Source organism: Corynebacterium meitnerae (assembly GCF_027570075.1).
In the GTDB taxonomy this organism is placed as follows: Bacteria; Actinomycetota; Actinomycetes; order Mycobacteriales; family Mycobacteriaceae; genus Corynebacterium; species Corynebacterium meitnerae.
In genome coordinates, this window is the sequence record NZ_JAKMUS010000019.1 from 1 (window position 1) to 41,085 (window position 41,085).

Genomic DNA, 41,085 nt, shown 5'->3' on the forward strand with positions numbered 1-41,085 from the left:
TTGCTCCAAAGGGGTGGACTGTATTCGGGACGAGGTATCCGTTCGGTGATCTCCACATTGGTGTGCCTCTGATGTTTTCCACCCGCCCGTGGTGGGGTTTGGATGGGTCATCGTCATTGGTGCGGTTGTGATACCGGCACAGCATCGCCAGGTTATCCATATTGGTCAGCCCGCCCCTCGACCAGGCTTTGATGTGGTGGACCTCGCAGTTATCCGCTGCGTGCCTGCAATCCGGCACCGGACACGTCGGCATTGTTGCCCGGGCCAAGTCACGCTGCTTCTGATTCGCGAAGCGTTGCGTGTCATACAGATTGACGGGCCCTTCTTGTGGGTGGAACATCGCCACTTCGAGGACGTCCCCAAAGTTCTGGGCCAAATACTCCGCACCGGTCATGGTGGTGCCATCGGTGAGCCCCAGGATGACATCATTGCCGTGACCTTTCATGATGTTGATGTGTTCCTCCAGTGGGATGAGGATCAAGGGGCGGGGTACTGCAGGGGCAATACCTGAAGGTTGATCGTCTTCGTCGGGGCGTAGGCCGATCCTTTTCATCACGTTTTCGTACATCTGCGGTCCGGCAGGACCATCCCCCAGGTTTTGACGGGCTGCGAACTCAATAGCTGCCGCGTCTTTTTCTAGGGCCATGATGGTCACAGGACGCCTCTCATCCTGGGAGCGACCAAAACGCATTGTGGGTTCCGGGACAGGCTTGTCCACCTCAGGCACGATGTCCTTCGACCGGCGCTTGAGCGTGTCGTAATTGCCCGGAACAGACAGCAGGGCAAGGCGCAGGCGCCACTTCTCGGCGGGGTCCTCAATGGAGGAGATCCGGCCCTCGATGTAGACGAGTTGATCCAACGCCTTCTTCGTCGACTTCGCCACCTTGATCGCGTTGGCTTGCTTACGGGTGAATTGCGTTTTCCCGTAGTACGCCGTGTGGACTTTTACTAACTCGCGAACACGGGCAGGGCTGCAACCAGCATCGAGGAGTACCTGGGCATCAAAGTCTGCCAGGGCCTCGATCGGGTTGGTCAAACCCGCCACCAGTGATCCGAATACGTTCATGCCATGCACGCTAAACCGAAACGCAAAAACGCGCGAGAAGGGCCCCGAAAACCTGTGGATAACCCAAAAAACTATCCACAGGCGGCGCGGGCTAGAGCGCGCGCAGGAAGCGGAGGACCAGCGAGAACAGCCCGGTTCCACAAGAATCCAAAAAAGTTTTGGACGGTTACCGCGGAATCAAACCGGCCACGCCTTTGGGGCGTAATGAGGAAGCCTGGTGGGGGACCACCAGGCGTCGATAGGCAGAGAGGGACTACACCACCGCGTAGACCGCCCAGGTGAGCAGGAAGCCGATGACACCGAAGATGGTGGAGGTGGTTGTCCAGTAACGGAGGCCCTGCTTGACGTTGAGGCCGAGGTACTTGGTCACGATCCAGAAGCCGGAGTCGTTGATGTGGCTCAGCCCCAGGCCACCGAAGCCAATGGCAACCATGACGAGGGCAGCTTGGACGCTGCTCAGGCCAGCATCCGCGATGGGCTGAGCGACGAGACCAGCGGTGGTGAGAAGCGCCACCGTTGCGGAGCCCTGCGCGGCACGGAGTGCAGCGGTGAGCAGGAACGCGGTGAGGATGAGTGGCAGGCCGGTGCCGGCGAGGAGGTCAGAGAGGACCTTGCCAATGCCGGATTCGACGAGCACGTTGGCGAATGCACCGCCGGCGCCGGTGACGAAGATGATCACGGCAACGGCAGGCAGCGCGGAGTCGAGGACATCCGAAGACTCCTGGCGCTTCCAACCACGTTGGCTACCCAGAACGAACCAGGCGACGAGCACCGCCACGAGAAGGGCCACCGGGGACGCACCAATGAAGGAGGCGACATCGCGGGCGAAGGAGCCTTCTTCCAGGACCATGGCGCTGGTGGTGCCCACCATGATCAGGGCGATTGGTAGGAGAATCAGGCCGATGATGGTCCACGGTGACGGCGGGTTGTCCACTTCATTCACACCGGCGTCCTCCACCGGGGACTTAGCACGCTCAATGGCGCTGACGTCGATACGGCGAACGATCAGGTAGCCCAGTGCCACGGTCACGGCGGCGATGGGAAGGCCGAGGGTGAGGAGGAGGCCGGCGTCGCCGTCGAGAAGCTCAGCGACTGCAACCGGACCCGGGTGCGGCGGCAGCACAACGTGGACGGTGAGCAGCGCGGCGGCAACGGGCAGACCAATCTTGATCGGGTTGATGTTGGCCACGGCGGCGAAGCCGAAGATGATCGGCGCAAGAATGATAAAGCCGACGTCGAAGAAGACCGGGATACCCAGGATGAACGCGGCGATGACCACGGCGGCGACGATGCGCTTGCGGCCGAGTTTGCCGGTGAAGTACTGGGCAAGCGCGGTGGCGCCGCCGGATTCTTCAATGATCTTGCCCAGCATGGCGCCGAGGCCAACGACCACGGCGACGGAGCCAAGCGTCTTGCCCACACCACCGGTGACTACGCCGACAGATTCAGCCAGCGGGATGCCGGAGAGCACTGCCGTGGCCAGGGAGACCAGGAGCAGGGCCACGAAGGCAGGCATGCGCACCCAAATCACCAGGGCGAGCAGGACAGCAACGGCCGCGAGGCCGAGCCAAATCAAACCAGTACCGGTAATCATGCGTTATCACCCTTCGGGCCGTCCGGGGAGGAGATCGTGATGATGGAGGAATCGTCCTTCGCAGCCATGCCGCGGGCGAAGGCCTGCAGGTACTGCTGCTCAGCAGCAGCGGCAACAGGCACAGCAATGCCAGCGGACTTCGCGGCAGTGGTGACGATGCCCATGTCCTTGACAAAGATGTCGATGCGGCTCTTCACCTCCGCGCCTTCCTCGGTGTAGGCATCGAGCATGCGCTCGCCGCGGTCGCCCAGCATGAAGGATGCGGCGGCACCGCTCATGAGGGCATCCAGCGTGGCCTTCTGGTCCAGGCCAAGCTCGCCAGCCAGGGCGAGGGCCTCACCAGCAGCGGCAATGTGCACGCCGCAGAGCAGCTGATTCACGGTCTTCAGTGCCTGGCCCTTGCCCGGCTTGTCGCCGACGATCACCAGGTTGCCGGCCATGGCCTCAAGCACATCGCGGTAGCGATCAACCACCGCAGGCTCAGCACCGACGGTGACCAAGAGGTCGCCTTCGCCGGCGCGGACGGGTCCGCCGGAGACGGGGGCGTCGATAAGCGAAATGCCCTTTTCAGCGAGCAGAGCTGCAGTTTCTTCAACAGCGGCGACGCCGACGGTGGAGATGAGCAGGATCGCGGCGCCGTCCTTCATGCGGTCGGCGATGCCGGCTTCCCCGAAGAGAACCTCGGTGAGCTGCGCGTGGTTGCGCACGGCGAGCAACACAACGTCGGCGCCTTCAGCGGCGTCGAGCGCGGTGTCAAAGACCTCCAGGCCAGCCTCGCGGCCAAGCGCCAGGCGCGCCTCCGCGATGTCTACGCCACGGACGGTGAAATCGTGGTTACGCAGGTTCGTGGCAATCGGCAGGCCCATGGCTCCGAGGCCAACGACGGTGATGGTGTGTGACATGGTGTGCTCCTTTAATTCAGGGGATGAGTGGAAAGCGCGGCGACGACCTCGGCGAGCGAGTCATCGGTGCCCACGTTTCCGGCGAAGACGATGTAGGGGACGCCAGCGGCAGGGCCGTCGAGCAACTGCCACATGGAGATGATTCCGGGCTGCATGGGGCCGATAACCATCGCGCGGGTCATCTCTAGGCCCTTCGACGCAACATCGGAGGACGTGATGCCGCCCTTGGCAATCACGAAAGCGGGCGTGACGCGGTTGACCACACGGTTGACCACCGTGACCAGGGAGTTGGAGACCTTGCGGGCAATCGCGAGGGACTCATCCGGGGTCGCGCCGCGCACGAGTTCACGGGAGGTGTGGAAGATGACGTTGCCGCGGATGAGCAGATGCTCGATCTCGCTCGCGAGCTCCGCGATGTAGTCCTCGCGGCCCTCCCCGATCACGCGCGCGACATCCATCTCCACGACGGGTGCCTCATTGGTTTCCTTCAGCCGCGCGAGCTGTCGCGTGGTGGTGGGCACGTGCGAGCCGATCACGATCAAGCCGCCGGCCACGTTGTCCGTGTTCTGGCGCAGCTCCGCCACGCGCTCCGGGCGCACCGGCTCGGGTACATCCTGTCCAATCCGCGCGCGCACAAACGGCGGCCCAACGCGGTAGATGAAGTTCTTACCAGCACGTTCAGCCGCAATCAGGCCGAGCGAGAGCAGACGGAGATCCTCTTCCGTGACAATGTCCACGGCGATCGGGGTGCGGTCGCGCGCTTCAAGCAGAAGCTTTTCGACGCCGCCCCGCTCCCCCCTCACCACATCCAGCGGGATCTCAATCACGTCGGCGGCCTTCACTGCGCCAACCGTCTTCTCTTCGACCCAGTCGGCAATGCGGGAGTGCTTGTAACCGAAGGTGGCGTCCTGGGCGAATTCGGTGTCTTCCACCTTCTGGTAGCCATCGGTGTCATTGCCGGCGTAGTGCACGCCGCCGACGGTGATACGGCCGGCGTCACCGAAGGCGGGGACGATGACGTAGCCGTCGATAGTCTGGCCATTCGCCTCGGCGACCTCCGCGAGCGTGTCCGGCTCCAGCGGATAATGGCCTCGCAGGGTGGAATCGGAGCGGGAAACGAAGGCGACCTTCTTGTCCAGCTTCTTCGCTGCGGCGATCGCGGCATGCGCGACATCAAGGTTGATCGCGCGCGCATCGGCTGGGTCCAGCGAACGGGAGTTGGTCATGACATAGATCGCCGGGACGTCCTGCTGGAGCGCCCAGGCCATGTCATCTTCTTCCCAGCGGGTCAGCACCGGGAGGTCGGCGACGGATTGGGTGCCCGTCGGGTCATCGTCCAGCACCACCAGTGTGGTGTCGGTGGCCGGAATGTCAGATGCGGGGATGCGGACTGGGTCGGGGTAGCCCTCAAGCAGAGTGTGTAGGGAAACCATCGGGGACTCGCTTTCTTCTCACCAGATCCTCAGACCTCTGAGGAGTTACTTAAAAGGTTAGTGCCTACTACGCAATTAGCCTTGTATTGTGAGCTGAGTCACGGGGAAACTACCCCCGATTGTCTCCCCGATCGGACGTTCTCAAGTCCGCCCATGTCTGATCCATGTGGGCGCGCATGGCATTCTTTGCCCCCTCCGCGTCCCCCGCTTTGATGGCTTCCAGGATCTTCTTGTGGTGTTTGTCCGCACGGGCACGCACCTCCGGATGAGCGGTGGTTCCCCGGCGCGATTCCGCCAGCGCACCCTCCAGCGGGCGCATGACCGCCATGAGGAATGGGTTGCCCGTGGAGCGCAGGATCTGGTTATGAAAGTCCACGTCTGCCCTGTTCACGCCCTCAAGGTCGCCGACTTCAGCGGCTGCGGCAAAGCGCTCAAGGCAGGCTTCAAGTTCTGCAATATCCTCCGCAGTCCGGTTGTTCGCGGCATGACCGCAGGAGCCAACCTCAATCATCCGGCGCACTTCGGTCAGGCGCTCATTAACCTCGGACTGCGGCAAGACCTTTCGCCACACTTCAACCAGGGTTTCCATGTCGCGCCACTGGCTGCGCGGCAGCACAAAGGTGCCTCGGCCGTGGACAACTTCAAGTACCCCCCGATCAGCCAGCGCGCGGACAATCTCACGCATGGTCGGGCGTGAGACCTCAAGATATTCCGCGAGCGCCTGCTCACCGGGCAGGGCTTCACCTTCGGGGAAGTGGCCACTTGCAATGGAGTTGACCATCTTTTCAATCCCCGCGGTGACCAAGTCCCTCCGCACGGTCAACTCCTAGTGCCCGCGCGGCTGGTCGATCGCCTTGCCGTCCTCAAAGTAGGTGCGCACGTGGTTATCAAAGACGGACAGCGCTGCGCCGATAGCCATGTGCATATCCAGGTACTGGTAGGTGCCCAGGCGGCCACCGAAGAGGACCTTGTTCTCGCGGGACTCAGCAGCAGCGAGTTCGCGGTAGCGCTTGAGCATCTCGCGGTCTTCGGGGGTGTTGATCGGGTAGTACACCTCATCATCATCCTCCGCGAAGCGGGAGTACTCCTTCACAATGACGGTCTTATCGTCGGGGTACTCGGCGCGCTCCGGGTGGAAGTGGCGGAACTCGTGGATGCGGGTGTAGGGCACATCCGCGTCGTTGTAGTTCATCACCGGGGTGCCCTGGAAGTCGCCAGTACCCAGGACTTCCTGCTCGAAGTCGAGGGTGCGCCAACCCAGACGGCCTTCGGCGTAGTCAAAGTAGCGGTCCAGCGGGCCGGTGTACACCACCGGGGCATCCGGGGACTCACCGCGGATGCGATCGCGGACGTCGAACCAGTCGGTGTCCAGGCGGACGTCGATAAGCTCATGCGATGCCATCTTCTCCAACCAGGCGGCGTAACCGTCGACGGGGAGACCTTCGTACTTGTCGTTGAAGTAACGGTTGTTGAAGGTGTAGCGCACTGGCAAACGCGAGATGATCTCCGGCGGCAGGTCCGTCGGGTCGGTCTGCCACTGCTTGGCGGTGTAGTGTTTGACGAAGGCGTCGTAAAGCGGCTTGCCGATGAGCGCAATGCCACGCTCCTCCAGGTTCGTCGCGGCCGCCGGGTCAAGTCCCTCGCGCTGCTCCTCAATGAGCGCCTTCGCCTCGTCTGGGCTGTAGTACTTGCCGAAGAACTGGTTGATCAGGCCCAGGCCCATCGGGAACTGGTACGCCGTGCCGTCGTGCATGGCGAACACGCGGTGCTGGTAGTCGGTGAATTCAGCGAAGCGGTTGACGTACTCCCACACGCGATCATTGGAGGTGTGGAACAGGTGCGCACCGTATTTGTGCACCTCAATGCCCGTTTCAGGCTCCTTTTCGGAGTACGCGTTGCCGCCGATGTGCTCTCGCTTTTCCACGACGAGGACTCGCTTACCCAGCTCCGATGCTGCCTGCTCCGCAATGGTGAGCCCGAAGAAGCCAGAGCCGACAACGATGAGGTCATACGTATTGGTGTCACCTGAAGTCATGGGCCTAAGGCTACTGGGAAATACAGCAAAACAGATGGATTGGCGCGACACTCCCGCAAATCACAATGTTCACAAAAATCACACAAGTGCCCTATAGTCTCCAATGATCTAGATTAGTCACAGCTGTAACTATTAACTCAGGAGCGATCACCGTGAAACAACGACGCCACCTCAACCCTTCCTCCCGGAAGAAGACCCCGGTCATCGCTGTGGCCGGAACCCTCGCGCTCATCGCGGCGGGCACCTTCGGCGGCAACGAGATCCTCAAGACCCAGGAGATTGGCTCCGCCAACGTCCAGGTGTCTACCTCCACCGCTTCCCTGGCTGACGCCACCTCCGTCATCGTCGATGACCCGGCCGTGGCCACCCAGGGTGAGGGCGATGAGGCCCGCACTGTGAAAGAGTTCGTCCGCGACGAGGAATTCTCCGTTTTCGGCCTGACCTGGGAAGGCGACCGTGACATCGCTGCCTTCGTCCGCGCCGAGCGCCCAGACGGCACCTGGTCCGAGTGGTACGAGATGGACGCTGAAGTCGGCCCAGACGGCGTTGCCAACGGCACCGAGCCGATCTACGTGGAGAAGACCAAGAGGGTTCAGGTCTCCACAGCAAACGTTGACCTCGTCGCACACGATGCTCCGGCAGAGGATGCACCGGCTGATATGCCTGCTGAGTCGCCTGTCGACGCAGCTACAAAAGAGGCCATCGACACTGCGGACAGCGCCCTGCCTGACTCCTCCCCAGTTGACCTGTCCGGATTCCCCTCCGGCACAGGTCCGTCCGTGCTGGGAGACCGCGCGCTGCCAACCAACTACGGCGAAATCGCCCCAGTTGCAGACGTCGAAGAGCTGGCAGATGAACCAGCCGAAGGCAACGCCGAAAGCGCCCCGGTGACCACCGCTGCAGACTTGGACGCTGTGTTTATTGAAGGTGGCGAGGGCACCCTTGACGGGGAGATCGCTCCGGCACAGTACAACACCAACGGCATGCCACGCGTAGTGTCCCGCTCCTCCTGGGGCGCAGGCAAGAGCCGTACCCCGTACTACTCGGAGCCGACCAAGGCGATCACTATTCACCACACCGCTGGTTCGAATAACTACACCGCTGCGCAGGCACCGGGCATCGTCCGCGGAATTTGGGCCTACCACGCCAACAACCTGGGGTGGGGCGATATTGGGTACAACGCCCTCGTGGATAAGTACGGCAACATCTACGAAGGCCGCGCTGGCGGGCTGGACCGCAACCCGCAGGGCGCTCACGTGGGCAGCTTCAACGCGCACACCTGGGGCATTTCGATGATGGGTGACTACCAGCAGGCCCAGCCCACCAAGGCCGCCCTGAACGCAATGGGTGAAATGATCGGCTGGAAGGCCGGCACCACCGGCATTGACCCGACGGGCAAGGTCTGGCTGACCTCCGACGCCAACTTCCGTGGTTCCAAGTACTCCCGCGGCCAGGGCGCGAACTTCAACGTTATTAACGCGCACCGTGACTTCCACTTCAGCACCTGCCCGGGCGATAACTTGTACGCCCAGATGGGGTACATCCGTAACGTGGCCAAGAACAAGGCCAACGCGGTGCGCTCCAACCAGGCTTACACCCCGCCGACATCGAACCCACAGCAAAATGTCCCAACTCCGTCGCAGCAGACACCACCAAAAACCGGCACGGTGACGAATGATGATGGCACCACCACGACCATCAACAACCTGGCCAACACGTCCAGCAAGGTGTCCTTCGAGGGCATCATGAACGGCGACCCGGCTGCCATCGCTGCTGCCGTGGGCACCGTCGGTGGCGCGGTTCTGCTCTTCGCAGCAGGCAACGGCATGCTGCCAAAGCAGGTGACCAACGTGGCTAACACGGAGATTCTGCCTGGTCTGACGCTGACTGCCCTGCGCCCCTACGTGGGCAAGGTGATCAACACCGTGGGCAGCCCGGAGACGAAGCAGACGTGGAGCCAGCTCGAGCCGGTGCTCGGCCAGCTCGCTGGTGTGCTCCAGGGCGTGGGTGGCGATGAGTACGGCATCTTCGAAAAGGGCATCGCCCTGCTCAGCGCCGACGGCAACCAGGTGATCATGCCGGAGAAGATTGCTAACGCATGGCTCCAGCAGGGCATGGATCTTGGCCCGCTGGGCAAGCCGGTCAAGTCCGAGGGCGCTGCCTCCAATGGCGATGTCCGCGTTGACTTCGCCCGCGGTTCCATCACCTACCACGCGGCAACGGGCAACCTGGATGTCAGCGTGAACTAAGCAAGATCAAGGGAGCGAGCCACAGCTTCCTCCCACCGCGCAATGAGCCGGTCCCGGTCGGGGCCGGCCATTGTGTTTTCCCAGGTCTTTTCATCGCCAAGGCTCATCGGCTCATCCAGCAGCCCGGCGCCGATGCCGGCAGCGCTCGCCGCGCCCATCACGGTGGTTTCCATGTTGTCGGGCCGCACCACGGTGGATTCCAGCACGTCGGCCTGCATTTGCATGAGAAGGTCGTTGCCGGTCATGCCGCCGTCCACGCGCAAAGCATCAATGCTTATCGACGCATCCGCTTCCATCGCCCGCACCACCTCCAACGTTTGCAGGCAGGTGGCGTCCAAGGCCGCGCGCGCGATGTGGCGGCGGTCGGTGTATCGGGTGATTCCCGTGATCACCCCGCGGGCATCCGGACGCCAACGCGGGGCGAAGAGCCCGGAGAACGCTGGCACGATGACCACGCCCGCGGCGTCCTCCACCTGGCTGGCGAGCTTCTCCGATTCGGCAGCACTACTGATGATGCCCAGCTGGTCCCGCAGCCACTGGATGAGCGAGCCACCCACCGCGACAGAACCCTCCAGCGCGTACACCGGCGGCTTCCCCGCCTTCTGGTAAGCCACGGTGGTGAGCAAACCGTGATCGGAGAACTGCGGCTTCTCACCGGTGTTGAGCAGCATGAACAGGCCGGTGCCGTAGGTCATTTTGGCGGAGCCTTCCTCCAAGCAGCCCTGCCCAAACAGTGCCGCCTGCTGGTCGCCGAGCACACCCGTGATGGGCACCTCACGCGAAGACTTCTGCCGGCGGATGGACCCAAAGTTGCCGAAGCTCGGCTTGATCTCCGGCAGGATCTGCCGCGGCACGCCGATCTCCGCGCAGAGTTCCTCATCCCAATCCAGCGTTTCCAGATCCATGAGCAGCGTACGCGACGCATTGGTCACATCGGTGACGTGCTGCGCGCGGTCCCGGGCAAACCCGAACATCTCCGCGAACATGGACCTGCGTGGTTCCCGCGCCCCGCCCGTAAGGTTCCAGATCAGCCACGTATCAATCGTGCCGGCGAGCAGCTCGCCCTTCTCCGCACGCTCGCGGGCACCCTTCACGTTGTCCAGGATCCACGCCCACTTCGGGCCGGCCGGATACGAGTTGGCCAGAAGCCCCGTCTTCTTCAGATACCGCGTCTTATCCCCATCCGGCGCGACTTCTTCTGTGCGGGTGTCCTGCCACACGATGGCGTTATAAATCGGTTTGCCGGTCGCCTTATCCCAGATCACCGCGGTTTCACGCTGGTTGGTCAGGCCAACGGCATCGAGGTCTTCCACGTCCAGATCCGCATCCACCAACGCCTCCGACAACGCGCGGCGGGTGTTGCGCCAGATCTCACGCGGGTTATGTTCCACCCAGCCTTCACGCGGCATGATCTGCTCATGCTCGAATTGGGCGGTGCCCACCACCTCGCCGTCGGGGGTGGTGATGTAGCACCGGGTGGACGTTGTTCCCTGGTCAATCGCGGCGATGTACGGCATGGAGGTTATTAAACCCTAGAACCACTGCTCAAGGACACGCGCTACACCGAAATCATCATTCGTCGTGGTCACAACATCAGCGGCGTCCTGCACGAGTGGCTCCGCATTGCCCATCGCCACACCGAGCCCAGCCCACGCCAGCATCTCCACATCATTCGGCATATCACCAAAAGCAAGGACGCGTTCCCGCTCAATGCCATGACGCGTAGCGACGATGGACACCCCCGCCGCCTTATTCACCCCCGGGGCACTGAATTCCAACAGACCCTCGTTCATGGAGTAGGTCACGTGGGCTTCTTCGGGGTCGATGAGGGGCGCCACCACGTCGAAAAGCTCCTGCGAACTCATCTCCGGATGCCGCACGAGAATCTTCGCCGCCGGCACTGACGTCAACTCCGCAACGTCCACCTGGCCGTAGCCAATATCCCACAAATCTGGGCTGTAACCAGGGGTGATAAGGAAGCACTCTTCCTCCGGATCAAACGCCGAACTGCCCACGCGCTCCACGCCGAAACCGTAGGTCCCATATCCCGCGAGGGCATCTTGGGCGATCTCCGCGATCCGCCACAACGTCTCCGGCTCCAGCTCGTGGCGCACCACCACTTCATCCCGCGATGGGTCATACACCACCGCGCCATTGGCGCAGATGCAGTCCGGGATGAAGGGCAGCTGATCCAGCACCGGTGCCAACCAGCGGTGCGGGCGCCCCGTAGCCAGGGCGATCTTCGTGCCCATGCGCGCCGCCCGCGAAATCGTGTCACGCAACCGCGGGCTCACCCGCCCATTGCTGTCCAACAACGTGCCATCAATATCGCTCACAATCAGCTTCGGTGGCTTCGGGCTTGATACTGGTGACGCCGGTGACACAGTGAATCGACCTACCTTTTCTTCCGCTCCGCTTTCCTCGCAGCACGCTCGGCCTTTTCTTGCTGGTCAAGAGCTTTCGCTTCTTCCACCGTGGGTGCCGAGCCACCCATCGATGCTGGCATCCAGTCTAGGCCGTCCGGGAAGGGACCGAAGCGGTTGTTGTATTCTTCCCTCGCTTCGTCGAGAAGCACCTGCATCGCCGCTTTGAGCCGCGCCGTCACTTCTTCGGGCGTGCCTTCCGTGGACACCGCCGGCCCAATATTCGTGATGATTGGGTAGCCCGTGCGGCCCATCTCTTTCTTCTCACGCTTCGCCCAAATGCGCTGCGTACCCCACGTTGCGCACGGAATGAGCATGGCGCCGGAGCCCTGCGCGATGCGCGCCGCACCCGTCTTGAACTCCTCCAGCTCCATCGACCGCGCCAGAGTGCCTTCCGGGAAAATCCCCACGACCTCATCACTGCCTGTCAGCCGCGCGATCGCCTCATCGACGCTGCCGGACCCCTTCGAGCGATCCACCTCAATGTGCCGCACACCGCGGGACACCGGGCCGACCAACGGGTGCTCGAACAGCTCCTTCTTAGCCATATACCGCGTTGGGCGGCGCCCCCGCAGCAGGCCCGGCAGCGCACCGGACACAAAGTCGTAGTACCCAATGTGGTTGCCTGCCACCAGCACCGGACCATCCGTGGGCATGTTCTCCAGCCCGTTGACATAGAACTTCAGGCCCTGGAGGCGCAGGAGCGGCACCACCGCACTCAATACCGCGCGGTACCAGCGTTCCTTCTTCCAACCCGGCTGAACGGGTACCGGGGGAACATCGTCAGGGATGAAGAAGACGCCTTTATCAACGCGATACTTCGTCATGCCTAGCCCTGCTTCTTCGCCTGCTTCTTGGCCAGCTTGGCTGCGCGTTCCTTCTCCTGCATCGCCGTGGCTTCCTCCAGAGTCGGAGCTCCACCGCCAAGAGATGCCGGCATCCACTTCAGCCCCGGTTCAAACGGACCGAAGCGGCGTTCATACTCCTCGCGGTTGAATTCCAGCAGCTCCTGCATCGCCGCCTTCACCCGGCGCGTGTCCTCCTCCGGGTCACCCGTGGTGATCACGGGCTCGCCATAGCTGAGCACCACCGGGGTGTTGGAACGGCCAAGGTTCTTGTCCATCCCCTTCGTCCAGATCCGCTGCGAACCCCAGATCACGGTGGGGATCATGGGCACGCCAGCCTCATGAGCGATGCGGGCCGCACCGGTTTTGAATTCCGCCAGTTCGAAGGAGCGGGAGATCGTGGACTCCGGGAAGATACCCACCAGGCCACCGCTGCTCAGCCACTTCGTGGCCTCCTTAATGGAGGCCGCACCAGCCGCGCGGTCCACCGGCACGTGCTTCATGCCGCGCATGAGCGAGCCCACAACCTTGGTGTCAAAGACCTCTTTCTTCGCCATAAACCGCACCAGGCGCTTACCGCGCAGGTGGGCACCAATACCGGCAATGATGAAGTCGTAGTAGCCGGTGTGATTGATCACGAAGAGGGCGCCATCCCGCTCCGGGATGTTCTCCGCCCCATGAACGTAGAAACGCAGCCCCTGCGCGCGCATGATGCGCTTGAACCCGCCAATGATGGATTGGTAGAAGCGTTCCTTCGACTCCACCGGATGCGGCGCCGGCTCCACAAAATCCGCCGGCACCTCGAACAATGGCCCAATCCAGCGCTTCGGCTCGTTGCCACTCGCCATGGTGGGGACCCCTTTCACAAAACGTTAGCTCTTGGAAAGGATATCTTTCCCAACCCACGGGCGCAGCGCTTCCGGCACAACAACTGAACCGTCCGCTTGCTGGTTGTTCTCCAGGATGGCCACGAGCCAACGCGTGGTAGCAAGGGTGCCGTTGAGGGTGGCAGCGATCTGCGTCTTGCCGTCCTCATCGCGGTAGCGGGTGGCCAGGCGGCGGCCCTGGAAGGTCGTGCAGTTCGACGTCGACGTCAGCTCACGGTACGTCCCCTGCGACGGCACCCATGCCTCCGTATCAAACTTGCGGGCAGCCGAGGAGCCAAGGTCGCCCGCGGCGACGTCGATAATGCGATACGGCACTTCCACCGCGGCGAGCATCTCACGCTCAAGGCCCAGCAGCTTCTGGTGCATTTCCTCTGCATCTTCCGGCTTGCAGTAAACAAACATCTCGAGTTTGTCGAACTGGTGGACGCGCAAAATCCCCTTCGTGTCCTTGCCGTAGGAGCCTGCTTCTCTGCGGAAGCAGCTCGACCATCCCGCATACAACAACGGCCCATCGGAGAGATCAATGATCTCATCCTTGTGGTAGCCGGCCAGAGCCACCTCAGACGTACCCACCAGGTACATCTCATCGCGCTCGAGGTAGTAAATCTCCTCATCATGCGCGTCCAAAAAGCCCGTGCCCTGCATGATCTCCGGGCGGACAAGCACCGGCGGGACCATGACCTTGAACCCAGCCTCACGCGCCTTCTGCGCCGCCAACATCAACATGCCCAGCTGCAGCCACGCGCCGTCACCCACCAGGTAGTAGAAGCGGGCGCCGCCGACTTTGGTGCCCCTCTTGACGTCGATAAGCCCCAGCTCCTCGCCGAGATCCAAGTGATCCTTGACCTCGAAATCGAACTCCGGGACCTCCCCCACGTGCTCCAGCACGATGAAATCTTCCTCGCCGCCCGCGGGCGCACCCGCGATGACATTAGAGATCGAGTACTGCAGCTGCGTCACGCGCTCCTCAGCCTCAGACTGCGCGGCCTCCGCCTCCTTCACCTTTGCCTTCAGCTCATTCGAACCCTCCAGCAAAGCCGGGCGGTCCTCCGGGGCAGCCTGGCCAATCTTCTTGCCAAAAGCCTTCTGCTCCCCTCGCAACTCATCGGCCTTAGCAATCGCCGCGCGCCGCTCCTCATCAGCCGTGAGCAGCGCATCTACTAACGACGGATCCTCACCCCGCGCCTCCTGCGAGGCACGAACAACATCCGGATTTTCACGCAGAAACTTCAGATCAATCACAAGCCCCAACCCTACCCGTTGGACTGACCCCGCGAGCTGCAGGCATGATGGTGAACATGAACAACGGCACAACGGCATCCCGCACACCCCTGCGCACCCTGCTCATCGCTGGGCTCGCCGGAGCAGTGGGGATGGGCACCTACGCCGGAACAACCGGGCTCAGTCTGGCATCCCAGCCGGGTGGCACCGAGTCTGAGGCCTCTGTGGAGGCCGACGCCAACGGTGTCGTGCCGTTCACCGCCGCTGACAAAGGCACCTGCCTCACCTGGAACATGGACGACAACGGGGTGATCAGCGACTTCCAGGAGACCGACTGCAACAACGAACACCGCTTCGAAGTCTCCTCCCGCGAAGACCTGAACACCTACCCCACCTCCGAATTCGGCCCCGACGCCCCACCACCAAACCAGACCCGCCAGGCCCAACTGCGCGAAGAGCTCTGCCAAACTGCCTCCATCCGCTACCTCGGCGGACGCTACGACCCCTCCGGCCGCTACTCCATCGCGCCCATCTTGCCGCCTACCGACGCCTGGGAGAACGGCGACCGCACCATGCTCTGCGGCCTGCAGGAAACCAACGCCGAAGGCGTACCCATCCTCACCACCGGCAAGGCCGCCGAACGCGACCAAGCCCGCATCTACGAAACCGGCTCCTGCCAGATCACGGACCAGGCCAACAACCTGACCACCGTTGACTGCACCGAGCCCCACCACATCGAGGTCACCGGCAAGGTCGACCTCGCCCCCGTCTTCGCCGACCACACCCCGTCTGTTGACGAACAGAACAAGTACCTCGGCGACGTCTGCGCCAAGGCCGCCGAAGACTACGTGGGCAGCGAAGAAAACCTGTACCAAACCACCCTGCAGATCTACTGGGGCACCTCCCCCACCCGCGCCTGGGATGGCGGCAGCCGCACCGTCAACTGCGGTCTGATGTTTGCCAAGGACAACCGCTTTGCCACCCTGACCGGCTCCGCCAAGAACGGCCGCGAAGCCCTCACCGTCGACGGCGCCGTGCCGGAAGCTCCGCCGGAGCGCCGCCCGCTGCGCTCTGAGCAGGGCGGGGCTGATGATGCCGGAGCTGCTGGTGCTGAGGGCCCCGTCCCCGTTGCTCCGCAGCCCTACAACGAGCCCTAACCATGGACCCCATCAGCGACGAAGAGTTCGAGTCCCTCATCAACGACGCCCTCGACCTCATCCCCGAACCCTTCGCCCAGGCCATGACCAACATGGTCATCCTCGCCCGCCCATACAACGAGGAGGACCCCACCATGCTCGGCCTCTTCGAGGGAGTCCCCCTCACCGAGCAGCAAGCCAACCACGCCGGCTACCTGCCCGACGCGGTGTTCATTTACAAAGACGCGCTCGAGGCCATCTGCTCAGACATCGAGGAACTCCGCCACGAGGTCAAAGTCACCGTCTTCCACGAGGTAGGGCACTACTTCGGACTGGAAGAGGAGGAGTTGCATGAGTTGGGGTGGGGGTAGTCCAGGCGAGTGGGGCGCTGTGTAAAAAATTACATGCCCCTCGCACGGCGTTTTTAAACCCGCAGGTCAGGGATTTCTGCCAGCCGATAGTTACCGGTGCAATGTAAAATTTTACACAGAATCCGCGCTCAGAGGGAACCAAACCCCATCCCGCGGCAGTCTAAAACTATGTGAACACTTCACCTTTCAATCCGCCGCAACCGCCACGCAACGGGATGAGTGTGGACGGGAAAATGCCCGGCGGCCTGCACACAAACGGCCTGGGACTGCCCGTGAACGGCACATTCACCATGCCCAGCGGCTTCGCGCGCCCACCAGAACTTGCCCACCAACATTCCTTCGACCACCCGCGCCGCATCACCTATCGCGCGCCGGCGACCACCCGTGCCGTCGCGATGTGGCTCGAGCACCCACACCTAACCATCTGCGGCCTCAGCGCGCTCGCACTCTTTGGCCTGCCATTTTTCGCCGACAGCAACGACACCACCCTGCGCGGCATGACGCGTCGAAAGCAGCTGGCCACCCAATTCACCCCGCTCATCCTGCGCCGTCCCGCCGACACCACCTGGACTGTCCGCGCCTGCGGGTACGTCATCCCGATCTCCCCGCCCGAACTCGCCGTCGCCGAAACCCTCCAGCTCATCCGCCACGGCACCTACTCATGGCAGGTCTATCCCGTCGATGGGTACGATCCCACGGACATCAGGGCCATTCAGCTTATCGACGCCTCCCTCCGCCACCTCTCCCTCCCCCTCACCCCCATCCTCACCGCCGGCCGGGGAATGGTGAACCAGCGGTGGCTAAAGAAGGTGAGCGGCCTCTCTTCCGCGCTTGCTGACTCCCCCAAAGAAACCGAAATGCGCCTCCTCATCCTGGCCCTGTGCCGCGAGCTTGGCCTGGAGCTGGGTGTGGATCTGGTTGAACAACATGCCCTGATGGGTGGCGACAAGATCATCACCGTGTTTGACCTGGCCATTCCCGGCCTACGCATCGGCATCATGTACGACGGTGAACACCACCTCACCCGCCAACAACGCGACCGGGATAGCCGCATCAACATCGAGTGCGCCAAGCAGGACTGGGCCGTCATCCGCGTCACCGCCGGCACCCTCCACTCCCTGCCGGACACGCTCCGGCAATTGGTCTTGGCCCGGCGCGGCTTCCTCCAGGGGTAGGTCTGAATGGGATCGAGCCGCCAGTTTTAGGCCCTCCCCCGGCGCTTTATGTCGGGGCGCTGTGTAAAAAATTACATGCCCCTCGCGCGGCGTTTTTAAACCGCAGGTCACAGATTTCTGCCCGGCGATAGTTACCGGGGCAATGTAAAATTTTACACAGCGACCCGCAGGGAAGGACCCGGGAGAGGACCCAAGCGAGGGCCGGTGGAGGGCCCCGGAGGTCAGCCGCGCAAACCCGCCAAGTCGTAGGCACCCCACCGCACGACCTCCCAGTCACCGAAGGTGGCGGCGGGGTCGTCACCAGGGTTGAGCACGACGTATTCGCAGTTGGGGAGGTAGGACTGCTCGGCAAACACGGGGTCGACCTGGCAGGCATTGGCGGTAAAAGCCCTGATGGCGCCGCCGTGGGAAACCACGACGGTGGAACCGGTGGAACCGTTGGAGCCGGCAGAGCCGACAGGGCCGAGGGCAGGGTCAAGCGCTGATAGAACCCCGGCGCGGTAGCGGGTGAGGAAGGTCTCTAGGGAGTCGCCGTCCTCAACGGTGGCGGCGGGGTCACGGCGGTAAAAGCCACGGAAGGCGTTGAGGTAGGCCTCGTGGGCTGCCCAGGAGTTGTGCATCTCCCACCGGCCGGCGTGAATTTCTTGGAGGCCGGGGAGGGCGGGGATGTCGCTGACCAGGGAAGAAAAAGCGATGGCGGCGGTCTGCCGGGCACGGAGAGCCTCAGAAGAGAAGACGCGTTCCACCTGGTAGGAGGCAGAAATGGCTTGGCCGGCGGCGACAGCTTGTTCCTCGCCAAGCTGGGTCAGCGGCGCACCGGGCACGAGGGTGTCCAGCTTGCGGTCGACGTTGGAGGTGGTTTGGCCGTGTCGTAAAAGAATCAGCATAACTAGTCTCCTAACTCTCCTGTCCTAGCAGCCCGCACCCAATCTTCAGCCTGGGCGAGGCGGGCGGGATCCATCATGGCAGACGGCACAACACCAGTGTCCTCTGAACGGTAGCGGGGCCAGGACCCCAGGAAGGTGACCCGGCTGGCGCGGAGCCAGAGGGAGCGAAGGGCCTCGGCAAGCGGGATGTCGTCGATGTGTCCCACCAGGTCAACGTAGAAGTTGTAGGTGTTGGCTTCCTCCCGGGTGGGGCGGGATTCAATGCGGGTGAGGTCCACGCCACGGTAGGCGAATTCGTGCAGGGCGCCAACCAAGGTGCCGGCCTCGTTGGGGAGCTGGAAGACGACGGAAGTGCGGTCATCCCCCGTCCGTGGGGTGGGCACTCCGGTGGGCCCTGCCAGCACAAAGCGGGTGCGGGCGGTAGCCAGGTCGGCGATACCGGAGGCGTGCACCTCCAGGCCGAACAGGTCCGCGGCGCGCAGCGGCGCAGCAGCGACATCGGCCTTCCCCTCGGCCACAGCCTGGGCGGCAGCGGCGTTGGAGGTCGCGGCAAGATATTCCACCGACGGCAGGTTCTGGTTAAGCCAGCGGCGGACTTGGCGGTGGGCGACGGGGTGGGTGGAGAACCGGGTGGCGTCGATAAGCGAAAAGCCTGGCCTTGTCATGATGGCGAAGCTGATGGGCAGCTCCACCTCCCCGAAAATCTGCACGCCGGGCGCTTCGAGGAATGCATCGGATGTGCTGGTCACAGCGCCGTCGACGGAGTTCTCAATCGCGACGACGGCCCACTGCGCGCGGCCTTCGCGCACAGCGTTGAGGGCCTCGGAGGGTGAGTCGACGGGCAGCGGCGTGACCTCGCCGAGCCCCTCCACGAGCCGCCACAGCGCCTCCTCAGTAAACGTCCCCGCAGGACCCAGATACGCGACGGTTGCACTCATAAGTACCCAGCCTACAGTTGCACCCATGAAGCGACTTGTTGCCGAGGTGGCCATTGTTCTGTGCGTCACGTTCGGCATGGCGGGGGTCAAGGCTCTTTTAAGGCTTATCGACGCCGCCCAGTCCCCCCTCAACCAACACCAGGTCGTGCTCAACGACGCGGCCTCCGCCCTCCCCTGGATCGACATCGCCCTCCAGGTAGCCTCCGCGCTGACCCTGCTCGCGTGGGGCGCGCTGGCGCTCTACCTGCTGGAACGCCGTTTGGAGCGGCCGGCGTGGCGGGACCTGGCCTGGGGTGTGGGGCTCGCGGCGCTGATCGGTCTGCCCGGCTTGGCCCTCTATGTGGGGGCGTACCACCTTGGGTTCTCCGCGGAGGTGGTGCCGGCAACGGATGCCTCCCGCGTGCCGCTGCTCCTTTTGTGGTCGGCGGCGAATGCGTTCAGCGAAGAGATTGTGGTGGTGCTGTGGCTGGTCACCCGACTGCGGCAGCTGAAGGTGCCTGTGTGGGGTGCCGTGGCCGGATCGGCGGTGCTGCGTGGCTCTTATCACCTCTACCAGGGATTTTCGGCTGGTCTGGGCAACCTGGTGATGGGCGTTGTTTTTGCCTGTTTCTTCGCGCGAACCGGGAAGGTGTGGCCACTGATCCTGGCGCACTTCCTCATCGATGTGGTGGCCTACGTGGGGTATCTCATGCTCGACCTCTCATGGCTTGGCCTGTAGCGCACCAGGGTTTTGCCGGGTCGACCGTTTAGAATGTCCCCCATGTCCAACCCGCATTCCAACGATCCCCGGGACAACCCGGGGGAATTTCTACTGGATAAGGATGGCGCACCGCTCCTGGATAGGTACGGCCGTCCCATCCGCCGCCGCTCCGCCCAGCGGCCGGCGCAACCCCAGCGGGTAGAACGGGTAGAACGAGTGGAGCGGGTGCAGCGCCCGGAAAGGCCCCGCCAGCACATGCCTGGTGAAGGCGGCTACCAGCCCCGGCGCACACCGCTGCCGCCGCGGCAAGCAGCGCAGCGACCTGTACAGCGACCAGTACAGCGACCAGCGCAAAGGCCGACGGGCAGACCCGCCCCGAGGCCTGTGCCGCGTCCGGCACCGCAACCGGTACAGAAGACCCGGCGCCGCCGGAACCCCATGAACCTCCTGGGGTGGATCCTCTCGATCGTGCTGGTGGGCGCGGTGGCCATCACCTTGGTGGCGGACGCGCGGCTGGCGCGAGTGGATGCGCTGCCGGATAACCGGATTGGTAATACGGCGGGGACGAACTGGCTGATCGTGGGGTCGGATTCCCGGCAGGGACTGTCGGAGGAAGACGTGCAGCGCCTGGGCACGGGTGGCGATATCGGCTCGGGCCGCACGGACGCCATCATGCTGCTGCACATCCCGGCGACGGGGCAGGCAACGTTGCTATCCATTCCGCGTGATTCCTACGTGAACATCCCGGGGTACGGCAGCGACAAGATCAACGCGGCGTTTGCCTTCGGCGGGCCGAAACTGCTCAGTGAGACGGTAGAAAACGCCACCGGTTTGCGGGTGGACCGCTATGCCGAAGTGGGTATGGGCGGTCTGGCCGGCCTGACGGATGTGGTCGGCGGCGTTGAGGTGTGCCCGCCCGAGCCGATCCAGGATCCGCTGGCCAACCTGGATATTCAGGCGGGCTGCCAGGTGGTGGATGGGCCGACAGCGCTGGGGTATGTGCGTACGCGTGCAACGGCGATGGGTGACCTGGATCGCGTCATGCGTCAGCGGGAATTCCTCAGTGCGCTGATGCACACGGTTGTGTCACCGAAGGTGCTGCTCAACCCGTTCCGAATCGTGCCGTTGGCGTTGAAGGGTAGTGGGCTGTTTATCGTCGGCAAGCGTGATCACGTGTGGAACCTCGCGCGACTGGCATTGGCCATGCGCGGCGGGATCAATACGGAGACGGTGCCGATCTCCCACTTCGCTGACACTGAGGTGGGCAACGTCGCCGTGTGGGACGACGCCGCCGCAGCTCAGTTGTTTGGGGGAATGCGGTAGTTAACCGCGATCGTCGAGAGGCGTTGCTCCCGGCACGTGATCATTCACACCGGGGAGCTTGTGGCGGCCGGTGATGTAGAACATCGCGACGGTGATAACGCTGAACGCGACACCGACGAAGAACGCGCCACGGAAGGCCGGCAGCCACAGCATGATGCCGAAAGTGAACAGGATGAACACCACGGCGAAGTACTGGCCGTACGGGAAGAACGGGGTCTTGTACGGCAGGGCTGCTTCTTCCTCCGGGGTCATGTGACGGCGCGAGGCCAGGTGTGCCAGGAGGATCATCAGCCACACGAAGATGGTGGCGAAGGTGGCCAGGGACGCCACGATCTCAAAGATGCGCTCCGGCATGAGCGTGTTGGCTACAACACCGATGACCATGACGGCGATGAGGATCACCGTGGTCATCACTGGAACATCGCGCACCGTCTTTGCCATGATCTTCGGGGCAAAGTGCTGCTTGGCCAGGCCGGTGAGCACGCGACCGGCGCCGAAGAGGTCCGCGTTGATGGCAGACAGAGCAGCGGTGATGACCACGAAGTTGAGCAGGCCAGCAGCCCAGTTCACGCCCAGGGCAGAGAAGATCTGCACGAACGGGGACTGGTCACCGGTGATGGAGCGCCACGGGTTGATCATCAGGATGATCAGGATGGACAGCACGTAGAAGAGCAGGATGCGCACCGGCACCGTGTTAATGGACTGCGGGATCGCCTTCTTCGGGTCCTTGGCCTCCGTACCGGCCACACCGATGATCTCGGTGCCACCGAAGGCGAAGAGCACGAGGATGAAGGACGCGATCATGCCCTCAATGCCGTTGGGGAAGAACCCGCCGTCATTGACCAGGTTGGCCGGACCGGTGGTCTCTGCGCCCGACAGACCGAAGGCCAGCACGGCAGCACCAGCAACGATCATGGCCACAACAGCCCCGACCTTGATCACCGTGAACCAGAACTCCAGTTCACCGAAGGCCTTTGCGCTGGCCAGGTTGGCGGCGCCCACAATGAGCAGTGCGGCCACGATCCACACCCAGCGGGACACATCTGGGAACCAGAAGCCCATGTAGATGCCGATGGCGGTGAGGTCCGCCAGGGCCACGATGACCATCTCAAAGGCGAACATCCAACCGGTGAGGTAGCCGGCCGCACCACCCATGTGGGCGCGGGTGTACTCCGCAAACGAGCCGGTGACAGGATGGCGCACGGCCATCTCACCCAAGGCACGCAGCATGAAGTACACCACCGCGCCGCCCAGCAGGTACACCAGCAGGACAGACGGACCGGCAGCCTGGATGGCGCCGGCGGAACCGTAGAACAAGCCGGTACCAATGGCGGAGCCCAAGGCAATGAAGTTGAGGTGGCGCGTGTTCAGCCCTTTCGGGCGGTGCTTCAGCGCAAGCGCTGAAGCAGCAGAACCAGCGGAAGAAGCAGAAGAATCGGGGGAAAATGCAGTGGACATGATCAGTTTCTAGATGGTGACCTGGCGGGATTTGATGTTTTCCAGCTGCTTGCGTTCATCCGCATTCAGCTGTTCATCGTTGCCGTATTCCTTCTCAATGGCGGCATTCAGCGTGGTCAGCGCGTCAGCGTAGGACGCCGGTTCCACAGCCGGGTCCAAGTCGAAGACCGGGACGACGAGGCCATGGGTACGGAAGGTGCCGGCGAGCTTGGAGCCCTCACCGAGGTTGAGCTCACCGCGGGCAGCGATGCGGGCAAGGGCGTTGAGGAGCAGACGCTCATCATCTTCCTGGCGGACCCAACGGATGTGGGCCTTGCCGCCGCCCGGGTTCACCCACCAGATCGCGCCCGGCAGCTCCGGGGCCACCTGCACGGACGGGATGATCGCGTCGTTGGCGCGAGCCAGTGCCTGCTGGATCTGCGGGTTCACCGCAGCAGCATCGCTGAACCACCAGTTGAAGTCGTTGTGGGTGGTGATGTCGAGGGTCTGGTTAGCGTCGATAAGCGTTGAAAGCTCCGGCTGCGAACCATCCGCAGCGGTGGAGCCAAGCGTTTCACCTGGCTGCGCATTCACAACCCAGTTGAGGGCGTACGCGAGGTCACGGCCCGGGTTGATGGAGTGGGACTGAACCTGGAGCGCCACCATGCGCTCCCCGCCCTCCTCCGCCGGGCGGACAAGCGCCGCACCAGCGCCGGGCAGCACCGTTGCTACCGTGACCGGGGTGCCGTTGACCTCGATCTTTGCCGTGGCGGACGGCACAAACTCCTGCAATGCAACAAGGTCCGCCTCAGCGGCGAACCCCTTGTATGGGCGCGGGTCCTTCTGCAGCGCCTCACGCTCAGCGGCACGCGCCGCCAACTTCGCCTGACGGCGGCTCATGCCCTCGGGCAGATCTTCCTTCTTACGGTTCTTTTTGGCCATGCCCATTAGTTTAATGGGCTGGTTCGATGAGCTGGGACTACCCCACAGACACTGGCGTGACGGGGTGGTCGCGGAAAAGATCCACCGCCATGTGTGGCAGGTCCGTCGCAATGATGTCCACGCCCTTCTCACGGCACCACAACATGTCCTTGGGCAGGTTGACGGTCCACGTATACGTCTTCAACCCGCGGAACCCCAACAGTTCCTGCTTGGACCGAAGATGTGCCAGAGCCGGGCCGACACCATACGGGCGAGAGAACATCGTGTTGTTCTTGTTCCACTTCATTTCACGCAGGCGGAACAGGTAAAACGTTTCCAGATCAGGCACAGTCTGCTTGAAATAGCGCATGGCCGAATGGGAGAAGGAAATGAGATGAATGCGCGGATCTTCCTTCATTCCGCGGTACCAGAGGGTGCGCACGGTCTGCTCATCTACTTCCGGCCCGTAGCGGGTGGGGTGCTTGGTTTCAATGTAGATGTGCTTGTCGGGGTAGTCCTCGAGGAGGTCCAACAATTCGTCAAGAAGCAGAATCTGCTGCGGGTCTTCCTTGGTGCCAAAGTTGAACTTGCGGATGTCCTCGAAGTCCATCTTGGCAATGCGCCCCATGCCATCCGACGTCCTGTTGATGAATGCGTCATGGTGCACGACAAGGCGGCCATCGCGCGTGAGCCTCACGTCACACTCAATGCCATGAACCCCGTCGAGCTTCAATGCTTCCTCAAACGCACGCAAGGTCGATTCCGGGTACAACCCGGACATTCCACGGTGGGCGACGATGTGCGGATCCGACTTCAGCGTCATGCCTGCCAGAGTAGGCCGGGTGGGTACAAACGTCGAGTGCACGGTGGGAAAACACCGAGTTATCACGCATTGATCACGTGCTGTTCACCTTTTGTTGACCGCGTGTCCGCTTGATTTGCCACAATGTGTTTATGTTCAAGTCTCCGCGGGATGCTCTGAAGAAGTTGCGACCTCGCCGCCGTGCCGTGCGCGCCCCGCTGTATGCCGTGGAGCTGTTTGCTGATCTCACGCCGATGGTGCGCATGTCGGGTCTGCGCCGGCTGCCGGAGAACTTCACGTCGGGCATTCTGGGCGCGGAGGTCGCCGCGTGGAGCGCGATTTCGCCGTCGCTGCTCCCGCACCCATGGTGGGTGACCACGGCGAATGTGGCTATTGGCCAGGCCGCTGGGCACTCGGTGGGCGTGGGCCTGGCCAATCTGATCACGGGTGTCAGCGATGCGTTCGGGTGGACGAAGGCCCGTCGTCTGCGCCAAAAAACAGCGCCGTTCGTGCAGTTCGCCATGGGCACAGTCACTGTGGGCACGTATCTCACAGCTGCTTTACGACGTTCTGAGCACGAACGCCTCGTCGAAGAATCCCACAACCGGGGTCCCCTCCAAACCCTGGCTGGCATTGCCCTGGGGTCGCTCGGTTACGGTGCGTTGCTGCTGGTCGGCGAAGGTATCCAAATGTCCACGAAGCGCTTCAACCAGCAGCTACGCCGGTGGATGCCACCAGTAGTGTCGTGGCCGTTGGCCATCGCCGGCATGGGCGCGCTGGGAGCGGTGCTGACGGACAAGGTGGTGATCCGCCAGATCCTCAACAGCGCCTACCGCAACGCTGATGCCTTGAACCGCGAGTTCCTTCCCGGCGCGGCAAAGCCCCGGGAAAGGGAGCGTTCCGGTTCCCCCGCTTCCTTGGAAAAGTGGAAGTACCTTGGCCGCCAGGGCCGTGCCGTCGTGGCGGGTGGGCCGCGCCCGCACGATATCGCCGAGGTCCTTGGCGTGCCTGTCTCTGAGGTCAAACAGCCGATTCGCGTGTTCATCGGTCTGAAGAACCGCACGCCTGAGCACCAGGCTGAGATGGTGCTGCGGGAGATGGACCGCACCGATGCCTGGTCCCGCAAACACATCGCCGTGATGAGTTCCGCCGGCACCGGCTGGATCAATGATTTCCACACCTCCGGCTTTGAATTCCTTAGCCAAGGCGATTGCGCCATCGCGGCCATGCAGTATTCCTTCATGCCCTCGGCGTACTCCTATGCCTCGGACCGTGAAGTGCCTGTCCGCAGCGCAAAAACGCTGCTCGCAGCGGTGAAGAAACGGTTGGACGCGATGCCTGAGGATAAGCGCCCCCTCCTTTATGTTGGCGGTGAATCCTTAGGCGCCTACGGCTTGACCGATTCCTTCGATAGCGTTGAGCAGCTCATCTCCACCGTGGACGGCGGCGTGTTCACCGGCGCCCCGGGATTTACCCGCAACATCGCTGAGCTCACCCGCCGGCGCGACCCAGGCAGCCCCCAACGTCTGCCCGTGGTGGACGGCGGACGCAATATCCGTTTCGCTGCCCACCCGGACCACCTGCACCACACCTTTGATGGCTCTGGGTACGAGCAAGAGTGGGAATTCCCCCGCACCGTTTTCGCCCAGCACGCCTCTGACCCCGTGGTGTGGTGGGACTGGCGCTTGTTCTTCAACCAACCGGACTGGCTGCGCGAGCCCGGTTCCCGCGGCATCAAAGCCCCGGCCGCACAGCACCTTGATGTGCCCCAATCCATGCGGTGGATGCCCTTTATCACCGGCTGGCAAGTGGGCGTTGACCAGTTGATTTCCCTCAACCCACCCGGCGGCCACGGCCACCAGTACCACGAAGAAACAGTGGCCTACTGGAATGCCGTGTTGGACACCGGCTTCTCCGCCGACGCGATCCGCCGGATCCATGGCTGGATCATGCAGGACTCCACACGCCTTCGCGCCACCGCCGCGGGTGCTGCCAAGGAGACTGCGAAAGAGACCTTCGGCACGGACTAGATCCCGCAGGCCACCCCTGTGGAGTGGTGCGGGCAGTACCCATTAGGCACTTTGTGCAGGTACTGCTGGTGCTCATCCTCGGCGAGGTAGTAGTCCACGTTGCTGGCCACCTCCGTCGTGATGGCCCCAAAACCAGCCGCTGCCAAGTCCTTGCCGTAGTCCGCGATCCACCCGCGGATGAGTTCAGCCTCTTCCTCCGCGTCTGGGCCGGAGGTGTAAAACGCCGAGCGGTATTGCGTTCCCACATCATTGCCCTGACGGAAACCTTGCGTCGGGTCATGGGCTTCCAGCGCGATCTTGACTAATTCTTTGAGGCTGACCTGTGCCGGGTCGTAGATAACCTCCACCAACTCCACGTGGTTCGTGGAACCCGAGCACACCTCCCCATACGTCGGATTCGGGGTGGTGCCACCGCCGTAGCCCACTGACGTGGACTCCACACCCGGGGTCTGCCAATAGATTTTCTCTGCACCCCAGAAGCATCCGATGCCCACCAAGAGGCGCTTCTGCCCCTCACGCCACGGGCCGGTAATCGGGGTGCCCAACACTGCGTGCGGGAGTGGGTTGGGCAACACCGGTTCTGCCCGGCCGGGCAGGGTTGCGTCCGGGGCCACGAGGTGCGGGGTACGTCCGAAGAAGAAAGCCATGGGTCCTATTGTTATCGGATCCCCTCGAGAAATCTCACCATTTCATGCTTCCCTCACCGCAACGCCCCAGGTCACACGATCGGCTGTGTAAGAAAAATCGAGCGCCGCCATCAGCCCCACAACCCGCTCCTGCGCTTTTGCCTATCATGGGCCGAGTAAGAACAAACCCGAATGAAAGGTTCACCAATGGCTGTTTACGAACTTCCTGAACTCCCCTACGCATACGACGCGCTGGAGCCGCACATCTCCGCCGAGATTATGGAGCTTCACCACAGCAAGCACCACGCCACCTACGTGGCTGGCGCCAACGCTGCTCTGGAGGCACTGGAGGCTGAGCGTAACGGTGACGCTAACCCGGACAAGCTGCGCGCCCTGTCCAAGAACCTGGCGTTCAACCTGGGCGGCCACACCAACCACTCCGTCTTCTGGAAGAACATGTCCCCGAACGGTGGCGGCGCACCGGCTGGTGAGCTGGCTGAGGCTATTAACCGTGACTTCGGCTCCTTCGAGGCTTTCCATAAGCACTTCGAGGGCGTTGCTCTGTCCATCCAGGGTTCTGGCTGGGCAGTGCTTGGCTACGACAAGATCGCTGGCCGCCTGGTCATCCAGCAGCTGACTGACCAGCAGGGCAACATCTCCGTTGACTTCACCCCGGTTCTCATGCTGGATATGTGGGAGCACGCTTACTACCTGCAGTACAAGAACGTGAAGGCTGACTACGCCAAGGCTTTCTGGAACGCTGTCAACTGGGACGACGTTGCTGAGCGTTTTGCTAAGGCTTCTGCTTAACGACGGCCCCCCGCATGCCGCCACCCCGCGGCACAATGAAAGGGACCGCCACTACCCAGAATGTGGCGGTCCCTTCACGTTTTCTCGGAGCTGGAGGAATCCGGGAAAGCGTAACCTGATTTTCGCAACGAGATTCGGTTCACCCGATCTCGATAGCCAGTATAGGTAAGGCTGCCCTAATTAAACAAGACCTAATTCGAAATATTTTTGCGAGGTGTCCATGCGAGAGGGGATCCGGAAAGGTACCCCGGAGTACCATCGCGCATCAGTAGCCCTGCTTTTCGCAGGTCTAGCCATATTTAATGCCCTCTACGCGCCCCAGGCTCTGCTGCCGGTGTTGACGTCAGAACTCGGCATGACGGAGGGGGAAGCCGCGTGGACAATCTCCGCCACAACGGGGGGATTAGCGCTGTGCGTGGTGCCCGCGTCGATCCTGTCAGAGCGGTTTGGACGCGGACGCGTCCTTGTTATCTCCGCTCTCCTGGCCACCACACTGGGCTTGGCATTGCCCCTGGCGCAAACGGGCCATCAGCTCATTGCCATGCGCTTCATCCAGGGCTGCCTCATCGCCGGAACACCAGCGGTGGCCATGACGTGGATTGCAGAGGAGATTGATTCCCGCGATGCCGCCCGTGCCATGGGCCTGTACGTGGCCGGCAATTCCATCGGCGGCCTTCTGGGCCGCCTCATCCCCGCCTTCGCCCTCGAGGTAACCACCTGGCGCTGGGCCATGTTCGCCGGCGCCGCAACAGCGCTGGTTTTCAGCCTGATCATGTGGGCGCTGCTCCCGGCCCAGAAGCGGTTCACCCCGAAGGCGATCAACCCGCGGAACGAGGTCTCCGCCATGTTGCGCCACCTCACCGACTGGCGTCTGGCCTGCTTGTACGGCACTGCCTTCTTGGGCATGGGTATGTTCGTGTCCGTGTACAACATGTTCGGGTTCCGTGCGGTGGAGCACTTTGGCTTGCCGCCGGCTCTCGCCGGCTTGGCGTATCTGATGTACCTGTCCGGCACGTGGTCCTCTGCGCGCGCCGGCAACTATGTCCAGCGCGCTGGCCGCGGCCGCGTGCTCGTCATCGCCGCAACCCTCATGTTCCTCGGCGCAACCACGCTGCTGAGTGGCAACTTGTGGGTCACGCTCACCGGCCTGTTGCTTTTCACCGCAAGCTTCTTTGCCATGCACTCGGTGGCCTCCGGTTGGGTGGGGCAGCTGGCCACGCGGGATCGGGCCGAGGCGTCGAGCGCATATGTGTTCTTCTACTACGTCGGGTCCTCCGCACTGGGAGCCCTGACCGCCCTGTTGTTCCAGCACACCGGCTGGGCTGGGTTCGTCGCAGCGATTTCGGGGCTATCGGTGGCACTGGTGGCCATCGCCGTGTGGCTGGCACTGACGGTGAAGCGCTCAGCCCAGTGAGCTCAGTCCAGTGAATTCAACCGCGGAATCCCCGGCGCGCCCGCGCTGAGGAAGTGGCGCACTGCGGCGGTGGCGCGGCAGTCATCCTCGTTGTAGCGCAGAAGGGTCTCGCGAGCACGGGTGCTGCCGTGGCGGGCTTCGCGGCGAAGGGCGACGGAACGTTCGCCGTCCATGTCCTCATCGTCCCAGTTGAACCCAGCAACGGGCGCCACCACTTTGAGCCCCAAGCCTTCCGTGCCCACCAGGTGGCGACGAACGGAAGCAAACACATCGACCCACTCATCAGAGGCAATGAAGGCGCGGACTTCAGCCTCATCAATAGAGGCAAAGCGGCGTGCGGATGCCATGAGCCAGTGGTTCTCCCCACCCGCCGCATAGCAGTACGCGCGGAAGGTTTTGCCTTCGGCGTGCGCTGCCGCCCGCACGGATTGCAGCCAGGACCAGAAGGCGAGGAAGTTAGCCTCCTCAGCTGTATTGTCCGCACCACCAACGTCTTCCCACGTGGCAAAGCCGCGGTAGGTGCTGCCATCAAAAGCACCCCACAGGTAGGCGCCTTGGTCCAGGTAGGCCTCCACATCCACGTCGACTTCCACGTCCGCGCGCAGTTCCGGCGGCGGTGTGAAATCAGTGCGCGCCAACACTGGAATGCCTTCCCGCCAGGCACGCGCGATCTGACTGGGCTCCCCCAGGCCGGCCGCGATCGCCCCGGCAACGGTGGTGATGCCACGCTCCCGCAACGGATTAGCCCGCTGGCCGGGAAACACCAAGGAAATCTCGTCCATCGCCTTCAATTCCGGCGCACACAACTTCCAGTACCTACAGCTCGCACACTGTTTCAGGCGGAGTGGTTCCGTGGGAGTGGGCTGCGCCAATGCGTCACGCAGAGGCTTCACGTACGTCGCCGGATCGACCACGTACGCGCGTTCCCGGTCTTGTCCGACGGCGGCGGCGGTGCCGGAGGAGTGGGCGTCGAGAAGCACATGCGCGAGCGCCATGCGGTAACCGTCGACCGTGTGGTGCCGTAATTTCGCGCCGACCTCCATGGGCGCGCCAAGGCCAAGCCGACGGGTGGGAATGAACCGCGCGGTGTGCGTCGGGGCGGGGCGCGCCACACGGTGGTTCGACACGATGACCGGCATGTAGGTGCCATCCTCCTGCCGCACAAGAATGTCCACCTCCGCGAGCACCGCCACCCCATCGATCGTGCCGGTCAGCGCCCCATCCACGATCAAAGTCGCGCGGTTCTTGATGGCGGTACGCGTTGCGGCCTCGAGCTCACCTGTAGGCAAAGAGGGGTCAAGATGCACAGCAGAAAATGCTTTTCGACGCCCATCCCCCACCGCCCTCTTCCTCGGCAACAACCCAAACACCGCCGCCCGCCCGGCATCGATCTGAGGCTGCCGCTCCACTGCATCCGGCAACGGCGGAATCGAAGGGTGGGTTAAACGCTGGCGCAGCCGGTACCTACAGCCAACAAGGTCACTCGCGCGCACCAGAGACGTCTCATCACGATCTATTCTTTCCACCACCGCCAAGCCTAACGGCTCAAGATGGGTAAAGTTGAACCGGAGAATCAAGAACAAATACACCTCACCAGGAGGCATACCCATGGGACTGTTTGAATCCATCCGCAAGGCCCGCGCGAAGACCAAGGCTGAGATCAAGGCCGCCGAAGCAAAAGCACGCCAGCTGGCGAAGGAAGAGGCGAAAGCCGATAAGCAGACCGCCAAACTGCTCGATCGCGCAGAAAAGCGCCTGATTAAGGAAGAAAAGCAGGGCCTCAAGCGCAAGCAGAAGCACGCGGAGAAGATGGCCAAGACGGAGCTGAAGAAGATCGAGGAATCCGGCCTGACCAAGAAGAAGGCCAAGCAGCTCGTGGGCGCATCCCGCATCCTCATTCCGGTGCTGGTGCCGCTGGTATACCGCGCAGTAACGGCGTGGCAGGAGAACCAGACCAATGAGCGCGCCCGCGCCGCCGGCCTGCCCACGACGGACGCTGCACGTTACTCCAACCAGGGCACCGAGCTGAAGGGGCGCCTGCAGACCATCCGCAACAAGGTCCGCAACGCGGACGCGCTGAACGACAAGTTCCGCCGCGATGCTGCCGTGCGTATCGACGAATTGGTCGCCGCCGTAGAGAACTCCGAACGCATGGAAGGCTCCCAGCGCCGCGTGGCACAGGACTCTATTGACCAGGAAATCAACAAACTGACAGCCGAAATCCAAGAAAAGCTCGCCGGTAAATAAAACTAATCGAGTGATTGGCCACCATGATGTTTTCGTCTTAAAATTACTTCGGATATTTTCTATGCCGAATTCACATAAAGGAGGCATCGTGGCCCGCCGGGAAATCACCCAGTATTTTGATGATCTAGATCAGACTCCCCTTGATGAATCTGAAGTGAATATCGTCCATTTCAGCTTCAATAACAAGGATTATTTGCTGGATTTGTCTGATGCCAACTTGGCCCGCTTCAACGAGACGCTGATGCCATACATCGCCGCCGCCCGCGAAGTACCGGAGCATGACCGGATGACCGAAGCCTCCGCCGTACGCTCCTGGGCACGCAAACAAGGCCTAAAGATCGCCCAGCGCGGCAAGATCCCCGCCGCGATCGTGGATGCGTACCGCAAGGCGCACGCCTAAGCCATCCACTGCCCCATGCCCGCGCATAGTTGCGCGGGCTTTAACTTTTTTTGGGTTTCGAGGGAACCGACCCATTTCCGCTGGTGACAGGGCCTTTTCGCGTTTCCTGTCGCACACTTCAGCCCGCGCGGCCTGTGGATAGTTTTCCGTTATCCACAGGCCATTTTCGCTGGTCCTTCCGTTTTCTTGCGTTTGCGTTTAGCGTGCATGGCATGAGTTCTTTTGCAGCCTTAGTGGCGGGTTTGACTAACCCGCTCGAGACCTTGGCATCCTTTGATGCCCAGGTTCTTCTCGATGCTGGCTGCAACCCTGCACGAGTCACCGAACTCACCAAGGTCCACAAGGCCTATTACGGCAAAACGAAGTTCACCCGTAAGCAAGCCAACGCCATCAAGGTGGCGAAGTCGACGAAGAAGTCCATGGATCAGCTCGTCTACATCGAGGGCCGGATCTCCTCCATCGAGGACCCCGCCGAGAAGTGGCGCCTACGTTTGGCCCTGCTTTCCGTCTCGGGCAACTACGACACGTTGAAGCGCCGGTCGAAGGACATCGTGCCTGAGGTGGATAAGCCTGTCCCGGAGCCAACAATGCGGTTTGGTCGCTCCCAGGATGAGAGACGCCCGGTCATCATCATGGCCTTGGAAGAAGACGCGGCAGCTATTGAGTTCGCGGCACGTCAAAACCTGGGGGATGGTCCTGCCGGACCGCAGATGTACGAAAACGTGATGAAAAGGATCGGCCTACGCCCCGACGAAGACGATCAACCTTCAGGTATTGCCCCTGCAGTACCCCGCCCCTTGATCCTCATCCCACTGGACGAGCACATCAACATCATGAAAGGTCACGGCAATGATGTCATCCTGGGGCTGACCGATGGCACCACGATGACTGGTGCGGAGTATTTGGCCCAGAACTTTGGGGACGTCCTCGAAGTGGCGATGTTCCACCCCCAAGAAGGACCCGTCAACCTGTACGACACGCAACGCTTCGCCAACCAGAAGCAGCGTGATCTCGCCCGGGCGACCATGCCGACGTGTCCTGTGCCGGATTGCAGGCATGCGGCTGATAACTGCGAGGTCCACCACATCAAAGCCTGGTCGAGGGGCGGGTTAACCAATATGGACAACTTGGCCATGTTGTGCAGGTATCACAACAGAACCAACGACGATGACCCCGCCAAACCCCACTGGGGCAGGGTGGAAAACATCAGAGGCACACCAATGTGGAGATCACCGCGTGGATACCTCATCCCCAACACAGTCCACCCCTTCGGGGCCATGACGCTCCTCTACGGCAGATAGCCCACCACCTCATCGAGTAGCCGGCATGACCGGCTACTCGGTGTGCCCGTTTGACTATGGCGATTCGCGCGCGCCAAAACCCCAGGTCGCGGATCGCGGGAACGTGCGATAGCCAAACCGACTAGTCAAACCGGCCCCGTCGGCGCTGCTGCGCGATCAGGCGCTTCGGAAGACCAGCTTCTACAGCACGCCCTGCTCACGCGCGGACGCGACGGCGGAGGTGCGGGAGCGGACACCCAGCTTGTCGTAGATGTGAACGAGGTGGGATTTCACGGTTGCCTCAGAGAGCATGAGCTGCTGGCCGATCTCGCGGTTGGAGGATCCGTCGGCCACGAGCTGCAGCACCTCAAGTTCGCGCGGGGTGAGGGAGGAGCGCGGCGTGCGGCTCCGCGTCTGCAGGCGGTCACGCACGACAGGGGACATCGCCTGGTCGCCCCTGGCGGTGGAACGCACGGCGGCGAGGAGTTCTTCCGGCGGCGCGTCCTTGAGCAGGTAGCCCACAGCGCCGGCCTCGATGGCACCGAGGATGTCCACGTCGGTGTCATAGTTGGTCACCATGAGCACCTTGGGCGGGTTGTCCATGGTGGCGCGGATTTCGCGGGTGGCGTCGGCACCCGTCGTTAAGCGAGCGCCCTGGGCGCCAGGCCCGAAGCGGAGGTCCATGAGGATCACGTCAATGCCACCCGCCTGGGCAGTGGCAATAGCTCCTTCGGCGGTGGCCACTTCACCAACGACGATGATGTCATCGGCTTCTTCCAACACGGCACGAAGGCCTAGGCGGACAATTTCGTGGTCATCCGCAAGCAAGACGCGAATCATGAATCCTCCTCAATCTTTCGGTTGATGGTACCACTATCAGGGATAGCGACGGACACTGCGGTCGGCCCACCGGGCGCAGATTCCACGATGAGCTCACCTCCGAGCTCCTCCGCGCGCGTGCGCATCGCATCAATCCCGATGTGGCCCAGGCCGCTGGGACGCTGGGGAGCAGCGCCGACGTCAAAACCATTGCCATTATCCACTACGTCGAGGCGGATCTCATCCGGCGCGAAGGTGAGCGTCACGCGCGCTTTGCTGGCACCAGCGTGTTTCACCACATTGCTCATGGCGCCTTGCGCGATGCGCAGCAGGCCGGCCTCAATACGCATGGGCAGGCGACGCGGTTCACCGTCCGTAGTGATCTCAAATGCCACATCGCCGGCATAGCCGAAAGAAGACGCGATGCGGTCCAGCGCCTCCGGCAGGGAGGTCTCCGACAGCGGCGCAGGGGTCAGCGCCGCGATCATCGCGCGCGTTTCAGCCAGGTTGTCAGAGGCCGACCGGCGCGCGACTTCGATGCGGCGGAGCGGGGCGGCCAATTCTTCGTCGGTAAGTGACGTCTTTTCTAGGTCGCGCTCAGCAGCATGCAGCAGCATCTGGATGGAGGACATGGACTGCGCCACTGTGTCATGGATTTCGTGGGCGAGGCGCTGGCGCTCCTGCACGATCCCGGCTTCGCGTTCTTTCAGCGCGAGGGCCTCCTGCGTGGTCACGAGCTCTTCGATGAGCTCCTCACGCTCCGCACTCACCCGCGCGATCACGTTGAATGCGTACGTAATCAGCACCACCACCAGCGCGGAGACGGCCGGCCCCATGACACCACCGAAGGTGAGGCCACGCGGCACCTGGAAGCCGATGGACATGGCCAGCATCACTATCACGCCGATGACGCCGACCCAGTTGCTAAACGCCCGCATGTACAGGAAGAACAGCGTAAACACCCAGTACACAGCGATCGGCGCGAACATCATGGTGACCACCCACACGCCACTGAGCCCCGCGAGCCACAGGAAGCGCCCCATGGGGTTGAGCTCCCTCATGTTCATCGCGCCGAAGAAATACATGAAGCTAAACACCGCGATGAGTAGCACGAGCACGGCGGCCTGCTCGAGATTCATCTGCACCACGCCGCCGAGCGAGACCAGCAGAATCGCTATCGTCAGCGCCGCAATACCCGTATCCAGGGCACGGTTGACGGGAGGGCGGGCGGATTCATTCAGGGCAGTTACCATAGACGGCATGTCGAGGAGCCTACCCGCACTATTCGTGTTCATCGCGGTCGCCTTAGCTGGGTGCGCGCAAGAAAGCAGTGAGCTTATCGACGTTTCCCCAACCCCCACCCTCCCCCTCTCCCCTTCTCCCGGGCCATGCCCCTACCTTGACGTGGAGTTCGTGGAGAGCGCCAATGGGCAACGCGTCACCGGCTCCGGCATCGACGACCGCTTTGAGCCCCCAGCGTGCGTGTTTTACACCTATGGCGAGGAACAGCAGCTTGAGGTCACCGTCCACCACACCGCCTCCACCGAGGCAGCCCGCGCGATTGTGGACGAAGCCGCCCCCGTCGGCTCCACCTCCCCTGCAGACAGTCCAGCTGGCTGGTCCGGTGGGCGTTCCGGTGGGACTGACAGTGCGGCAGGTGCCGTCTACGCCGTATCCAAGGACTCCACGGCCGTGGTGGTGCACAGCAATCAGGCCGAATCGGTGAAGGCGCAGGCTGTGGCGGAGGAAGTCATCAGGCGCCAGGGGCTGTAGTGACGTCGTTGTACGGCATGACGGTAGCCACCCACGGGAAAACAACCTCCATGAGCAGGAAGAACACTGCCGTGAGGATGATCAGGGTGAGCAGGAGTTTCAGGGGAAACGGGCCCGGCAGGGCGTTCCACAGTGCGCGGTACATGGGGCTTACCTCTTCGGGGTGATATCGGTTTGAACGGCGTGGATGATCATGCGTTCGGCGTTGGAGAATTGGGGGTGGCAGGTGGTCAGGGTGAGCATCGGCAGTAGATCGGGGGACACCTTCTCCCCCTGCTGACCAGGCCGCGGAGCAATGACGGAGACATCCGAGGGCACCGTGATGTGCCGGCCAAGCACCCCGGCGTAGTCACCACCAGCAACGCGATCGAGCGCCGGCCCGGACAAACACCCTTCCATATCCCCGCGGCGGCCAGCCCCGCCTTCCATCGGCAGGACCCGGTATGTCACGGTGGCCTCGCGTGTTTCCACCACGATCTCATCGCACGCTTTCAGCCGGCCCAGATCATTAAACGGAGCGCCCTTGCCCACGCGGTGGCCCGCCAACGCGAAGTTGCCCGGCGCACCCGGCATCTGGGTGTCGGAGTAGTGGCCCGGCCCCGTCAACAGCGCAGCATCATCAGTGCCTTCCACCACCGCGTACTGGTAATCCGCACCGAATGCGGGGATACGCAACACCGCGAAGGCATCGCCCAAGGAGGGGGTGTGGTTGGTGCGGGGGTTGGTCCAGGCGTCGTTAAGCTGCTCCTGCGCTTGAGATTGCTTGCGGCCCGCGTCGAGGTTGGTCCAGTACGCCTCATAGAACGCGAACAGCAACAACAGCACGCCGAGCGTGAGCAGCACCTCGCCGATCACCTCGCGCGTATTCACCGTCCTCGAAGACATGCCCTAACATTAACGCAGCACTAACCGCGACCAACCGAGGAGAGACGAACCCCATGATCGAAGCATTCGTCTACCCGGTATCCGCGGTGATGAAGTTCTGGCACTGGCTCCTCGCCGACATCTTCACCGTCTCCCCGGATACCGCCTGGGTGATCTCCATCTTCCTGCTCGTGGTCACCGTGCGTGGCTTCCTCGTGCCCTTCAACTGGTCTATCTTCAAATCCTCGCGCATGATGCTTATGATGCGCCCTGAACAGGCCAGACTCGAAGAGCAATACGGCGAATCCCTCGACGTCGACGACATCGAGGCGCACGAAAAAGCCCTCAAGAAACTCAACAAAGAGTACGGCTACAACCCGGTCACCGGCTGCATCCCGCCTCTCGTGCAGATCCCCTTCATCCTGGGCCTCTACCGCCTCTTGTTGTGGATGTCCGTGCCCGAAAACGGCCGCACCGGCTCCAACATCGGCCTGCTCACGCCGGATGACATCGCCGGATTCCTCCAGGCGTCCTTCCTCGGCGTTCCGCTGCCCGCCTACGTGAGCATGAGCTCCGAACAGTTCGCGGCGCTCGGCACAACCAGCTCTGAGGTGCGCGCGGTGGCTATCCCGATGCTCATCAGCGCCATCGCGTTTACCACCTTCAACACGTTCGTCTCCCAGCTCCGCTCCCGCGTACACCTCGACTGGGACGCCCACATGTCCGTCAAGGTGTACCACCTCATGTGGTGGATGCTCTTCATCATCCCCATCATGCTGGGCATCGTCGGCATGACCGGCCTGATCCCCATCGCCCTGCTCATGTACTGGTTCTTGGGCAACCTGTGGACGCTGATTCAAACCATCATCCTCTGGTGGGCGCTGTCCGTCCGCTACCCGCTGGAAGACCAACACATCGAGCACATCGAGACCACCCGCGGCACCGTCACCGAGCCAAGTGCTTCACGACGCCGCCGCTTCCTCGTCGCCCTCACCCGCCCCTGGACGCTGCCCCGCGTGCGCCGCGAAAACAAGCACGAGAAGAAAACCGAAAAGCTTGAGCGGAAGGAAAAGAAGGCGCACAAGAAGACCGTCGCGAAGCAAAAGCGCGAGGTGCAATCCGCAAAGCGCAAGGCCGAATGGCAGCGCAGAAGAGAAGAAAGAGCTGCGGCTAAATCGAGTAATCCGGCGGCGGAACCGACAGCATCTGACGAGCCAGATCCTTCGCCGTCACCAACGGAGCCTCATCCCGAGTAATCCGCGCGCCCGTCATGCCGCCATCCAGGAAGATGAGCAGCTGGCTAGCCTGATCCTCTGACGGGTAGCCGTTCTTCTTGTTCAACAGCTCCGTCATCGTGCCGTGCATCCATTCGCGGTGGGCCACGCACGTGTCCACAATCTCGCGCTCCGAGTCCGTCTCCGGGCGGGGATACTCCGCGGCAGCGTTAATAAATGGGGATCCGCGGAAGTCCTTCTGCGGCTCCTCCTCAATAGCCATGTCGAAGAACGCCAGGATCTTCGAATCCGCATCAATCATCGTGGCGGTCTTGTCACGCCAGCGGGTGCGGTACTGCTCATCCATCTGCTCCAGATAAGCAATCACCAGGTTGTCCTTCGACCCCAGCAACGAGTACAGGGAGGCCTTAGCCACATCAGCCTCGCGCAAGATCCGGTCAATACCAATGACACGGATGCCTTCCTCCGTGAACAGCTTGGTCGCCGCATCCAAAAGACGCTGACGCGGGCTCGGTCTGTTGCGGCGGCGCGTCGGCGTCTTCTTCTTCGAGGTTGAGGAACTGTCCTGGGTCACGCCCCTCAATATAGACAAACCGGTACGTTCATTCAACGGGTGGGAGCAAAAAGCTCTCGCTTATCGACGACTCCCCGTCACCTTATTCAGCACCCACAGCACAATAACCGCACCGAAGATACAGGTCAGGAAACTAAAGAACAGACCCTTGCTCTCCACATCCACGAAAGCGGAAAGGATCCAACCGCCCAACAAACCACCGACAACACCGGCGGCAATATTGGCGATGATGCCCATCGACTCATCGCGATTCATAATCATCGACGCAATCCAACCAGCAATACCGCCGATAACGATCCAAGCAATGAAACCCATAGAAATAGTCATTATTAGTACTCCTTAAATACCGATAACTTTGCGTTTTCTGCGTTTCCGCAATCTCAGCGCGTACTTGCACGCGCAACAACCCATTATGCGTGCGAAAAAACAACCGCGGGCAACGATTTACCCACGGTTGTATAACGTTTCAGCTTTTCAGCTGGCTAAGTGCTTGGTGCGCTTTTACTGTGGCAGGATCTCCGGACGAACCACCATCATCGGGCACGGAGCCGCCTGCAGCAGCGCACGCGACGTGGAACCAAGGAGCATGCCCTTGAAACCACCACGGCCGTGCGAACCAGTGATGAGCAGCTGGGCCTTCTCCGCCTGGTCCACCAGCGCGCGGACCGCACGGTCACGCGTGATCACCTTGGTCACGGTCACATCCGGGTACTTCGCCATCAGAGGGGCGAGCGCCGCATCAAGCTTCTGCTCACGCTCTTCCTCGAAGCGCTTCCACTGGTTATCCCCCAGGATCGCACCGGAGACGGAATCATGCATCTGGTTCTCCAGGTACGTGTGCACAGCAACAAGCTCTGCCCCACGTGCATTGGCTTCCTCAAAAGCAACTTCGGTTGCCTTCGCGGAAACCTCAGAGCCATCCACACCAACAACGACCGGGCCGTACTTGGTCTCATCCGTCACCGCATTGTCATCACGCACCACCACGACCGGGCAGGAAGCGTGGGAGACCACAGCAGCGGACACGGAGCCCAGCACCATGCCGGACAGGCCACCCAAACCGCGGGAGCCCATGACAATCATCGTGGAGCTCTTCGACATATCCAGCAGCATGTCGATCGGGGAGCCCTCGACCACGGTGTGGCCGATCTCCAGATCAGGAGCAACCTCAAGCGCGAGCTTCTTGGCTTCCTCGATCTTGTGCAGGCATTCCCTCTGCAAATCGTCGAAAAGCTCCTGCGGCGGGACCATGCCCTCCGCATAGAGGAACTGCGGCATGGTGTAGGAGGACGCAAGACGAAGCGGCACCCCACGCTTATTCGCAGTGTTGGCCGCCCAACGGACGGCATTATTCGACGGTTCTCCGCCATCAACAGCGACGACGACGGCTTTTTGCTGGCTCATGAGCGTGCCTTTCCGCTACAGCTTGTGTGCTTAAGCACCGGACACCACCCATTGTAGCGCCGGCTCCGACATCCGTTCCTAGGCTAGTTAGGAATCTCTACCGGGGTAGCGCCCGGGGCGTTAGCCGGGAAAAGGATGGTGTAGAGCGACCACAGGAAATCGGCAATCATCTTGCCAATACCGTCGCTGAAGAACTGGGAAAGCTGACCAACAATCGCATCAAGATTCATGTGGAATAAATTAGTACATGTGACGGACGATAGGAAGCAGAAGAAGTACCCACCTTTACCACCGCGCGACGGACTCGGCGCTACCCGCGCCCGCGTCCCGGATGGTGAGCCCATTCAGGCCTGGGACTTCATCTGGCATCTCGTGTCCACCCAACGTCACCGCCACCCGGACGACAATGAGAACGCTGTGAGCAAAAGGTTCAAGGACGGGGAGGTCGTCCTGGCTGATGCCACTCCCATTGACCCGTCCGACGAACTTCAACCCGGTACGGATGTCTTCTTCTACCGGCGCCCAGCGCCTGAAACCCGTGTGCCGTACTCGATCCGCACGGTCTACGAGGACAGCGGAATCCTGGTGGTGCACAAACCACCATTCTTAGCGACGATGCCCCGCGCCTCCCACATCACCGAAAACGTCACCGTCCGCCTCCGTCGTGCCACTGGCAACGAGGAACTGACACCGGCCCACCGTTTGGACCGAATGACCTCTGGCCTTCTCCTTCTAACCAAGCGCGCCTCCCTGCGTGGCGCGTACCAGGAGCTCTTCGCCCGCCGGGAGGTAGACAAGCTCTATGAAGCAATTGCCGACGACAAAGGGCTGGCCCCCACCACCTGGGAGCACCACATTGAGAAGAACGAAGGCGAACTGGCCTCCCGCATCGTTCCCGATGCTGAGCCCAATGCGTTGACGTACCTCAATTCCGTGGAGCCGATCCCCGGCAAGCCAGGAGTGTCGCGGTACATGCTGCAGCCTGTCACCGGGCGCACACATCAGCTCCGCGTTCAGATGAACGCCGCTGGAGTGCCCATCCACGGGGACCCTGTGTACCCCGAACTACTGCCGGCCGCCGGCGAAGACTTCGGCAAGCCCATGATGCTGACTGCCGTCGCGCTAGCCTTCCGCGATCCAGTAACCAAGCTGCCTCGCTGCTTCACGACGGATGGCTACTCCCACCTGCCCCTCCCCGAACAGCTATTCCGTTAAGTAAGCCCTTGGTTGGGTTGGTTTGTCTTTGTGGTTGTTGGCGGGTTGT

41 protein-coding genes are annotated in these 41,085 nt (G+C 62.3%); 15 read left to right on the top strand and 26 right to left on the bottom strand.

Annotated elements, in window-relative coordinates; all coding sequences use genetic code 11:
* The 6 genes from L8U60_RS09615 to glf form a co-directional block, all read right to left on the bottom strand.
* Nucleotides 1-1,066: HNH endonuclease signature motif containing protein (locus L8U60_RS09615; RefSeq protein WP_269966155.1), on the bottom strand; the 1,066-nt coding region annotated here is incomplete at its 3' end.
* Between the two features lie 253 nt (nt 1,067-1,319).
* Nucleotides 1,320-2,657 (bottom strand): GntP family transporter, encoded by a 1,338-nt coding sequence (locus tag L8U60_RS09620; protein ID WP_269966195.1) that lies wholly within the window; start codon nt 2,655-2,657, stop codon nt 1,320-1,322.
* The gene (locus L8U60_RS09625; protein ID WP_269966156.1) at nt 2,657-3,562 is read right to left on the bottom strand and encodes an NAD(P)-dependent oxidoreductase; all 906 of its coding nucleotides are present in this window, start codon (nt 3,560-3,562) and stop codon (nt 2,657-2,659) included. The genes L8U60_RS09620 and L8U60_RS09625 overlap by 1 nt, the downstream gene beginning before the upstream one ends.
* 11 nt (nt 3,563-3,573) lie before the next feature.
* Nucleotides 3,574-4,995, bottom strand: coding sequence for a four-carbon acid sugar kinase family protein (locus L8U60_RS09630; protein WP_269966157.1), 1,422 nt, complete (start codon nt 4,993-4,995; stop codon nt 3,574-3,576).
* Nucleotides 4,996-5,104: 109 nt separating this feature from the next.
* On the bottom strand, nt 5,105-5,812 hold the full coding sequence (locus L8U60_RS09635; protein WP_269966158.1) for a FadR/GntR family transcriptional regulator: 708 nt from the start codon (nt 5,810-5,812) through the stop codon (nt 5,105-5,107).
* A gap of 9 nt (nt 5,813-5,821) precedes the next feature.
* Nucleotides 5,822-7,030 (bottom strand): UDP-galactopyranose mutase, encoded by a 1,209-nt coding sequence (gene glf / locus L8U60_RS09640; protein WP_269966159.1) that lies wholly within the window; start codon nt 7,028-7,030, stop codon nt 5,822-5,824.
* A 152-nt stretch (nt 7,031-7,182) separates the two neighbouring features.
* Between glf and L8U60_RS10860 the strand changes: the two genes are divergently transcribed.
* Nucleotides 7,183-9,279 carry an N-acetylmuramoyl-L-alanine amidase gene (locus tag L8U60_RS10860; protein ID WP_269966160.1) on the top strand — a complete coding sequence of 699 codons (2,097 nt, stop codon included), beginning with the start codon at nt 7,183-7,185 and terminating at the stop codon, nt 9,277-9,279.
* Here the strand turns inward: L8U60_RS10860 and glpK are convergent.
* From glpK to serS, 5 genes are read right to left on the bottom strand one after another with little or no spacing between them, the layout of a single operon-like run.
* Nucleotides 9,276-10,796, bottom strand: a complete 1,521-nt coding sequence (glpK, locus tag L8U60_RS09650) for a glycerol kinase GlpK (protein ID WP_269966161.1) — start codon at nt 10,794-10,796, stop codon at nt 9,276-9,278. The two genes, L8U60_RS10860 and glpK, sit on opposite strands and share 4 nt — an antisense overlap.
* 15 nt (nt 10,797-10,811) lie before the next feature.
* Nucleotides 10,812-11,615, bottom strand: a complete 804-nt coding sequence (locus tag L8U60_RS09655; RefSeq protein ID WP_269966162.1) for a Cof-type HAD-IIB family hydrolase — start codon at nt 11,613-11,615, stop codon at nt 10,812-10,814.
* Between the two features lie 59 nt (nt 11,616-11,674).
* A complete protein-coding gene (locus L8U60_RS09660; protein WP_269966163.1) occupies nt 11,675-12,529 on the bottom strand; it encodes a lysophospholipid acyltransferase family protein in 855 nt (284 codons plus the stop codon).
* 2 nt (nt 12,530-12,531) lie between these two features.
* Complete coding sequence (locus tag L8U60_RS09665; RefSeq protein ID WP_269966164.1) at nt 12,532-13,395, bottom strand: lysophospholipid acyltransferase family protein; 864 nt, start codon at nt 13,393-13,395, stop codon at nt 12,532-12,534.
* 24 nt (nt 13,396-13,419) lie between these two features.
* The gene (gene serS / locus L8U60_RS09670) at nt 13,420-14,676 is read right to left on the bottom strand and encodes a serine--tRNA ligase (protein WP_269966165.1); all 1,257 of its coding nucleotides are present in this window, start codon (nt 14,674-14,676) and stop codon (nt 13,420-13,422) included.
* A gap of 56 nt (nt 14,677-14,732) precedes the next feature.
* Between serS and L8U60_RS09675 the strand changes: the two genes are divergently transcribed.
* The 3 genes from L8U60_RS09675 (at nt 14,733) to L8U60_RS09685 (ending at nt 17,337) form a co-directional block, all read left to right on the top strand.
* Nucleotides 14,733-15,812 (top strand): septum formation family protein, encoded by a 1,080-nt coding sequence (locus tag L8U60_RS09675; protein ID WP_269966166.1) that lies wholly within the window; start codon nt 14,733-14,735, stop codon nt 15,810-15,812.
* Nucleotides 15,813-15,814: 2 nt separating this feature from the next.
* Entirely contained in the window at nt 15,815-16,162 is a 348-nt protein-coding gene (locus L8U60_RS09680; RefSeq protein WP_269966167.1) for a metallopeptidase family protein, read from the top strand.
* Between the two features lie 170 nt (nt 16,163-16,332).
* On the top strand, nt 16,333-17,337 hold the full coding sequence (locus L8U60_RS09685) for a hypothetical protein (protein WP_269966168.1): 1,005 nt from the start codon (nt 16,333-16,335) through the stop codon (nt 17,335-17,337).
* A gap of 221 nt (nt 17,338-17,558) precedes the next feature.
* Here the strand turns inward: L8U60_RS09685 and L8U60_RS09690 are convergent, their stop codons facing one another.
* Nucleotides 17,559-18,224: a histidine phosphatase family protein gene (locus L8U60_RS09690; protein WP_269966169.1), complete on the bottom strand. Its 666-nt coding sequence runs from the start codon at nt 18,222-18,224 to the stop codon at nt 17,559-17,561.
* 2 nt (nt 18,225-18,226) lie between these two features.
* Nucleotides 18,227-19,162: a prephenate dehydratase gene (gene pheA / locus L8U60_RS09695; RefSeq protein ID WP_269966170.1), complete on the bottom strand. Its 936-nt coding sequence runs from the start codon at nt 19,160-19,162 to the stop codon at nt 18,227-18,229.
* Between the two features lie 25 nt (nt 19,163-19,187).
* Here pheA and L8U60_RS09700 point away from each other — a divergent pair, with 25 nt between their 5' ends.
* Both L8U60_RS09700 and L8U60_RS09705 read left to right on the top strand, forming a co-directional pair.
* A complete protein-coding gene (locus L8U60_RS09700; RefSeq protein ID WP_269966171.1) occupies nt 19,188-19,880 on the top strand; it encodes a CPBP family intramembrane glutamic endopeptidase in 693 nt (230 codons plus the stop codon).
* 33 nt (nt 19,881-19,913) lie between these two features.
* Nucleotides 19,914-21,185: an LCP family protein gene (locus L8U60_RS09705; protein ID WP_420840189.1), complete on the top strand. Its 1,272-nt coding sequence runs from the start codon at nt 19,914-19,916 to the stop codon at nt 21,183-21,185.
* On the opposite strand, the gene L8U60_RS09710 is transcribed toward L8U60_RS09705, so the two are convergent.
* From L8U60_RS09710 to L8U60_RS09720, 3 genes are read right to left on the bottom strand one after another with little or no spacing between them, the layout of a single operon-like run.
* Complete coding sequence (locus L8U60_RS09710) at nt 21,186-22,643, bottom strand: amino acid permease (protein ID WP_269966173.1); 1,458 nt, start codon at nt 22,641-22,643, stop codon at nt 21,186-21,188.
* 9 nt (nt 22,644-22,652) lie between these two features.
* Nucleotides 22,653-23,564: a DUF5926 family protein gene (locus L8U60_RS09715; RefSeq protein ID WP_269966174.1), complete on the bottom strand. Its 912-nt coding sequence runs from the start codon at nt 23,562-23,564 to the stop codon at nt 22,653-22,655.
* Between the two features lie 37 nt (nt 23,565-23,601).
* Nucleotides 23,602-24,366, bottom strand: a complete 765-nt coding sequence (locus L8U60_RS09720; RefSeq protein WP_269966175.1) for a glycerophosphodiester phosphodiesterase family protein — start codon at nt 24,364-24,366, stop codon at nt 23,602-23,604.
* 131 nt (nt 24,367-24,497) lie between these two features.
* Here L8U60_RS09720 and L8U60_RS09725 point away from each other — a divergent pair, with 131 nt between their 5' ends.
* Nucleotides 24,498-26,375 carry an alpha/beta-hydrolase family protein gene (locus L8U60_RS09725; RefSeq protein ID WP_269966176.1) on the top strand — a complete coding sequence of 626 codons (1,878 nt, stop codon included), beginning with the start codon at nt 24,498-24,500 and terminating at the stop codon, nt 26,373-26,375.
* On the opposite strand, the gene msrA is transcribed toward L8U60_RS09725, so the two are convergent.
* The gene (gene msrA / locus L8U60_RS09730; RefSeq protein ID WP_269966177.1) at nt 26,372-27,022 is read right to left on the bottom strand and encodes a peptide-methionine (S)-S-oxide reductase MsrA; all 651 of its coding nucleotides are present in this window, start codon (nt 27,020-27,022) and stop codon (nt 26,372-26,374) included. The genes L8U60_RS09725 and msrA overlap by 4 nt on opposite strands.
* Nucleotides 27,023-27,208: 186 nt before the next feature.
* Here msrA and L8U60_RS09735 point away from each other — a divergent pair, with 186 nt between their 5' ends.
* Complete coding sequence (locus L8U60_RS09735; protein WP_269966178.1) at nt 27,209-27,811, top strand: superoxide dismutase; 603 nt, start codon at nt 27,209-27,211, stop codon at nt 27,809-27,811.
* 220 nt (nt 27,812-28,031) lie between these two features.
* The gene (locus tag L8U60_RS09740; RefSeq protein ID WP_269966179.1) at nt 28,032-29,225 is read left to right on the top strand and encodes an MFS transporter; all 1,194 of its coding nucleotides are present in this window, start codon (nt 28,032-28,034) and stop codon (nt 29,223-29,225) included.
* A gap of 2 nt (nt 29,226-29,227) precedes the next feature.
* Here the strand turns inward: L8U60_RS09740 and L8U60_RS09745 are convergent, their stop codons facing one another.
* On the bottom strand, nt 29,228-30,751 hold the full coding sequence (locus tag L8U60_RS09745) for a TM0106 family RecB-like putative nuclease (protein WP_269966180.1): 1,524 nt from the start codon (nt 30,749-30,751) through the stop codon (nt 29,228-29,230).
* Between the two features lie 82 nt (nt 30,752-30,833).
* On the opposite strand from L8U60_RS09745, the gene L8U60_RS09750 reads away from it, so the two are divergent.
* The 3 genes from L8U60_RS09750 to L8U60_RS09760 all read left to right on the top strand — a co-directional run bounded on the left by L8U60_RS09750 (nt 30,834) and on the right by L8U60_RS09760 (nt 33,173).
* Nucleotides 30,834-31,472, top strand: a complete 639-nt coding sequence (locus L8U60_RS09750; RefSeq protein ID WP_269966181.1) for a DUF6474 family protein — start codon at nt 30,834-30,836, stop codon at nt 31,470-31,472.
* Between the two features lie 88 nt (nt 31,473-31,560).
* Complete coding sequence (locus tag L8U60_RS09755) at nt 31,561-31,872, top strand: histone-like nucleoid-structuring protein Lsr2 (protein ID WP_269966182.1); 312 nt, start codon at nt 31,561-31,563, stop codon at nt 31,870-31,872.
* Nucleotides 31,873-32,084: 212 nt separating this feature from the next.
* Nucleotides 32,085-33,173, top strand: a complete 1,089-nt coding sequence (locus L8U60_RS09760) for an HNH endonuclease signature motif containing protein (protein WP_269966183.1) — start codon at nt 32,085-32,087, stop codon at nt 33,171-33,173.
* A 180-nt stretch (nt 33,174-33,353) separates the two neighbouring features.
* Here the strand turns inward: L8U60_RS09760 and L8U60_RS09765 are convergent, their stop codons facing one another.
* The gene (locus tag L8U60_RS09765) at nt 33,354-33,992 is read right to left on the bottom strand and encodes a LuxR C-terminal-related transcriptional regulator (RefSeq protein WP_269966184.1); all 639 of its coding nucleotides are present in this window, start codon (nt 33,990-33,992) and stop codon (nt 33,354-33,356) included.
* On the bottom strand, nt 33,989-35,233 hold the full coding sequence (locus tag L8U60_RS09770) for a sensor histidine kinase (RefSeq protein WP_269966185.1): 1,245 nt from the start codon (nt 35,231-35,233) through the stop codon (nt 33,989-33,991). Before L8U60_RS09770 ends, L8U60_RS09765 begins: the two co-directional genes overlap by 4 nt.
* Here L8U60_RS09770 and L8U60_RS09775 point away from each other — a divergent pair.
* The gene (locus L8U60_RS09775) at nt 35,232-35,744 is read left to right on the top strand and encodes a DUF2020 domain-containing protein (RefSeq protein WP_269966186.1); all 513 of its coding nucleotides are present in this window, start codon (nt 35,232-35,234) and stop codon (nt 35,742-35,744) included. The two genes, L8U60_RS09770 and L8U60_RS09775, sit on opposite strands and share 2 nt — an antisense overlap.
* Here L8U60_RS09775 and L8U60_RS09780 read toward each other — a convergent pair.
* Both L8U60_RS09780 and L8U60_RS09785 read right to left on the bottom strand, forming a co-directional pair.
* Nucleotides 35,725-35,889, bottom strand: coding sequence for a hypothetical protein (locus tag L8U60_RS09780; protein WP_269966187.1), 165 nt, complete (start codon nt 35,887-35,889; stop codon nt 35,725-35,727). The two genes, L8U60_RS09775 and L8U60_RS09780, sit on opposite strands and share 20 nt — an antisense overlap.
* A 5-nt stretch (nt 35,890-35,894) precedes the next feature.
* Nucleotides 35,895-36,629: a class E sortase gene (locus L8U60_RS09785; protein ID WP_269966188.1), complete on the bottom strand. Its 735-nt coding sequence runs from the start codon at nt 36,627-36,629 to the stop codon at nt 35,895-35,897.
* A gap of 53 nt (nt 36,630-36,682) precedes the next feature.
* Between L8U60_RS09785 and yidC the strand changes: the two genes are divergently transcribed.
* Nucleotides 36,683-37,864: a membrane protein insertase YidC gene (yidC, locus tag L8U60_RS09790; RefSeq protein WP_269966189.1), complete on the top strand. Its 1,182-nt coding sequence runs from the start codon at nt 36,683-36,685 to the stop codon at nt 37,862-37,864.
* Here the strand turns inward: yidC and L8U60_RS09795 are convergent.
* From L8U60_RS09795 to L8U60_RS09810, 4 genes are all read right to left on the bottom strand, one after another.
* Nucleotides 37,779-38,417, bottom strand: a complete 639-nt coding sequence (locus L8U60_RS09795) for a TetR/AcrR family transcriptional regulator (protein ID WP_269966190.1) — start codon at nt 38,415-38,417, stop codon at nt 37,779-37,781. The genes yidC and L8U60_RS09795 overlap by 86 nt on opposite strands.
* A 60-nt stretch (nt 38,418-38,477) precedes the next feature.
* A complete protein-coding gene (locus L8U60_RS09800) occupies nt 38,478-38,744 on the bottom strand; it encodes a GlsB/YeaQ/YmgE family stress response membrane protein (protein WP_269966191.1) in 267 nt (88 codons plus the stop codon).
* Nucleotides 38,745-38,918: 174 nt separating this feature from the next.
* The gene (locus L8U60_RS09805) at nt 38,919-39,821 is read right to left on the bottom strand and encodes a universal stress protein (RefSeq protein ID WP_269966192.1); all 903 of its coding nucleotides are present in this window, start codon (nt 39,819-39,821) and stop codon (nt 38,919-38,921) included.
* A gap of 83 nt (nt 39,822-39,904) precedes the next feature.
* Nucleotides 39,905-40,051 (bottom strand): hypothetical protein, encoded by a 147-nt coding sequence (locus L8U60_RS09810; RefSeq protein WP_269966193.1) that lies wholly within the window; start codon nt 40,049-40,051, stop codon nt 39,905-39,907.
* On the opposite strand from L8U60_RS09810, the gene L8U60_RS09815 reads away from it, so the two are divergent.
* Complete coding sequence (locus L8U60_RS09815) at nt 40,050-41,036, top strand: pseudouridine synthase (RefSeq protein ID WP_269966194.1); 987 nt, start codon at nt 40,050-40,052, stop codon at nt 41,034-41,036. The two genes, L8U60_RS09810 and L8U60_RS09815, sit on opposite strands and share 2 nt — an antisense overlap.
* Nucleotides 41,037-41,085: the final 49 nt, after the last annotated feature.

What these genes read in the sequence shown, in the direction of transcription:
- msrA (WP_269966177.1), bottom strand. Translation starts at nt 27,022, where the DNA reads ATGGCTTTCTTCTTCGGACGTACCCCGCACCTCGTGGCCCCGGACGCA.
- L8U60_RS09765 (WP_269966184.1), bottom strand. Translation starts at nt 33,992, where the DNA reads ATGATTCGCGTCTTGCTTGCGGATGACCACGAAATTGTCCGCCTAGGC.
- L8U60_RS09630 (WP_269966157.1), bottom strand. Translation starts at nt 4,995, where the DNA reads ATGGTTTCCCTACACACTCTGCTTGAGGGCTACCCCGACCCAGTCCGC.
- L8U60_RS09625 (WP_269966156.1), bottom strand. Translation starts at nt 3,562, where the DNA reads ATGTCACACACCATCACCGTCGTTGGCCTCGGAGCCATGGGCCTGCCG.
- L8U60_RS09660 (WP_269966163.1), bottom strand. Translation starts at nt 12,529, where the DNA reads ATGACGAAGTATCGCGTTGATAAAGGCGTCTTCTTCATCCCTGACGAT.
- L8U60_RS09705 (WP_420840189.1), top strand. Translation starts at nt 19,914, where the DNA reads ATGTCCCCCATGTCCAACCCGCATTCCAACGATCCCCGGGACAACCCG.
- L8U60_RS09815 (WP_269966194.1), top strand. Translation starts at nt 40,050, where the DNA reads ATGTGGAATAAATTAGTACATGTGACGGACGATAGGAAGCAGAAGAAG.
- L8U60_RS09750 (WP_269966181.1), top strand. Translation starts at nt 30,834, where the DNA reads ATGGGACTGTTTGAATCCATCCGCAAGGCCCGCGCGAAGACCAAGGCT.
- L8U60_RS09710 (WP_269966173.1), bottom strand. Translation starts at nt 22,643, where the DNA reads ATGTCCACTGCATTTTCCCCCGATTCTTCTGCTTCTTCCGCTGGTTCT.
- L8U60_RS09735 (WP_269966178.1), top strand. Translation starts at nt 27,209, where the DNA reads ATGGCTGTTTACGAACTTCCTGAACTCCCCTACGCATACGACGCGCTG.
- L8U60_RS09805 (WP_269966192.1), bottom strand. Translation starts at nt 39,821, where the DNA reads ATGAGCCAGCAAAAAGCCGTCGTCGTCGCTGTTGATGGCGGAGAACCG.
- yidC (WP_269966189.1), top strand. Translation starts at nt 36,683, where the DNA reads ATGATCGAAGCATTCGTCTACCCGGTATCCGCGGTGATGAAGTTCTGG.
- glpK (WP_269966161.1), bottom strand. Translation starts at nt 10,796, where the DNA reads ATGCCGTACATCGCCGCGATTGACCAGGGAACAACGTCCACCCGGTGC.
- L8U60_RS09675 (WP_269966166.1), top strand. Translation starts at nt 14,733, where the DNA reads ATGAACAACGGCACAACGGCATCCCGCACACCCCTGCGCACCCTGCTC.
- glf (WP_269966159.1), bottom strand. Translation starts at nt 7,030, where the DNA reads ATGACTTCAGGTGACACCAATACGTATGACCTCATCGTTGTCGGCTCT.
- L8U60_RS09720 (WP_269966175.1), bottom strand. Translation starts at nt 24,366, where the DNA reads ATGACGCTGAAGTCGGATCCGCACATCGTCGCCCACCGTGGAATGTCC.
- L8U60_RS09810 (WP_269966193.1), bottom strand. Translation starts at nt 40,051, where the DNA reads ATGAATCTTGATGCGATTGTTGGTCAGCTTTCCCAGTTCTTCAGCGAC.
- L8U60_RS09775 (WP_269966186.1), top strand. Translation starts at nt 35,232, where the DNA reads ATGTCGAGGAGCCTACCCGCACTATTCGTGTTCATCGCGGTCGCCTTA.
- L8U60_RS09800 (WP_269966191.1), bottom strand. Translation starts at nt 38,744, where the DNA reads ATGACTATTTCTATGGGTTTCATTGCTTGGATCGTTATCGGCGGTATT.
- L8U60_RS09680 (WP_269966167.1), top strand. Translation starts at nt 15,815, where the DNA reads ATGGACCCCATCAGCGACGAAGAGTTCGAGTCCCTCATCAACGACGCC.
- L8U60_RS09760 (WP_269966183.1), top strand. Translation starts at nt 32,085, where the DNA reads ATGAGTTCTTTTGCAGCCTTAGTGGCGGGTTTGACTAACCCGCTCGAG.
- L8U60_RS09700 (WP_269966171.1), top strand. Translation starts at nt 19,188, where the DNA reads ATGAAGCGACTTGTTGCCGAGGTGGCCATTGTTCTGTGCGTCACGTTC.
- L8U60_RS09740 (WP_269966179.1), top strand. Translation starts at nt 28,032, where the DNA reads ATGCGAGAGGGGATCCGGAAAGGTACCCCGGAGTACCATCGCGCATCA.
- L8U60_RS09690 (WP_269966169.1), bottom strand. Translation starts at nt 18,224, where the DNA reads ATGCTGATTCTTTTACGACACGGCCAAACCACCTCCAACGTCGACCGC.
- L8U60_RS09725 (WP_269966176.1), top strand. Translation starts at nt 24,498, where the DNA reads ATGTTCAAGTCTCCGCGGGATGCTCTGAAGAAGTTGCGACCTCGCCGC.
- L8U60_RS09715 (WP_269966174.1), bottom strand. Translation starts at nt 23,564, where the DNA reads ATGGCCAAAAAGAACCGTAAGAAGGAAGATCTGCCCGAGGGCATGAGC.
- L8U60_RS09770 (WP_269966185.1), bottom strand. Translation starts at nt 35,233, where the DNA reads ATGCCGTCTATGGTAACTGCCCTGAATGAATCCGCCCGCCCTCCCGTC.
- pheA (WP_269966170.1), bottom strand. Translation starts at nt 19,162, where the DNA reads ATGAGTGCAACCGTCGCGTATCTGGGTCCTGCGGGGACGTTTACTGAG.
- L8U60_RS09665 (WP_269966164.1), bottom strand. Translation starts at nt 13,395, where the DNA reads ATGGCGAGTGGCAACGAGCCGAAGCGCTGGATTGGGCCATTGTTCGAG.
- L8U60_RS09780 (WP_269966187.1), bottom strand. Translation starts at nt 35,889, where the DNA reads ATGTACCGCGCACTGTGGAACGCCCTGCCGGGCCCGTTTCCCCTGAAA.
- L8U60_RS09785 (WP_269966188.1), bottom strand. Translation starts at nt 36,629, where the DNA reads ATGTCTTCGAGGACGGTGAATACGCGCGAGGTGATCGGCGAGGTGCTG.